Below are 55,637 nucleotides of genomic sequence, written 5' to 3'. Positions count from 1 at the left end.
CCTCTACGGAGGCGCCTCCAAGCCGCTGTCCCTCACGACCGGCGACCGCGTCGAGGCCATTACGGACTCCGGCACCCACGAGATGACGTTCAAGCGCAACGGCAGCGTCGTCCGCACCATCCCCATCACCACCGGCAAGCCCGGCTTCTCCACCCGCAACGGCGTCAAGGTCGTGCTGGGCAAGGAGCAGTTCGTCCGGATGCAGAGCGAGAGCATAGGCATATCGGCAGGCAGTTCCGAGGCCTACGACCTGCCGGTGTACTGGGCCACCCGGGTGACATGGAGCGGTGAATACGTCCACGCCGCGCCCTGGTCGGTCGGCTCGCAGGGGTCCGCCAACGTCAGCCACGGCTGCACCGGGATGAGCACCGAGAACGCCCACTGGTTCTTCGACCAGGTGCAGAAGGGCGACGTCGTCCAGGTCGTCAACAGCGGGGGCGAGACGATGACCCCGTTCGACAACGGTTTCGGCGACTGGAACCTGAACTGGTCCGCGTGGAAGAACGGCAGCGCGCTGGGCGGCAAGGACCGGACGGCGGCGGTGCAGAACACCGCGGCCCCGGCCCGGCTCCGTCCCAAGGCGTAGAGCCGCCCGGACGGGGCCGGACGGGTCCTCCGCGAGCGCCCTACGCCGGCGCGGCCACCGCGAGGCGCTTGCGGAGCAGCCCCGCCAGAGCCTGCGCGAGCGCCACCGGGTCGACGGGGTGGGTCACCGCCGCGTCGGCCCGGCTCCAGGTGGCCAGCCACGCGTCCTGCGGCCGGCCGATCAGCACCAGGACCGGCGGGGCCTGGAAGATCTCGTCCTTGACCTGCCGGCACACGCCCATGCCCCCCGCGGGAGCCGTCTCGCCGTCGAAGACGCAGGCGTCGATCCCGCCGCGCTCCAACTCCGTGAGGACGGCCGGCAGTGTCGCGCACTCCAGGAACTCGACCGGCGGCAGGTCGGGCGCCGGCCTGCGCCCGACGGCGAGCCGGACCTGCTCCCGGGTGTTCGCGTCGTCGCTGTAGACCAGCACCGTGGCAGTCGCCCGCATCGTGCCTCCTGATCGTCGAGGAATCATCGTCGAGTCCGTCGTCAAGTGGCTCGGATGCTACTCCCGTCAAGGGCCCCACGAGGAGACTTCGGCCGAGGACAAGATCCGTCCGATGCTCCGTCATCCCTCCTTCGGGGGACGCTTCCGGTAGGCCACGCGGGTCTCCTGGGGGCCCGGACACACCGAATGGCACCCCCCGGAGTGAGCGCGAGATAAGGGACCGACATAATGTCGGACGTGGCGACAGCAACAGCAGTAGATACCGGGCACGCGCACCCGTCGGTCAACCGGCCGAACCTCACCAGCGTCGGAACCATCATCTGGCTGAGTTCCGAGCTGATGTTCTTCGCGGCCCTCTTCGCGATGTACTTCACCCTCCGCTCGGTGACGGGTGCCGAGTTCTGGAAGGAACACGCGTCGGCGTTGAACGTTCCGTTCTCGGCGACGAACACGACGATCCTCGTGCTCTCCTCCCTCACGTGCCAGCTCGGCGTGTTCGCCGCCGAGCGCGGCGACGTGAAGAAGCTCCGCGCGTGGTTCATGCTCACGTTCGTGATGGGCGCGATCTTCATCGGTGGCCAGATCTTCGAGTACACCGAACTGGTCAAGAACGACGGCCTCTCGCTGTCGTCCGACCCGTACGGATCGGTGTTCTACCTCACGACCGGCTTCCACGGGATGCACGTGACAGGTGGTCTGATCGCGTTCCTGCTGGTTCTCGGCAGAACGTACGCGGCCAAGAGGTTCACCCACGAGCAGGCCACGGCGGCCATCGTCGTGTCCTACTACTGGCACTTCGTCGATGTCGTCTGGATCGGCCTCTTCGCCACGATCTACCTGATCAAGTAACCGGCGGGCCGGCGCCGAGCCGGAACGACGTTCAGACAGACACAGCCAGAAGCATCGACACAAGAGATCCTGACCGGGGTAATCCGTGAAAAAGCTCTCCGCACGACGGCGCCACCCGCTGGCGGCGCTTGTCGTCCTACTTCTCGCGCTCGCGGCCACCGGTGGGCTGTACGCCGGGTTCGCGCCGGCGCAGAAGGCGCAGGCCGACGACACAGCCCAGTCCCTCAAGATCGAAGAGGGCAAGAAGCTGTTCGCCGTCGGTTGCTCCAGCTGCCACGGCATGTCCGGCCAGGGAAGTAAGAACGACGGCCCGAGCCTGGTGGGTGTCGGCGCCGCAGCCGTCGACTTCCAGGTGGGCACCGGCCGTATGCCGGCCCAGCAGCCGGGATCGCAGATCCCGAAGAAGAAGAACATCTACACGCAGGAGCAGATCAACGCGCTCGCCGCGTACATCGCTTCGCTGGGCCCGGGGCCCTCGGTCCCCGAGAAGAGCCAGTACAGCCCGGACGGCGCGGACGCCGGCAGGGGCGGGGAGCTGTTCCGTACGAACTGCGCGCAGTGCCACAACTTCACGGGCAAGGGCGGTGCGTTGACCAACGGCAAGTACGCGCCCAGCCTTGAGGACGTGGACCCCAAGCACATCTACGAGGCCATGCAGACCGGCCCGCAGAACATGCCGTCCTTCCCCGACACCACGATGCCGGAGGACGCGAAGGCAGACATCATCGCGTACCTCGACGCGGTGAACGGCCAGCAGACCCCCAGCCCCGGTGGCCTTGAGCTCGGTGGCATCGGCCCGGTGTCGGAGGGTCTGTTCGCCTGGATCTTCGGCCTCGGAGCCATGATCGCTGTCGCCATCTGGGTTGCGGCCCGGACCACGAAGGCCAAGAAGTCATGAGTCAGGACATGTCAGAGACAGAAGAGAACCCGCCGAGTGAGCTGTCACACGCTCACGGGGGCGATGAGTTGGCCGTCCGCGGAACAAGCGCGTTCGCCGACCCCGGCCTCCCGCCCCACGAGCACCGCCGTCAGGACATCGACGAGCGTGCCGCGAAGAGCTCCGAACGCGCCATCGCGTTTCTCTTCCTCCTGTCGATGCTGTCCACGATCGGCTTCATCGCCAGCTTCGTGGTCTTCCCCGTCGACAAGATCATCTACGTCTTCCCGTTCGGCCACGTCAGTGCGCTGAACTTCTCGCTCGGTCTGACTCTGGGTCTTGCCCTCTTCTGCATCGGCGCCGGCGCGGTCCACTGGGCCCGCACGCTGATGTCCGACGAGGAGCACGCCGCCGAGCGTCACCCGATCGCGGCCGAGCCCGAGGTCAAGGCCCAGGTGCTGGCCGACTTCGCGCAGGGTGCGAAGGAGAGCGGCTTCGGCCGCCGGAAGATGATCCGCAACACGATGTTCGGCGCGCTGGCCCTGGTGCCGCTCTCCGGCGTCATGCTCCTGCGCGACCTCGGGCCGCTGCCGGGCACCAAGCTCCGGCACACCCTGTGGTCCAAGGGCAAGGTGCTGATCAACCAGAACACCAACAAGCCGCTCCGGCCCGAGGACATCCCCGTCGGATCGCTCACCTTCGCCATGCCCGAGGGGCTGGAGGAGGACCAGGAGCGTTTCCAGAAGGAGATCGCCAAGGCCGCCCTGATGATCGTCCGGATCGAGCCGGACGACATCAAGGACAAGCAGGAGCGTGACTGGGGCCACCAGGGCATCGTCGCGTTCTCCAAGATCTGTACGCACGTCGGCTGCCCGATCAGCCTGTACGAGCAGCAGACGCACCACGTCCTGTGCCCGTGCCACCAGTCGACGTTCGACCTGTCCGACGGCGCCCGGGTCATCTTCGGCCCTGCCGGCCACGCCCTTCCGCAGCTGCGGATCAGCGTGAACGAGGAGGGCAACCTCATCGCCCTCGGCGACTTCGACGAGCCCGTCGGCCCGAGCTTCTGGGAGCGCGGATGAGTACCACTGCTGAAAACCCGCAGCGCCGGGGCAAAGCCCCGGCAGGCGAGCGGGTCGCCGACTGGGCCGATGGCCGTCTCGGCATCTACGGCCTGGCCAAGGCCAACATGCGCAAGATCTTCCCGGACCACTGGTCCTTCATGCTCGGTGAGATCTGCCTCTACAGCTTCATCATCCTCATCCTCACGGGTGTGTACCTGACGCTGTTCTTCCACCCCAGCATGAGCGAGGTCGTCTACGAGGGCCCCTACGCTCCGCTGCAGGGCCAGCGCATGTCGGACGCGTTCGCCTCGACGATGCACATCAGCTTCGAGGTGCGCGGCGGTCTGCTGGTCCGCCAGATCCACCACTGGGCCGCGCTGATCTTCGTGGCCGCGATGCTCGTGCACATGATGCGCGTGTTCTTCACGGGCGCGTTCCGCAAGCCCCGCGAGGTCAACTGGGTCTTCGGCTTCCTGCTGCTGGTCCTCGGCATGTTCACCGGGTTCACCGGCTACTCGCTGCCGGACGACCTGCTGTCGGGCACCGGCGTCCGGTTCATGGACGGCGCCGTGCTCTCCATGCCGGTCGTGGGCACGTACCTGTCGTTCTTCATGTTCGGCGGGGAGTTCCCCGGCACGGACTTCGTGCCGCGCTTCTACTCGGTGCACATCCTGCTGCTGCCGGGCATCATGGCCGGCCTGCTGGTGGCCCACCTGATCCTGGTCTTCTACCACAAGCACACCCAGTTCCCGGGTGCGGGCAAGACGGAGAAGAACGTCGTCGGCATGCCGCTGCTGCCGGTGTACATGGCGAAGGCGGGCGGCTTCTTCTTCCTCGTCTTCGGCGTCATCGCCATGGTCGCGTCGATCGCGTCGATCAACCCGATCTGGGCGATGGGCCCCTACCGGCCGGACCAGGTGTCCACCGGCGCCCAGCCCGACTGGTACATGGGCTTCTCCGAGGGCCTGATCCGTGTCATGCCGGGCTGGGAGATCAACGCCTGGGGCCACACCCTGAGCCTGGGTGTGTTCATCCCGCTGATGATCTTCCCGCTGGTGCTGGTCGCCATCGCGGTCTACCCGTTCGTCGAGTCCTGGGTCACCGGGGACAAGCGGGAGCACCACCTGCTGGACCGGCCGCGCAACCACCCGGTCCGCACCGGCTTCGGCGTCGCGTGGCTGAGCTGGTACGGCATCCTGCTGGTCGGTGGCGGCAACGACCTCTGGGCGACGCACTTCCACCTGTCGCTCAACCAGATCACCTGGGTCGTGCGCATCGGGTTCTTCGTCCTCCCGGTGATCGTCTTCCTCGCCACCAAGCGGATCTGCCTCGGCCTGCAGCGCCGGGACCGCGACAAGGTGCTGCACGGTCGCGAGACCGGGCTCATCAAGCGGCTGCCGCACGGTGAGTTCATCGAGGTGCACGAGCAGCTCTCCCCGGAGGCGCTGCACACGCTCACCGCGCACGAGCAGCCGAAGCCGCTCGAATCCGGCCCCGAGGTCGACGAGAACGGCGTGGAACGCAAGATCGGCCCGGTCACGAAGCTGCGCACCAAGCTGTCGCAGGGCTTCTACGGCGAGGCCAGCCAGATCCCCAAGCCGACCGCGGAGGAGCACGCGGAGATCACCAGTGGCCACGGCCACCACTGATCTCCCGCTGATTCCCCGCGCCGGCTGACGGCATCGTCGAAGGGTCCCGTCCATGACATGGACGGGGCCCTTCGACGTGCCCGGCCCCCGATAGGCTGGGCACGCAGTATCGACCCGACCACCAGGAGTGTGGACCATGAGCGTTGTGACCCCGGCAGGCGGCGACAGCTCGGCCGACAACTCCTGGCCCGGCGTACTCAACCCGCTGCTGCGCGGCCATGACCTGACGGCCGACGACACCGCGTGGGCGATGGACCGGATCATGAGCGGTGAGGCCACCAACGCTCAGATCGCCGGTTTCGCCGTGGCGCTGCGCGCCAAGGGCGAGACCATCGAAGAAGTGTCGGGCCTGGTCAGGACGATGTACGCGCACGCCAACCTGATCGAGGTGCCGGGGCGGACCGTCGACATCGTGGGCACCGGCGGAGACCTGGCCAAGACGGTCAACATCTCCACCATGTCGGCGATCGTCGTGGCGGGCACCGGCGCGAAGGTCGTCAAGCACGGCAACCGCGCCGCGTCCTCGCAGAGCGGGTCCTCGGACGTGCTGGAGAAGCTCGGGGTCAATCTGGACCTGACGCCGAAGCGGGTGGTCGAGGTCGCGGAGGAAGCCGGCATCACCTTCTGCTTCGCGGTGAAGTTCCATCCGGCGCTGCGGCACGTGGCGGCGGCCCGCCGCGAGCTGGGCATCGCGACCACCTTCAACCTCCTCGGGCCGCTCACCAACCCGGCACGGGTCACCTCCCAGGCGACGGGCGTCGCCGACACCCGGGCGGCGGGCATCATCGCCGGGGTGCTGGCCGAGCGCGGCTCCTCCGCGCTCGTCTTCCGCGGCGACGACGGACTGGACGAGCTGACCACCACCGCGACCTCGCAGGTGTGGGTGGTGCGGGACGGCAAGGTCGACCAGGTCGCCTTCGACCCCCGTGACGTCGGGATCCCGATGGTCCCCGTCGAGGCGCTGCGCGGCGCCGACGCCGCCTACAACGCCGAGGTCGCCCGCCGGTTGCTGGCCGGCGAGCGCGGCCCGGTCCGCGACGCGGTCCTCCTGAACGCCGCCGCCGCCCTGGTCGCCCTCCACCCCGGCTCCGCCACCCTGGAGGCCCAGATCGCCGAGGGCATCAACCGCGCCGCCGAGGCCATCGACTCGGGCGCGGCCAGGACGGCCCTGGACCGCTGGGTCGCGGCGAGCAACGCGTAACGCCCTTCCGGCGGATCCTCTCCCGCCGGGCCGCCGGAGCCTTGCCTCCGGCGGCCCGCGGGCGCGGTGCTCGGCGGGCCGCCGTCCGTGACCCGTACCGGGGTGCGCGCGGGCATGCCCGTCCGGCGTCCGCATCGCGGAATCCTGTTTGCCGTCCGCCGGACAGCTGGCATACTCCTTGGCAGGTCACGAGTGACAGCGTTTGAGCCCTGGCTTGCTGTCCGGCAACCCTCCGTCCGTGGCGGGGTGCCCCAGGTGATGACCGGGCCGTGGACGAGGTGTCCACGGCAAGCGCGGGCCCCTTTGCGACTGCTTCCGGGGTCCTGGACCCCGAGGAGCTTCGTCATGTCCGTGCACCCCGTTTCCCTGGCCACCACCGCTCCCCTCGACGTGCTCGGCCGTGATGTCCGGGTCCCGCTGGTGACCGGCGGCGAGGTCACCTACGCCGCTCTGGACTACGCGGCCAGCGCGCCCGCGCTCCAGCGGGTCTGGGACGACGTGGCCGCGTACGCGCCCTACTACGGCAGCGTGCACCGCGGCGCCGGGTACCTGTCGCAGCTCTCCACCGACCTGTTCGAGCAGAGCCGCGCGACCGTGGCCGACTTCCTGGGCTGCCGGGAGGACGACCAGGTGATCTTCACCCGCTCCACGACCGACTCGCTGAACCTGCTGGCCTCCGTGCTCCCGGCCGGCACCCAGGTCTTCGTCTTCGAGACCGAGCACCACGCCTCGCTGCTGCCGTGGCGGGACGCCCGGGTCACGTACCTGAGCGCCCCCCGCACCCCCGAGCAGGCCGTTGCCTCGCTGGACGCGGCGCTCGCCCAGCGCGACCCCTCCCCGAGCGGCGCCCCCGCGCTGGTGTGCGTGACCGGCGCCTCGAACGTCACCGGTGAGCTGTGGCCGGTCCGCGAGCTGGCCGACGCCGCCCACGCGCACGGCGCCCGCATCGTGCTGGACGCCGCGCAGCTCGCCCCGCACCACCCGGTGGACATCGCGGAGCTGGACGTGGACTGGGTGGCCTTCTCCGGCCACAAGCTCTACGCCCCGTTCGGCTCCGGCGTGCTGGCCGGCCGGGCGGACTGGCTGCAGGAGGCCGAGCCGTACCTGGCGGGCGGCGGCGCGAGCCGCAAGGTCGCCCGGCGCACCGACGGCGGCGTCGACGTCGAGTGGCACTCCACCGCGGCCCGCCACGAGGCCGGCTCGCCGAACGTCATCGGCGTGTACTCCATCGCCTCGGCCTGCCGGGCGCTGACCGAGGCGGGCTTCGACTCGCTCGTCGAGCGGGAGCAGGGCCTGGTCTCCCGGGTCCGCGCCGGCCTGGCCGAGGTGCCGCAGGTCAGGGTGTTGTCGCTGTTCGGCGACGACGCCCCCCGGGTCGGCGTCATCTCGTTCGTCGTGGACGGCTGGAACAGCTCGCACTTCGCCGCCGCGCTGTCCGCCGAGTACGGCATCGGGGTGCGCGACGGCCTCTTCTGCGCCCACCCGCTGGTCCGCACCCTGCTGGGCAGCGAGCCCACCGAGCCGGGCGAGTGCGGATCGCCGGAGACCGAGCCGGGGGAGAAGTCGCTCAACGCGATCCGGGTGAGCTTCGGGGCGGGCACGCCGGACGAGCACGTGGACCGCTTCCTCGGCGCCGTCGCGGAACTCGTCAAGGACGGCGCCCGGTGGAACTACCGCACCGAGGACGGCCGCTGCGTGCCCGCCCGCGACTGAGACCGGTGCGGCGGCCCCTGGGGGCCGGCCGCGTCAGCCTTCGAGGCCGATCGCGAAGGCCGCCTCCAGGTCGTGCTGGGAGTACGTGCGGAACGCGACGTGGGTGTCGGTGGCCTCCACGCCGGGGATCTTGCTGATGCGGCCCGGGATGACGTCCGCGAGGTCGTCGTGCCGGGCGACCCGGACCATGGCGACCAGGTCGTACGTTCCGGTGACCGAGTAGACCTCGCTGACGCTCTCCAGGGCGGCGATCGCCTCGGCGATCTCCGGAATCCGGTCGACGCTGGTCTTGATGAGCACGATCGCGGTGATCACGGCTGTAGGTCTCCTTGGGTCGCCCGGGGTGCGGTCTCCAGCTTAGGGCTTCGGCCGAAGCAGACCGAGGCGGCCAGGAAGCCGAGGACGAAGCCCACCACGTGGGCCAGATAGGCGACCCCGGGTCCCGACTGGCTGGTCCGGGCCGCCAGCCACTGCAGCGCGAACCAGAAGCCGAGGACCGCCCAGGCCGGGAAGCGCAGCGGCAGGAAGAAGAGGAACGGGAAGAGGCTCGTCACCCGCGCCTTGGGATAGAGGTAGAGGTACGCGCCGAGCGCCCCGGAGATGGCGCCGGAGGCGCCGACCAGGCTCTGGGTGGAGTCGGTGTTGGCGAGCGCGAAGCCGTAGGTGGCGAGGTATCCGGCCGCCACGAAGAAGAGCAGATAACGGAAACGGCCCATGCGGCTTTCCACGTTGTCGCCGAAGACGTACAGAAACAGCATGTTGCCGATCAGATGCAGCCAACTTCCATGGACGAACATCGCCGTCAGCACCGAGAGAACCGTCCTCTTGGCGAACGGCCGCGGGGTCGCGCAGCCGGCCGGGAGCCCCAGCCGGTCCAGCGCCAGCCGGCCGTGGAAGAGCTCGCCGGGGATGACTCCCCAGCGGTCGAAATAGACCGCCTGGGCGCACTGGAGCTGGTCACCCGTGCCGTAGGAGGGGTTGAACCCCGAGATCGGACCGAGCAGGAACACCACCGTGCACAGGGCGATCAGGGCGTACGTCACCACGGGAGTGCGGCGGACCGGGTTCTCGTCGTAGACCGGGATGACCATGCACCGATCATGACGGAACGGGCGTATCGGTCCGGGGGCGCCTCGCCGCAGCGCCGCCTGCCGTGGAGGCCGTAGGGTAACCGGAACGCGCGCGTACGCGACGTGCCGACCCGAAAGTCCTGAAAGAGGTGTCCGCCCGATGCCGGTTCCCCTGCCGACCGCGACGACCCGGTGGCGCTGCACGCTGTGCGGCAACCTGACCCGGTTCGATGTCACGCGTTCGACGAAGGTCGTCGAGTACGTCCACCTCGACCTCGCCGGTGAGGCGAAGGTCGAGGAGACCGAGGTGCTCAGCGAGACCGTGGAATCGGTGCGCTGCCGCTGGTGCAACGCGGCCGATCAGGTCGAGTTGGTCGACCGGCCGCATCCCGGGGCGGAAGCCGGCGCCGAAGCGGAAGCTGATTCGACGCAGGGTTGACCCTGTAAGGCGACAATGGACTTGCACGGCGGCGGCCAGAGGGATCGAAGGGGGCCGGGGAGGCGCCGACAGCACTGGACAGGAGCGACTGGTGGATGGGACCGGCGGGCACCCGCAGGCCGAGAGCAGCGGCGCCGACGAGGCGGCCGAGCCGGCCCTGGACCGACCGCTGCCCGAAGGTGTGCGGCACCGGGTCGTGACGATAGCCGCTGATGCCTTCGGCGGCCTCACCCTCGCCGAACTGCCGTCCCCCTTGCGGCCCTATGCCCGGTTCACCCCGTCACGGCGCGCCAAGTTCGCGGCGACCGCGCTGGCGACGGCGCTGGAGACCGATCCCGCCTTCCGGCAGAAGATCGCCGCCCGGCTGCGCGAGTCCCAGCCGGAGCTGGCCGAGGCGCTGGAGGCGGGCACCCCGCCGCCCGCCGCCGACCCGCTGGACGTGGCCGCGGCCGCCTACCTGCTGCGCCCGGCCGGCTGGGCCAAGATCGTCGCGACCGCCGGCGAGGAGGCGCAGCGCGCCCTGGCCGAACGGGCCGACGGTGAGACCACCCGGGAGCTGCAGCAGCTCAGGGACGAGCTGGCCGAGTTCCAGCTCCAGGCCCGGGACGAGGCCGCCCGAGGCCGCGTCGAGCTGGAGGCGGCCCGCAAGGAGATCGACACGACGCAGCGCAGGCTGCGCAGCGCGGTCAGCGACATGAAGCGTGCCGAGGCGGCGCTGCGCAGGGTGGAGACCGAGCTGGAGGAGGTCCGGGCCGCGGCGGCTGCGGACAAGGCCGCCGCCGAGAACGAGGCGCGCCGGCTCAGGACCCGGGTCACCGAGGCCGAGGCCGCCGTCGAGGCGGGCCGCCGGTCGGTGCGCGAGGGCCGCAGCGCCGAGGGCGTGCGGCTGCGGCTGCTGCTGGACACCGTGCTGGACGCGGCCACCGGGCTGCGCCGCGAGCTGGCGCTGCCACCGCGCGACACCATGGGCGTCCGGCCGGCCGACACCGTGGAGGCGGTCGCGCCCGGCACGATCAGTCCCAAGGACATCGCGCAGCGCGCCCTGTCCGAGAACGACCCGGCCCTGCTCGACCAGTTGCTGGCCCTTCCGCAGGCGCACCTGGTGATCGACGGCTACAACGTCACCAAGACCGGTTATCCGTCCCTGCCGTTGGAGAAGCAGCGGCTGCGGCTGCTCGGCGGTCTCGCGGTGCTGGCGGCGCAGAGCGGCGCCGAGGTCACCTGTGTCTTCGACGGTGCCGACCTGGACGCGCCGGTGCTGCTGGCGCCGCCGCGCGGGGTGCGGGTGATGTTCAGCAGGGCGGGGGAGACCGCCGACGAGTTGATCCGTCGCCTGGTGCGGGCGGAACCGCCGGGGCGGGTCGTCGTGGTGGTCTCCGCGGACCGTGAGGTGGCCGACGGTGTCGCCAAGGCCGGTGCGCGGCCCGTCGCTTCGACGCTGCTCCTCAAGCGGCTCGCGCGCGGCTGAGCTCCGGCCGGGCCGCGGCTCCGGCTGCGGGCGTCCTTGGGCGCCTGCCGGGGGGCTGCGGTCAACTCAGCGTCAGATGACCGCTACTGCACGTTCGATCTTCGTAAAGAAAACGTGGAACGACCGAAGTTTTACCTACAAGGATTTGAACCGATCACAGGAAGGTCACTAAGGTCAGGGCTCGAACCTCCGCACCGTTGATCAAGCCGTCCCCCGCGAACACCTGCGGGGCCGGCGGCAGAACGATCTGGCGCAGGGGGACCGCCGACCAACCGGGTAGGCGGCTGAAGGAAGAAGGAGCTCGCCTTCGTGGCGTCCCACCGTCGTCCCAAGCCGACAAGCCGCACGCGGGTGACTTTCTTCACCGCCACCGCTGCCGCAGCCGTCGCCCTCAGTTCCCAGGCCGCGCACGCCGCCCCCGCCAAGCCCGACATCAAGGACGTCAAGTCCCAGGTCGACAAGTTGTACGACGAGGCCGAGCAGGCCGGCGAGAAGTACAACGGTGCCAAGGAGGCGCAGGGCAAGCTGCAGAAGGAGGTCGGCGAGCTCCAGGACCGCGTGGCGCGCGAGCAGGGCACGCTCAACACCCTCCGCGACGGCCTCGGCGCGATGGCGAGCGCCCAGTACCGCAACGGTGGCATCGACCCGACGCTGCAGCTCCTGCTGTCGACGGACCCGGACACGTACCTGTCCAAGGCGTCCACGATGGACCAGTTGAGCTCCCAGCAGGCCGAGTCGCTCAAGCAGATCCAGGAGGTCAAGCGCACCCTGGACCAGCAGCGCGCCGAGGCCACCACGAAGATGGCGACGCTGGAGAGCGCCCGCACCGAGCTCGGCAAGCAGAAGGACGCGGCCCAGGTCAAGCTCGCCCAGGCCCAGAAGCTGCTCAACTCGCTGACCGCGCAGCAGCGTGCCGCGATAGCGAGCCAGGAATCCCGCGCGAACCGCAGCAACGAGCGGCCGAACCTGGGCGACATTCCCGCGCCCTCCCAGCGGGCCGCCGCCGCGCTCGCCGCCGCGAAGACCAGGATCGGCATGCCGTACAGCTGGTCCGCGACCGGCCCCAGCAGCTTCGACTGCTCCGGCCTCACCATGTGGTCCTACGCGCAGGCCGACGTCAGCCTGCCCCGGATGTCCCAGGACCAGGCCAACGCGGGCACCCACCTGACGATGAGCCAGCTGGCCCCGGGCGACCTGGTCATCTTCTTCGGCGACCGCCACCACGTCGGCTTCTACGCCGGCAACGGCATGGTGCTGCACGCTCCCAAGCCGGGTGCGTACGTGCGCTACGAAGCGATCGGCAACATGCCGTTCCAGTTCGGCGTCCGGATCTGACCCGATCCGATGAACGGATCCGATCCCGCCGGTCGCGGGGATCGGGTCCGTTTCGGCGTTCCGGGTGCGTCGGCGTGCCCGGCGCCGTGGTTCATTCGAGTGATATCGGAGGGTGACCGCTGACGGCCGAGCGGCAGTGACCTGGGCATCGGTCCGGACGCCCGGTCAGCGCGCCCCCGGGGGTTTTTGAACTCGGTGTGACCGTCTGGTTACTGTCTCAGCCGTGGCGACACATCGGCGTTTCCCGCAGCCCGGCTCCACCCGCACCTCCCGCGTCACCGTGCTCTCCGCGGCGGCCGCCGCGGCGGCGCTGTCCGGAGGCGCGGCGGCCCAGGTGGCGGCCGCCGACCCGGCGGGGCCCGGGACCGACGCGTCCTCCCGGGTGGGACAGCTCTACCAGCAGGCCGAGCAGGCCACGGAGGAGTACAACGCCGCGCAGGAGAACGCCACCCGGCTGCGGCGCGAGGTGGGTTCCCTCCAGGACCAGGCCGCCAGGGGCCAGGAGCGCGTCAACCGGATGCGGGACGACCTCGGCGCGATCGCCGGAGCCCAGTACCGCAGCGGCGGCATCGACCCGACGATGGCCCTCATGCTCTCCTCCGACCCCAACAGCTACCTCGACCGCGCCGAGGCGCTCGACCGGATCAGCACCCACCAGGCCACCAGCCTCGCGGAACTGCAGGAAGCGCAGCGCTCGCTGGAGCAGAAGCGGTCGATGGCGGCGGCCAGGCTCGCCGACCTGGAACACGCCAGGACCACGATGAAGGACCGCAAGCGCAGCGTGCAGGGCAAGCTCGGCGCGGCGCAGCGGCTCCTCAACGGGCTGCCGGCCGGGCAGCGGGCCGGATTCGTCCGCGGTCTGGACGACCGGGCCTCGCGCTCCGGCCGCTTCGCGCCCGACATCCCGGATCTGCCGGCGTCCTCGTCCCGCGCAGCGGCGGCCGTGGCCGCCGCAAGGGCGGCGATCGGCTCGCCCTATGTGTGGGGCAGCACGGGCCCGTCGTCCTTCGACTGCTCCGGCCTCATGCAGTACTCCTACCGCAAGGCCGGAGTGTCCCTGCCGCGGACCTCGCAGGAGCAGAAGCACGCCGGCCGGCAGGTTCCGCTCGACCAGGCCCGCCCCGGGGACCTGGTGATCTACCGGGACAACGCGAGCCATGTGGGGATGTACGTCGGCGGCGGCCGGGTGGTGCACGCGCCGTACCCGGGCGCCCGGGTACGGTCCGACCCGGTCAACATGATGCCGATCTCCGCGGTCACCAGGCCCTGAGCCGGCCGCCGGGGCGGCGCCCGTACGATCGGGCGTATGGCCCCGGCTCGCACGCGACCCCGTACCGCCGCGCTGTGGTGCGCGGCGGCGCTCGCCGTGCCGGCGCTGCTCACGGGCTGCGGGCGGACGGGCCCGGGGGCGCCCGACGCCGGGGCCGTTCCCGCCGCGACCGTGGTCCGAACGGTGCTCGACCGGCACGCGGCGGCGCTGCTGCGCCACGACGAGACGGCGTTCCTCGCGGACGTGGACCCGGGCTTCCGGGAACGGCAGCGGCAGGTGTTCCGGAACCTGGCGCAGGTGCCGCTCGACGCGTGGACGTACCGCGTGGTGCGGGTCGCCGCCGCCGGTGACGGTGGCGCCGACCGGGCTCTGGCGCAGGTCCGGGTGGGCTACCGGCTGACCGGGTACGACACCACGGCCGTCACGTCCGACGCCGATCTGACGCTCGCCCGGCGCGACGGCCGCTGGTACGTCGCGGGGGACCGGCACGACGCCCAGCAGTTGTGGGACCAGGGCCCGGTGCGGGTGGTGCGCGGGGCGCACAGCCTCGTGCTCGGGACGGACGGCCCCGAGGTGCTGCGGGGCTACGCCGACGCCGCCGACCGCGCGGTCCCCGTGGTGCGCCGGGCCTGGGGGGACGGCTGGAGCGGGCGCGTCGTCGTCGAGGTGCCGTCCTCGGCGGCGCGGATGGCCGCGCTGCTGCACGCGGCCCCCGACACCTACCGCGGCATCGCCGCCGTCACCACCGGCGAACTCGGCGGCACCGCCGGGGCGCCGGCCGACCGCGTGATCGTCAACCCCGAGGCGTTCGGGGAGCTTTCCGCGTTCGGCCGCCAGGTCGTGATCACGCACGAGACGACCCATGTCGCGACCCGCGCCGCCACCACCGCGACCACCCCGCTGTGGCTCTCCGAGGGCTTCGCCGACCGGGTCGGCTACAGCGGCACCGGCCGCACCGCCCGGCAGGCCGCGCCCGAACTGAGCCGCGACGTGGCGGCCGGCAAGGTCCCGCGGAGCCTGCCGTCCGCCGCCGACTTCACCACGGCGACCAGCGGTCTCGCCCAGGCGTACGAGGGATCCTGGCTCGCCTGCCGACTGATCGCCGGCGAATGGGGCGACGCGCGACTCACCGCGCTGTACCGGGCGGTCGCCACCGGCGGCTCCCTCGACACGCACCTGCGCGCGGTCCTCGGCGTCGGCCTCGACGACTTCACCGCGCGCTGGCGCGCCTACGTACAGCGGGAGTTGGCATGACGACGAGCGGTGACGCCGTGCGGGACGCCGGGGACTTCACCCCCGAGGAGGTCGCGCGGGGGCGCGCCCTCCGGCGCGGGCAGTGGCCGCCCGCCCTCGCCGGCCGGCTGGCCTCGCTCCTGCTGCTGCTCGTCCTCGGGCTGACCCCGGCCGGCGCCGGCCTGGTCGGACTCTTCGGCGGTTCCTGGACCGCCCGGATCGTCGGCGGCGGCCTCGCGCTGGTGCTGCTGGGACAGCTCGTCGCGCTGCCCTTCGCCGCCCGGGTGCGGATCGTGCGGACCCGGTTCGGGCTCGTCACCCAGGGCTGGGGCGGCTGGGCGGTGGACGTCCTGCGCGGGCTGCTCGTCTCCGTACCGCTCGTGCTCGGCGCGCTGTTCGCCGTCTACGCGCTCGCCGGGACCACCTCCCGGTGGTGGATCTGGACGGCGCTCGGCGCGGCCGTCGTGACCGTGCTCCTCTCCTGGCTGGCGCCGGTGGTCCTCGAACCGCTCTTCAACCGCTTCACCCCGATGGAACCGGGCGCCCTGCGCGACGCGCTCCTCGGCCTGGCCGAGCGCGACGCGATCGCCGTCCGCGACGTCCTCGTCGCCGACGCCTCCCGGCGCACCACCGCCCTCAACGCGTATGTCTCCGGCTTCGGCCGGACGCGGCGGATCGTCGCCTACGACACGCTCCTGACGACCGCCGAGCCGCGTGAGGTCGAGCAGGTCGTGGCGCATGAGCTGGGTCACGTGAAGTACCGGGACGTAGCGCGGGGCACGGTGCTCGGCGCGGTGGGGGCGGCGGCCGGGGTGTGCGTGCTGGCCGCGGTGGTGAGCTGGCGGCCGCTGCTCGACGCGGCGGACGTGGCCCGCTTCTCCGACCCGCGGTCGATGATGCTGCTCGCGGCGGTGGCCGCGGTCGGGTCCACGGTGGCGGGCCCGTTCGAGTGCGCGCTGAGCCGGCGGATGGAGCGCCGGGCGGACGCCCACGCGCTGCGGCTGACCGGCGACCCGGCGGGCTTCATCGCGATGCAGCGCCGGCTGGCGGTGGCGAACATCGCGGATCCGCGCCCGCCGCGGCTGCCGCACCTGCTCTTCGGCACACATCCGACGACGGCCGAGCGGATCGCCGCGGCGCGCCGGGCCCGGTGAGAGCGGGGGCCCGCGACGCGGTGGTGTGGGCCAGTAGGGTGAAGGCTCGTTCACGAGGGAGGGCGTCGAACGGTGGCACAGCTCGTCGAACCGCAGTCCGCGCGCGAGCGCGCGGAGGCCGCGCCGGTCGCGCGGCGGCAGGACCGAATACGGACGGTCGCCCTGACCGTGCTGTGCTTCGCCGCCGTGCTGGCCGTGGGGCTGCAGCAGTGGGCGACCGTCCGGATCGGCGGATTCGACCTGGGGATATTCGACCAGGCGGTCCGCGAGTACGCGCACTTCCACCTGCCGCGCTCGGCCATCAAGAACTACCACCACGAGTTCCCGCCCGGCTTCTCCCTGCTCGGTGACCACTTCTCCCCGATCCTCGTCCTCCTCGCGCCGCTGTACTGGGTGTGGGACGACCCCCGCGTGCTGATCGGCGCCCAGGCGGCGCTCTTCGCGGCCGGGGTGCCGGTCGTGCGGCGGATCGCGCGGCACTGCTTCGCGCAGGCGCCGCCCTCCACCGCCCGCCGCGCCGCGGACCTGAGCTGCCTGGCCTACGGGCTGGGCTGGCCGCTGCTGCGCGCGTCGGGAGTGGGCTTCCACGAGGTCGCCTTCGCCGTCCCGCTGACCCTGCTGATGCTGGAGCGCGGGCTGGCCCGGCGCTACGGCGCGGTGCTGCTCTGCGCCGCCCTGCTGTGCTGCGCCAAGGAGGACCTGGGGCTGCTCGCGGGGGCGTACGGAGCCGTCCTCGCCGGCCGCGGCCGGCGCGCGGGGGACCGGCCCGCGGTGCGTACCGGGCTCACGCTGTTCGTACTGGGGCCGGTGGCGGCGCTGCTCGCGATCCGGGTGCTGATCCCGGCGATGGGCGGGGTGCCCGGCTACTACTGGAACTACGGCGCCCTCGGCCCGGACATGGGATCCGTGGCGCTGCGGTTCCTGACCGATCCCATCACGGCGTTCGCGGTGAGTATCGACCACCCGGAGAAGGTGGCCCTGCTGCTGTGGCTGCTGGGACCGCTGCTCCTGCTGCCGCTCGGATCCGCCACCATGTGGTGCGCGGTCCCGCTGCTCGCCGAGCGGCTCTTCTCCGACAACCCCAGCCACTGGGCCACCACCCACCACTACGACGCCTTCCTGTGGCCGGTCCTGCTGGTGGCCGCGGTGGAGACGGCGGCCCGGCTGCACCGCAGGCACGCCGAGCGGCCGGTCGGGCGGTGGACGCTGGGGGCGGTGGCCTGCTCGCTGCTGATCTCGGCCGCGTGGGGCCTGGGGCAGTTGTTCCTGCCGGCCGCCTGGACGCCCCACCCCGTGGAGCGGGCGCTCGCCGAGGGCGTGCGGCTGGTGCCGACGGGGGCCACCGTCGAGGCCGACAACAACGCCGCGCCCCGGCTGACCGGCCGCACCAGGGTCGTCATCGCGGACGCGACCCCGCGCGAGGCCGAGTACGTCCTGATCCAGTCGGCGCAGAAGGTGTTCCCCTTCACGACCGCCGACGACCAGCGCGACCGCGTCCTGCTGCTGCTCGACAACGGCTACACCGTGCTGTGGGCGAAGGACGGCGCCGTCCTGCTGCACCGGACCGACACCGGCCGCCCGGTGCCCGGCGCGCACGTGCCCGGCGACGACAGCGTGCCGGTGAGGGAACCGGAAGTCCGCCCCTGACCGCGCACGCGGCCGCGGACCCTGACCGGGAACGCGGCCGGGACACGGGTCCGCCGGGCCCCCGTCGGCTACTCTCGGCGGCGATGGACAAGACCTTGATCGTCACCAATGACTTCCCGCCCCGGCCCGGCGGCATCCAGTCCTTCGTGCACAGCATGGCGCTGCGGCTGGACCCCGGACAGGTGGTCGTGTACGCCTCGACGTGGAAGGGGCCGGACGGCGGTGAGGTCGAGCACTTCGACGCCGAGCAGCCCTTCCCGGTGATCCGCGACCGGACGATGATGCTGCTGCCCACCCCCGGCGTGACCCGCCGCGCGGCGGGACTGCTGCGCGAGCACGGCTGCTCGTCGGTGTGGTTCGGAGCGGCGGCGCCGCTGGGGCTGATGGCCCCCGCGCTGCGCCGGGCGGGCGCCCGCAGGCTCGTCGCCACCACGCACGGCCACGAGGCGGCCTGGGCGCAGCTCCCGGCGAGCCGGCAACTGCTGCGCCGGATCGGCGAGGGCACGGACACGATCACCTATCTGGGTGAGTACACGCGGTCGCGGATCGCGGAGGCGCTCACACCCGGCGCGGCGGCGCGGATGGTGCACCTGCCGCCCGGCGTCGACGAGAAGACCTTCCACCCGGCTTCGGGCGGCGCGGCGGTACGGTCCGCGCTCGGCCTCGCGGACCGGCCGGTGGTGGTGTGCGTCTCGCGGCTGGTGCCGCGCAAGGGGCAGGACACCCTGATCCTCGCGATGCCGCGGATCCTGGCCGCCGTGCCCGACGCGGTGCTGCTGGTGGTCGGTGGCGGACCGTACGCCGACGACCTGGCCGAGCTCGCGGCGCGGACCGGCGTCACCGACTCCGTGCGCTTCACCGGATCGGTGCCCTGGGAGGAGCTGCCCGCCCACTACGGCGCGGGCGACGTCTTCGCCATGCCGTGCAGGACCCGCCGCGGCGGGCTCGACGTCGAGGGCCTCGGCATCGTCTACCTGGAGGCCTCGGCGACCGGGCTGCCGGTGGTGGCGGGGGACTCGGGCGGCGCCCCGGACGCGGTGCTGGACGGCGAGACCGGCTGGGTGGTGCCCGGCGGTTCGCCCGCTCAGGCGGCGGACCGGATCGTCACGCTGCTGGACGACCCGGAGCTGCGCCGCCGCATGGGCGAGCGGGGGCGGCGCTGGGTCGAGGAGGCGTGGCGCTGGGATCTGCTGGCGGAACGTCTGAAGTCGCTGCTGTAGGGGCCATGACGCGCGGCGGCTCCCCCGGACCGGGTCCGGGGGAGCCGCTTTTCGCCGTGCCCGCGCTCAGCGCTGGGAGTCAGTGCTGGTAGAGCGCCTCGATCTCGCCCGCGAAGTCCTTCATGACGACGTTGCGCTTCAGCTTCAGCGACGGCGTCACGTGGCCGGACTCCTCGGTGAACTGGTTCGGCAGGATCTGGAACTTGCGCACCGACTCGGCCTTGGAGACGGCCGCGTTGCCCTGGTCCACGGCGTGCTGCACGGCCGCCAGCAGCTCCGGGTCCGTGGCCAGCTCGGCGACGCCGCGGCCGGCCTTGCCGTGCTGTTCCGCCCAGCGGGGCAGGAACTCCTCGTCCAGGGTGACGAGCGCGGCGATGAACGGCTTGCCGTCGCCGACCACCATGCACTCGGCGATCAGCGCGTCGGCCCGGATGCGGTCCTCGATCACGGCGGGGGCGACGTTCTTGCCGCCGGCCGTGACGATGATCTCCTTCTTGCGGCCGGTGATGGACAGGTAGCCGTCCTCGTCGACCGTGCCCAGGTCACCGGTGTGGAACCAGCCGTCGGAGACCGCGTCGGCGGTGGCCGTCTCGTTGTTCCAGTAGCCGGAGAACAGGTGCTCGCCGTGCAGCAGCACCTCGCCGTCGTCGGCGATCCGCACCGTGGAGCCGGGCAGCGGCTGGCCTACCGTGCCGATCTTCGTACGGTCCCAGGGGTTGAACGCGGTGGCCGCACAGGACTCGGTGAGGCCGTACCCCTCCAGGACGGTGAAGCCGATGCCCCGGTAGAAGTGCCCGAGCCGCTCGCCCAGCGGCGCGCCGCCGGAGATGGCGTGCGTGGCGCGGCCGCCGAGGACGGCGCGCAGCTTGCTGTAGACCAGCCGGTCGAAGACCTTGTGCTTGAACTTCAGGCCGACCGACGGGCCGCCGGTGGAGTCCAGCGCCCGGCTGTAGGCGATCGCGGTGTCCGCGGCCTTGTCGAAGATCTTGCCCTTGCCGTCGGCCTGCGCCTTGGCCCGCGCCGAGTTGTACACCTTCTCGAAGACCCGGGGCACGCCCAGGATCATCGTCGGCCGGAAGGCGGCCAGCTCGTCGGTGAGGTGCTTGATGTCGCTGACGTGCCCGAGCTTGATCGGGGCCATCACGCTCGCCACCTCGACCAGCCGGCCGAAGACGTGGGCGAGCGGCAGGAAGAGCAGCACCGAGGAGTCGCCGGTCCTGAACAGCGGGGCGAGGCGTTCCACCACGTTGCCGCACTCGGCGAAGAAGGCCCGGTGGCTCAGCACGCAGCCCTTGGGGCGGCCGGTGGTCCCGGAGGTGTACACGATCGTGGCGGGGGAGTCCGCGACGGCGGTCGCCCCGCGGTCGTCCACGACCTTGTCGGAGATGTCGCTGCCGACCGAGACCAGGTGCTCCACCGCGCCGGCGTCGATCCGCCAGACGTGCTTGAGCTCGGGGAGCCGGTCGTGCACCGAGGCGACGGCGGCCTCGTGGGCGCCGGACTCGACGATGCAGGCGACCGCGCCCGAGTCGCCGAGGATCCACTCGACCTGTTCGGCCGAGGACGTCTCGTAGACCGGCACGGCGACCGCGCCGGCGCTCCAGATCGCGAAGTCGAAGAGCGTCCACTCGTAGCGGGTGGGCGACATCAGGGCGACCCGGTCGCCGGGCTGCACGCCGGAGGCGATCAGCCCCTTGGCGGTGGCTCTGACCTCGGCGAGGAAGTCGGTAGCGGTGACGTCCTGCCATTCACCGCCCGCGTTCTTGCGGGCGATCACCGGAACAGCTGGGTGCTGAGCGGCGTTGCGGCGGATCAGATCCGTCAGGTTGCCGTCCGCTGGGACCTCGTAAAGGGCCGGAAGGCTGAACTCACGCAAGGCTGGTGCTCCTCATCGGCGCGACGGCGCACCCGGAGGGATAGTTGGACGGCCTGGACGTTACCCACCGGTAAAGCTTTCGCGATAGGGGTGCAGTACAGATGTTTTATGCATCACATACCCAGGAGTGCTGGTGAACCGCTCCGCGAACAGTAGTCCAGGCGCTCGGTGACCCGCAGGTAACCGGCGATAGGGTTACGGCCATGCGGGTCCATGTGGTGAGTGATGTGCACGGTGCGGCGGAGGCCCTGGCCCGGGCGGGGGACGGCGCGGACGCGTTGATCTGCCTCGGCGACCTCGTGCTCTTCCTGGACTACGCCGATCACTCGCGGGGCATCTTCCCCGACCTGTTCGGCGCGGCGAACGCGTCCCGCATGGTCGCGCTGCGGACCGCCAGGCGCTTCGAGGAGGCCCGCGTCCTCGACCGCGAGCTGTGGGAGGGCATCGACCGGCGCGGCGCCATCGAGACCGCCGTGCGGAAGCAGTACGCCGAACTGTTCGCCGCCTTTCCGGCGCCGACGTACGCCACGTACGGCAATGTCGACATTCCGGCCCTGTGGTCCGAGTACGCGACCGAGGGCACCACGGTCCTGGACGGCTCCACCGCCGAGATCGGCGGCCTGGTCTTCGGCTTCGTCGGCGGCGGCCTGCGGACGGCGATGCGCACCCCTTACGAGATCGACGACGCCGAGTACGCCGCGAAGGTCGCCGCGCTCGGCCCGGTCGACGTGCTCTGCTCGCACATCCCGCCCGCGGTTCCCGAGCTCTGCTACGACACCGTCGCCCGCCGCTTCGAACGCGGCAGCGAGGCGCTGCTCGACGCGATCCGCACCACCCGCCCGAAGTACGCCCTCTTCGGCCACGTCCACCAGCCGCTGGTCCCGCGGATGCGGATCGACAGGACGGAATGCGTCAACGTCGGACACTTCAACGCCACCCGCAGGCCATGGGCCCTGGAGTGGTGACAGCTGTTCGACCGGCAGGCGGTAGCCTGCACCAGCAGACCCAGACATACGGCGCGAAGTCCCGGAGGGGCCACAGCGATGGCGGAACACACCAAGTCGAGCATCACCATCGAGGCGGCACCGGCGGACGTCATGGGCGTCATCGCCGATTTCAACCGCTACCCGGAGTGGACGGGTGAGGTGAAGGAGGCGGAGATCCTCTCCGCCGACGACCGGGGCCGCGCCGAGCAGGTACGGCTGCTGCTGGACGCCGGCGCGATCAAGGACGACCACACGCTCGCCTACCGCTGGGTCGGCGACAGCGAGGTCCACTGGTCGCTGGTCAAGTCCCAGATGCTCCGCACCCTGGACGGCTCGTACGCCGTCGCCCCGCTGGACGGCGGCGCGCGCACCGAGGTCACGTACCAGCTGACGGTCGACGTCAAGATCCCGATGCTCGGCATGATCAAGCGCAAGGCCGAGAAGGTCATCATCGACCGCGCCCTGGCCGGTCTGAAGAAGCGCGTCGAGTCCGGCCCGCCCGCCGGCGCGTCCGACAGCCCGCCCGACAAGAGCTGAGGGCCGTGCGCACGGTCCTGGTCACCGGCGCCGGTGGCGCGGGCCGCACCACGGTGGCCGCCGCCACGGCGGTGAGCGCGGCCCGGGAGGGCGCCCGCACCCTGCTGCTGACCACGGACCGCGGCGCGTCCCCCGTCGGCGTGCTCGACGGGGACCGGACCACGGTGCCCGGACTGCTCGCCCACCGGATAGACACCCAGGCGACCTTCCGCGCCGACGCCCGGGACGACCAGTCCCGGCTCGGCTCCCTCCTGGACCTGCTGGGCGCCGAACCGCTGGACCCCGAGGAGCTCACCGAGCTGCCCGGCTCGGACTCGCTGGCCCTGCTGCGCGCCCTGCGCGAGTCGGCCGACGCGTCCGCCGGCTGGGACGTGGTCGTCGTCGACCTGCCGGCCACCCCCGCCGCGCTCGCCGCCCTCGCCCTCCCCGAGCAACTGCGCCGCTACCTGCGGCGGCTCGTTCCCGTCCAGCGCCAGGCGGCCAGGGCGCTGCGCCCGATGCTCGCCCAGCTCGCGGGCGTGCCGATGCCGGCCCAGTGGGCGTACGAGGCCGCCGAGCGCGCCGACCGCGACCTCGCCGCCGCGCAGGCGGTGATCGAGGACGCGGGCACCACCGTGCGGCTGGTCGTCGAGCCCGGCCGGGCGGCGGCCGGCGCGGTCGGCACCGCCCGCACCGGACTGGCGCTCTTCGGGCACCGGCTGGAGGCCGTGGTCGCCAACCGGCTGCTGCCGGACGACTCGCCCGACCCCTGGCTCGCCGAGCTGTCCGGCGGACAGCGCAAGGAACTCGCCGCGCTGCGCGCCGAATTGGCCGGAACCGGTACGGCGGTCCATGAACTGCCGCACCTGGGAAGGGAACCGCACGGCGCCGACGACCTCACCGCGCTCGCCGCCGTACCGCCGGGACCGCCCGCGCGGCCGGAAAGGGCGGACGGGCGCGCCGCCAACCCGTGGACCGTGACGGACCAACTCGGCGACGAGGGCCGTTTCCGCTGGCGGCTGCCCCTGCCGGGCGCCACCCGTGAGGGTCTCGGACTGGTGCGCCGGGGTGACGAACTCGTGGTCGACGCCGCGGGATTCCGCCGGATCCTCCCGCTGCCCTCCGCCCTGCGGCGCTGCACCGTCGACGGCGCGGCGCTGCGCGACGGGGCGCTCGAGGTCCGGTTCGCGCCGGACCCCGACCTCTGGCCGCGCTGAACGCCATGCGTCCATTCGGGTACCGTCGGTAGAACAACCCCGGAGCGCCGCGAGGGAGACCGTCATGAGCGAGACCACGGACCGGCCCGACGCCGACGCGTGGGCCAAGGCCAGCGCCGAGGACACGGCCGCCGAGAACGCGCGCCGGCGTGAGCAGGCGGGACAGGGCGTCGGCAGCGCCGCGGAAGAGCTGCGACGGCTCGCCGAGGCCGTGACCGACAAGCTCGCCGAGTTCCGCAACCCGGCGGTGACCCTTGCCGCCCAGAGCGTGATCTCGCAGGTCAAGTCGGTTGTCGAGCCCATCCGCGAGCGCAACCCCGAGGTATTCGAGCACCTGTCGTCGGCCGGCGTGGAGCTGCTCGCGGCCTACCGCTCGGTCGTCGCGGGACACGAAACCCGGTGGACCGCGAGGTCCGCGGGGGATTCGACGGCCGGACGGCGTGCCCCGGAGACACCGCCCGCATCATCCACCGGCTCATCCAGTGAGCACATCGACCTCGACTGACCTCCCCTCCGGTACGGTTGGACGAAGCGGGGATCGACCGAAAACTGAGGGACACATGGGACTCACCATCGGCGTCGACATCGGCGGCACAAAGATCGCGGCCGGCGTAGTCGATGAGGACGGCTCGATTCTTGAGACGTGCAAGGTGCCGACCCCGGCGACCCCCGAGGCAGTCGTGGACGCCATCGCGGACGCGGTGCGCACCGTCAGCACCGACCACGAGGTCGACGCGGTCGGCATCGGCGCGGCCGGTTACGTGGACGACAAGCGTGCCACCGTGCTCTTCGCGCCGAACATCAACTGGCGGCACGAAGCGCTCAAGGACAAGGTCGAGCAGCGCGTCGGCCTTCCCGTCATCGTCGAGAACGACGCGAACGCGGCGGCGTGGGGCGAATACAAGTTCGGTGCGGGCCAGGGTCACGACGACGTCGTGTGCATCACCCTCGGCACCGGTCTCGGCGGCGGCATCATCATCGGCGGCAAGCTGCACCGCGGCCGGTTCGGTGTGGCCGGCGAGTTCGGCCACGTCCGGATGGTGCCGGACGGACTGCTGTGCGGCTGCGGCAGCCAGGGCTGCTGGGAGCAGTACGCCTCCGGGCGCGCTCTCGTCCGCTACGCGCAGCAGCGCGCGGCGGCGACGCCGGAGAACGCGGAGCTGCTGCTCTCCCTCGGCGACGGCACCCCCGAGGCCATCGAGGGCAAGCACGTCAGCGAGGCAGCGCGGGGCGGTGACGCGGTAGCGGTCGACTCGTTCCGTGAGCTGGCCCGCTGGGCGGGCGCGGGCCTGGCCGACCTGGCCTCGCTCTTCGACCCGTCGGCGTTCATCGTCGGCGGCGGGGTCTCGGACGAGGGCGAGCTGGTGCTCGACCCGATCCGCAAGTCCTTCCGCCGCTGGCTGGTCGGCGGTCAGTACCGGCCGCACGCCCAGGTGCTCGCCGCGCAGCTCGGCGGCAAGGCAGGACTGGTCGGCGCCGCCGACCTGGCCCGGCAGGGCTGACCACCGTGCTCGCGGATCTGCCGCCCTCGTCCACCGCGCCGGGTGACTCGGCGGTGGTCCGCGTGCTCAGCTACAACATCCGCTCCATGCGGGACGACAGGGGGGCGCTCGCCCGGGTGATCCGGGCCTGCGCCCCCGACCTCGTCCTGCTCCAGGAAGCGCCGCGCTTCTTCCGCTGGCGCAAGCCCACCGCCTGGCTCGCCCACGAGTGCGACCTGGTCACCGTCACCGGCGGCGCCACCGCCGCGGGACCGATGATCCTCTCCTCGCTGCGCGCCCACGTCGAGCGCACCGAGGACATCCTGCTGCCGCGCACTCCCGGCCTGCACCAGCGCGGCTTCGCCACCGCCGTCGTACGGATCGGCGGCGCCCGGCTCTCGGTCGTCAGCTGCCACCTCAGCCTGAGCGCGGCCGAGCGCGAAGGGCAGTCCGAGCTGCTCCTGGAACGGCTCGCGGAGATGGGCGAGCCGCACGCCGTGGCCGGCGGCGACCTCAACGACCACCCGGACGGCCGTGCGTTCGGCCGGCTGTCGGCGGAGCTCCAGGACGCCTGGGCCACCAAGCCGTGGGGTGGCGAGTACACCTCCGAGCCGGACAACCCGCACCAGCGGATCGACGCGATCTTCGCGACGCACGGCGTCGAGGTGCTCGGGTGCGGCGTGCCGAACGGCCTTCCCGGCGTCGATCCGGCGGACCTGTCCGCCGCCACCGACCACCTGCCGGTGCTGGCCGCGTTCCGGATCCCGGCGACCCCGTCCGGCGCCTGACGGCGCTTCCCGCCGCCGCGGCGGTCAGACGACCGCGCCGCCACCCGGCAGTTCGTCGTCGTCCTCGCCCGTGCGCAGCCGTGTGACGAGCGTGCAGAAGCCGCCGACGAACCCGCCGACGCCCAGCGTCATGACCCACCAGGTGATCTCCTGCCGGAGCAGGATGAACACGATCAGCAGCAGCGGTCCGCCCAGCACCGCGAGCCAGGCGAACTTCGTCGTGACGTCGGCCTCCGGGAGCGGCGGGGGCTCGGGCGGCACGTAGTGGCCCTCGTCCTCGTCCTCGGCGGCCGTGTAGTCGCGCGGGCCGTGGATCACCGGGTGGACGACGATGCTGCGGGCCGGCGGGCCGGCCCCGTCCTCGGCGCCGTCCTTGTCACCGTCGTCGGCGCTGTCGCCGGGCTTGGCGGGCGAGAGGTTCTCGGCGTCGGGCCAGGAGCCGGTCCCCGGCTCGGGCTCGTCGTCGAAGCCGGCGATCAGCTCGGCCCAGGCGGCGTCCTCGTCCAGCGGCGGACGGTCCGCCCCGTCGGCGGTGTCCGCGACGGCCGGCTCGGACGCGTCGGGAGCCGTCTCGTCCGGAACCTGCTCCTCCTCGCGCTCAGCCACTGGCGGTCACCTCCTTGTCCACCGCGGGCGCCAGGCGCCGGATGAATCCGTAGGACTCCTCGAAGATCTGTTCCGCGTCATGGTCCAGCGTCGCCACGTGGTAGCTGCGCTCCAGCACCGTCTCGGTGACGTCGACCGAGGAGACCTTGCTGAGGACGACCGCGGTGTTCGACGGGTGGACCACATGGTCCACCCGGCTGTGCAGCAGCAGCAACGGCTGCGTCACCTGCGGCAGTCCGGTTCTGACGAGCTTCCAGAAACGGCTGAGGGAGTGGACGGCGTGCAGCGGCGTCCGGTCGTAGCCGACCTCGACGCCGCCCTCCTTGGCGATGTCGCTGGTGATGCCCGGCACCGACGGCACCAGGTGGCGCAGCACCGGAACCGCCTTGAGCTGGTGGCTGTCGGCCTTGACCGAGGGGTTGACCAGGACGATGCCGGTGATCGCGTTCCCGTGCCGCTCGGCGAGCCGCAGCGTCAGGGCGCCGCCCATCGACATCCCGCAGACGAAGACCTGCGAGCAGCGCGCGGACAACTCGCGCAGCGCGCGGTCGACCTCGGCGTACCAGTCCTGCCAGCCGGTCTGCTGCATGTCCTGCCAGCGGGTGCCGTGACCCGGCAGCAACGGCAAGGAGACAGTCAGGCCGCGGGCGGCCAGATACTCGCCCCAGGGGCGCATGGACTGCGGTGTGCCGGTGAATCCGTGACAGAGCAGGACACCGACTTCGCCACCGTCGTGGCTGTACGGCTCGGCTCCGGGCATGAGCGGCACCGTGGGACTCCTGTTCGCCGCGGGGAGGGTGGCAGGAGTTCAGCGTACGCGGCCCGGATACCCCCCGGTAAGCCCCGTCGCCAAGCCCCGCCGCGTGGACGCGGGGAGTGCCGGGGCAGAACTGGCGTTAAGGTCTTGGCGTCAGCTACAGGAGGTCCTCGGTTGTTCTACGGCGCGATGAAGCTCGCGATCGGCTCGCCGCTCAAGCTCGCCTTCCGCCCCTGGGTGGAAGGTATCGAGAACATCCCCAAGGAGGGGCCGGCGATCCTTGCCAGCAATCACCTCTCCTTCTCGGACTCCTTCTTCCTCCCCGCGATGCTCGACCGGCCGGTCACCTTCATCGCCAAGGCGGAGTACTTCACCTCCCCCGGTGTGAAGGGGAAGTTGACGGCCGCGTTCTTCAAGGGCGTCGGCCAGCTCCCGGTGGACCGCTCGGGCGCGCGCGGCGCCGGCGAGGCGGCGGTCAAGAGCGGGCTCCAGGTGCTGGAGCGCGGTGAGCTCTTCGGCATCTACCCCGAAGGCACCCGCTCGCCCGACGGCAGGCTCTACCGGGGCAAGCCCGGCGGCCTGGCCCGGGTGGCGCTGGCCTCCGGGGCGCCGGTGATCCCCGTCGCGATGATCGACACCGAGAAGGTGCAGCCGCCCGGCAAGGTGCTGCCCAAGGTCTCGGTGCGTCCCGGCATCCGGATCGGCAAGCCGCTCGACTTCAGCCGCTACCACGGCATGGAGGGCGACCGCTTCATCCTGCGCTCGGTGACCGACGAGGTCATGTACGAGATCATGAAGCTCTCCGGCCAGGAGTACGTGGACATCTACGCCACCGCCGCGAAGCGCCAGATCGCGGAGGAGGCCAAGCGGTCGGCCGAGCTGGAGAAGTCCGAGAAGGCCGCACTGGAGAAGGAAGGGCCGGCGACCGGGTCCTGAGGAACCGGCCGGGCCTCGGGGGAGGGGGAGCGATGGCGGCGAAGACGATCGGGATGTCCGTCGAGGCACCGCTGTGGCGTGCGCTGACCGCCTACCGGCTGCTCACCCTCGCCTACGCGCTGGCCCTGTTCGGCGAGGCCTACGGGGAGTACCGCCACCCGCCGGCGGCGGCCGCGTACATGGCGGTGCTGACCGTCTGGACGTTCCTCACCCTGGGGCGGGTGCGCTCCGCGGAGCGGTGCACCAAGCGGTTCCTCGTCGCCGACCTCACCCTCGCGCTGACCGGGATCCTGCTCACCCCCGTCATCGACACGCACCTGCGGGTCGTCGAGGGAGGCCCGACGCTGCCGTCCATCTGGACGGCCGGCTCCGTCCTCGCCTTCGCGATCAAGGGCGGCTGGCGCTGGGCGGCCGTCGCCTCCACGCTCGTCGGCATCGCCAACGTCGTCGAGCGCGGCTCCTTCGCCCGCGACAGCCTGCACAACGTCCTGCTGGTGTGGGTGGCGAGCATCGCCATCGGCTACGTCGTCGAGGTCGCCCGCGCCAGCGAGCGGACCCTCGCCCGCGCGCTGCAGATCGAGGCGGCCACCCGTGAGCGGGAGCGGCTGGCCCGCGACATCCACGACAACGTGCTCCAGGTGCTGGCCATGGTCCAGCGCCGGGGCACCGAGGCGGGCGGCGAGGCCGCGGCGCTCGGCAGGATGGCCGGCGAGCAGGAGTCCGCGCTGCGGGCGCTGGTCTCCGACGGCTTCGTCCCCGACCCCCGCTCCGCCGAGAACGCCGCCGCGGTCCGCCGCGGCCGGCTGCTCGCTGCGCTGCGCTCGCGCACCGGCGCCGCCGAGGCCGACCAGGAGGCCGCGGACGCCGCACTCGGCCCGTGCGACGTACGGGCCCTGCTCACGCCCTACGGCAGCTCCCAGGTGACGATCTCGGCGCCGGGCACCCCGGTCCTGGTCGACGCGCACGCCGCCGCCGAACTCGCGGCGGCCGTCGGCGCCGCCCTCGACAACGTCCGCACGCACGCCGGTGAACGGGCCCACGCCTGGATCCTGCTGGAGGACGAGCCCGGCGAGATCCTCGTCAGTGTCCGCGACGACGGCCCCGGCATCCCGGAGGGCCGGCTCGCCGACGCCGAACAGGAGGGCCGGCTCGGCGTCGCCCAGTCCATCCGCGGCCGCCTGCGCGACCTGGGCGGCACCGCCACCCTCATCACCACCCCCGGCCAGGGCGCCGAGGTCGAACTCCGACTCCCCAAGCGGCACGCGACGCTCTGAGAGCCGCCTGCCGCACCGTTTGTACAGTTGCCCCGGCAGCGGAATTCGGCCGGACGAGAGGCAGTCACATGGCGGGGGACACCCAGCCCGAGCAGGACCACACCGTGAAGGTGATGGTGGTCGACGACCACCCGATGTGGCGGGACGCGGTCGCCCGGGACCTGTCGGAGGCCGGCTACCAGGTGGTGGCGACGGCGGGGGACGGGCCCGAGGCCGTCCGCCGGGCCAGGGCGGCGATGCCCGAGGTCATCGTTCTGGACCTGAACCTGCCGGGGATGTCCGGGGTCCAGGTCTGCAAGGAGGCGGTCGCGGACAACCCCGCGCTGCGGGTGCTGGTGCTGTCGGCCAGCGGCGAGCACGAGGACGTGCTGGAGGCCGTGAAGTCCGGCGCCACCGGCTACCTGCTCAAGTCCGCGGGCCGCGACGAGCTGGTGGAGGCGGTCCGCAGGACGGCGATCGGCGACCCGGTCTTCACCCCCGGCCTGGCCGGGCTGGTCCTGGGCGAGTACCGGCGGCTGGCCTCCGACCCGGCCCCCGCGTCCTCGGACGAGCCCCGGGCGCCGCGGCTGACGGACCGCGAGACGGAGGTGCTGCGCCTGGTCGCGAAGGGCCTGAGCTACAAGCAGATCGCCGAACGGCTCGTCATCTCGCACCGCACCGTGCAGAACCACGTGCAGAACACCCTCGGCAAGCTGCAGTTGCACAACCGGGTGGAACTGGTCCGCTACGCGATCGAACGCGGTCTCGACGGCGAATGACCCTGTTCGTCCCATCCCCCATGTGACCCAAGTCACGCTAGCGTTGCCCGAGTTGGATTCCGGTAGGGCAATGCGACGCAATGCTGGCGAAGGGAAGGGTCCATGCGGGTCGGAGTACTGACCGGTGGTGGTGACTGCCCCGGTCTCAATGCGGTCATCCGGGCGATCGTGCGCAAGGGTGTCCAGGAGTACGACTACGAGTTCCTCGGCTTCAGGGACGGTTGGCGGGGCCCCCTCGAGGGCGACACCGTGCCGCTCGAGATTCCCGCGGTGCGGGGCATCCTGCCGCGCGGTGGCACCATCCTCGGTTCCTCGCGCACCAATCCGCTCAAGATCGAGAACGGTATCCGCCGGGTGGGGGAGAACCTCGCGGAGTTCGGGGTCGACGCCCTCATCGTGATCGGCGGCGAGGACACCCTGGGGGTGGCCGCGACCCTCTCCGACGAGCACGGCATCCCGTGCGTCGGCGTTCCCAAGACCATCGACAACGACTTGTCGGCCACCGACTACACCTTCGGCTTCGACACGGCCGTCAACATCGCCACCGAAGCCATCGACCGGCTGCACACCACTGCCGAATCGCACATGCGTGTCCTCGTCGTCGAGGTGATGGGCCGGCACGCCGGCTGGATAGCCCTGCACTCGGGGCTGGCCGGCGGCGCCAACGTCATCCTCATCCCGGAACAGCGCTTCGACGTCGACCAGGTCTGCGGCTGGGTGGAGAGCCGGTTCAAGATCCGCTACGCCCCCATCGTGGTCGTCGCCGAGGGCGCCATGCCGAAGGACGGGGACATGGTGCTCAAGGACGGCACCCTGGACTCCTTCGGTCACGTCCGCCTCTCCGGCGTGGGCGAATGGCTCGCCAAGGAGATCGAGAAGCGCACCGGCAAGGAGGCCCGCACCACGGTGCTCGGGCACGTCCAGCGCGGCGGGACACCCAGCGCGTTCGACCGCTGGCTGGCCACCCGGTTCGGCCTGCACGCCATCGACACGGTGCGCGACGGGGACTTCGGGAAGATGGTCGCGCTGCGCGGCACGGACATCGTCCGGGTGCCGATTTCGGAGGCCACCGCACGGATCAAGACGGTCGATCCGAAGCTCTACACGGAGGCCGGGGTCTTCTTTGGCTGAACCTTGAACATCGCGGGAACATCACTGCTTGCAGCAGACGATCAGTGCGCCTTATTCTCCGTCCACCCGGCTCAGACGAAGTCTCATCCGGCCGCTTCGTTTTTCCCCTTTGAGCACATGAGGAGCGCCCGGTATGACGGGTGTGACGAACAGGTGGCGCACACCTGTACTGGCGGTCGCAGGCGGCACCGCATCGGGCAAGTCGACCCTTGCCGAGGCGCTGTCGCTGCACCATCACGACACCATCGGCCTGATCCACCTCGATGACTACTACGTGCCCGCGCACGACACCGTGCGCGGCGTGCGCACGGTCAGTGCGAGCGGGTCCGAGGTCCTGGACTGGAACCATCCCGGCTCGATCGACGAGCTCGCGGTGGTCGCGGCGATCGAGGCCGCGGCCACCTCGGGCCGGCACCGGCTGGTCGTCGTCGAGGGCCTGTTCGCCCTCACCCTGCCGTCCGTCGCCAACCGTGCGACGTGGCGGGTGTACGTCGACACCCCGGACGACATCCGGCTCGCCCGCAAGATCCTCCGCAAGATCGACGTCCAGCGGCAGGACCCGCGGCTGTCGCTGCTGAACTACCTGGAGACCGGGAGGGAACGGCATGCCGCGCATGTCGCCCCCTCCCGGGCCCTGGCCGACCTGGTGGTCGACGGCACCGCCGACGAGTTCCGGATGATCGCCGAGGTGATGATGCTGATCGGGCCGGTGCTCGCCGATCCCGTGCTGGACGCCTCGGCGTTCAGCGAGACGGCGTGAGAACGGCGGCCAGCAGCTCCGCCGTGATCGCCGTGCCGTTCAGGGTGAGCACCGACTCGGGGTGGAACTGCACGCCCGCGAATCCCGGTCCGCGCATCGCGTGCACGTCACCGGTGGCGGGGTCGCGGCTCAGCTCCACCTGGTGGGTGGCGAGCTCCTCGGCGGTCGCGTCGTCGCAGCGTGCCGTGAAGGTGTTGTAGAACCCGACGGTCTCCGGCCGGCCGAAGAAGTCGATGCGCTCCTGGGCGCCCTGGAAGGGGACGTCCTTGCGCACGATGTCCAGGCCCAGCTCCGCCGCGAGCAGCTCCTGGCCCAGGCACACGCCGAGCAGCCCCTGCCGGTGGTCCCTGACCAGGTCGGCGGCGAGGGCGCGCAGGAAGCGCATCTTCGGGTCGTGGGCGTCGGCCGGGTTGCCGGGGCCCGGGCCGAGCACGACCGGGCCCTCGTGGGACAGCGCCGCCTCCCGCAGGCCCGGCTCGTCGAAGCGCCGTACGGTGACGCCCAGGCCGGACGAGCGCAGCACGTGGGCGAGCATCGCGGTGAAGGTGTCCTCCGCGTCGATCACCAGCGCGTGCGCCGTCGGCGCGAGCCGGTCGGCGGCGGACGGCTCGACCTGCATCCGCAGCCAGAACGGCGCCAGGTTGGCCCGCCGGGCGTCCAGCGCGGCCCGCACCCGGATGTCGTCGGCCAGCCGGAACGCCGGCTCGGGGGCGCGCTCGGTGGCCGGCCGCACCCCCAGCGCGGTCAGCACCCCGGCCGCCTTGGCGTGGGTCTCGGCGACCTCGCCGCGCGGATCGGAGTGCCGGACCAGCGTCGCGCCGACCGGCACCTTCAGCTGCCCGGCGGGGTCGATGTCCGCGGTCCTGATCAGGATCGGCGAGTCCAGCGTCCGGGTGCCGGACGCGTCGCGGCCGATCAGGGCCAGCGCCCCCGCGTAGTAGCCGCGTCCTCCCGGTTCGTACCGCTCGATCACCCGGCAGGCGTTCTGTACCGGTGAGCCGGTGACGGTCGCGGCGAACATCGTCTCGCGCAGCACGTCCCGCACGTCCATGGTGGTGCGGCCGCGCAGCTCGTACTCGGTGTGCGCGAGGTGGGCCATCTCCTTGAGCCGCGGCCCGACCACCACACCGCCGAGGTCGCCGACGGTGCACATCATCTTCAGTTCCTCGTCGACCACCATCGTCAGCTCCTCCACCTCCTTGGCGTCATGCAGGAAGGCGAGCAGCCCCTCGGGGTCGGGGCCGGTGACGGGATAGCGGTAGGTGCCGCTGATCGGGTTCATCACGACGGTGCCGCCCGCCATCCGCACATGCACCTCGGGGCTGGCGCCCACCAGCGTGCGGTCCGGGGTGTGCACGGCGTACGTCCAGTACGCGCCGCGCTCGCCGCTGAGGAGCTTCCGGAAGAGGGCGAGCGCGGAGCGCGGCCCGTAGCCCTCGATCTGCCCCCTGAAGGTCCGCCGGATGACGAAGTTGGCGCCCTCGCCGCGGCCGATCTCGTCCTTGATCACCCGCTCGACGATCTCGGCGTAGGTGTCGTCGTCCACGTCGAACGCGCCGTCGTCGACCGTCACCTCCTCGTCCGGGAGCGCGGCGAGGACGTCCGCCAACGGCAGCTCGTACGTCTCGTCGGGACGCAGCACGGCCAGTGGCGTCCCGTCGTCGCGGACGTCGAAGCCGCGCTCGCGGATCTGCCGGAACGGCACCAGCGCGAGGGCGTCCAGCGCCGGGCCGTCACCCGGTGAGCCGTCCGGCAGGGTGATGTCCGTCAGCAGCCCGGCCTCGGTGACCTGTCCCAGGAGCACTTCGACGAGGTCGGTGTCATGGCCCGGGGTCCGGCGGCGGAGCAGGGCGAACGGTGGGCAGCCGGGGGAGAGCAGCCGCTCGACGAGGGAGGCGGCGGTGGTTTCGGTGCTGGAGACGGGATGCACGGCGGGTCCTTCCGATGGGGAACAACGGAGGGAGCGGCCGGGAAACAGAAAAGGCCGCCCCTTGGGCGGCCTTCGCGGTCGGTCTTTACGTACGCGCGATGAGGTGGGCCGCCGATGGAGCGGGCCACCACCAGTTGGTTTGCTGTTGCGCGAACATGTGCGAAACCCTAACGCACGGGAGGCCGCGCAGTGGGGCTCGTCTCATCCAATGGGCGGCGTCGGATTCCGCGTGTCGTCACCCCGTAGTGTGGTCGTGTGACCGTGAACGCTAACCCCGCAGCCGGTGGAGACACCTGGCGATCCCTTCCCGCGGCGCAGCAGCCTGAGTACCCGGACTCCGAGGCGTTGCGCACTGTGCTCGCGGAGCTCGAGTCGTATCCGCCTCTCGTCTTCGCGGGCGAGTGTGATCAGTTGCGTGCCCGGCTGGGTGCGGTGGCCCGTGGTGAGGCGTTCCTGCTGCAGGGCGGTGACTGTGCCGAGGCGTTCGATGCCGTGTCGGCGGACCAGATCCGCAACAAGCTGAAGACGCTGCTGCAGATGGGCGCCGTGCTCACGTACGCGGCGTCGGTGCCGGTGGTGAAGGTGGGCCGGATCGCCGGTCAGTACTCGAAGCCGCGGTCGAAGCCGACGGAGACGCGGGACGGGGTGACGCTGCCGACGTACCGGGGTGACTCGGTCAACGGGTTCGCGTTCACCGAGAAGGAGCGGGTTCCGGATCCGGAGCGGCTCAAGCGGATGTACAACGCCTCGGCGTCGACGTTGAACCTGGTGCGGGCGTTCACCACCGGTGGCTACGCGGATCTGCGGCAGGTGCACGCGTGGAATCAGGACTTCGTGAAGTCCTCGCCGTCCGGTCAGCGCTACGAGGCGCTGGCGCGGGAGATCGACAACGCGTTGAACTTCATGGCGGCCTGCGGGACCGATCCGGCGGAGTTCCGCACGGTGGAGTTCTACGCGTCGCACGAGGCGCTGCTGCTGGACTACGAGTCGTCGCTGACGCGGGTGGATTCGCGGACCGGCGCGTTGTACGACACGTCGGGGCACATGGTGTGGATCGGTGAGCGGACCCGGCAGTTGGACGGGGCGCACATCGAGTTCGCGTCGAAGATCCGCAATCCGATCGGGATCAAGCTGGGCCCGACGACGACGCCGGAGGAGGCGTTGACGTACATCGACCGGCTGGACCCGGATCGTGAGCCGGGCCGGTTGACGTTCATCGTGCGGATGGGTGCGGACAAGGTCCGGGACAAGCTCCCGACGCTGGTGGAGAAGGTCACCGCGTCGGGCGCGCAGGTGGTCTGGGTGACCGATCCGATGCACGGCAACACCTACGAGGCGGCGTCGGGGCACAAGACGCGGCGTTTCGATGACGTGCTGGACGAGGTCAAGGGCTTCTTCGAGGTCCACAAGGGCCTGAACACCCACCCGGGCGGTATCCACGTCGAGCTGACCGGTGACGATGTGACCGAGTGCGTGGGCGGCGGCGACGAGATCTTCGTCGACGACCTCCACCAGCGCTACGAGACGGCCTGCGACCCGCGGCTGAACCGCAGCCAGTCGCTCGACCTGGCATTCCTGGTCGCCGAGATGTACCGGGGCCAGTAGCCCTGCGGATGGGCGGTAAGCAGAACAAGGGGCGCGGATCACACAGATCCGCGCCCCTTGCCGCTTTTCACCTACGGACGCGCCGGGTAAGGTAAGGGTAACCTCAGCCCAGGCGCCCGAGAGGGGTGAACCGCGTGTACGTGTGCTCTTGCTTCGGCATCACCGAGCAGCAGGTCAGGCAGCACGCGGATTCCGGCGCCTGCAGCCCCCGCAAGCTCGCCTCGGCCTGCAAGGCCGGCACCGACTGCGGTTCGTGCGTCAAGCGCATCCAGGCACTCCTCGGCCGCACGGCCACGCCTGCGGCGCAGCCCGTCGCGGCCCGGCTGGCGGCCACGGACGAGCCGATGGCCGAAGCGGCCTGAACCTCCCGGCCGCGCGGCCACTCCTCAGCTCTCGGGTTGTTCGATGAGCTGGGCGATGTAGAGCGGTTCGCCGAGCTTCTCGACCAGTTCGAGCTGGGTGTCGAGGTAGTCGATGTGGTGCTCCTCGTCGGCGAGGATCGATTCGAAGATGTTCGCCGAGGTGATGTCGCCCTTGGTCCGCATGACCTCGATGCCGCGCTTGAGGCGGTCGATGGCCTCGGCCTCGACCTGGCGGTCGGCCTGGAACATCTCGGTGACCGTCTGGCCCACCCGTACGTGGAACAACCGCTGGTAGTTCGGCAGGCCGTCGAGGAAGAGGATGCGGTCGGTCAGCACCTCGGCGTGCTTCATCTCGTCGATGGACTCCGAGCGCGTGTATTTCGCGAGCTTCGTCCAACCGAAGTTCTCCTGCATCTTCGCGTGCAGGAAGTACTGATTGATCGCGGTCAGCTCTGCGGTCAGCTGTTCGTTGAGGAACTCGATGACCTCGGGGTCGCCCTGCATGGCAACGCCGTCCTTCCAAAGGGAATCGACAAGATGGCCGCATCCTTGCACCGCGGGGCGGGCTGATCCAGTAAGTGCACGCTTACATCCGGTGCCGACGGCGGTACGCCCGGTGGGCAGGGCGGTCCCGAATCGGGCGCAGTCCTGTCAGAAGCACTGCGTCCGGTCTGTCACCATGGAGCCATGGGTCAGTCCGAAAGCCGCGCGGGAGAGCTTCCCCCGGGGCAGCGGCTACAGCGGGGCTGGCCGGTCACCCACTACGGTCCCGTTCCGCGCTTCAAGCCGGACCGGTGGGAGTTCCGGGTCTTCGGAGCCACGGCCGACGGGGACAAGCACTGCTGGAACCACGAGGAGTTCTCGGCGCTGCCGTACTCCATCGTGACCGCCGACTTCCACTGCGTGACGAAGTTCAGCATGGTTGGCATGGAGTGGGGCGGCGTCTCCGCCGCGACGGTCCTGCGGCTCGCGCCCCCGGCGCCCGGCGTCACGCACGTGATGGTCTGGGCCGAGTACGGGTTCAGCTCGAACCTCAAGATCGAGGACTTCTCCGACGACAAGTCGATATTCGCGACCCATAAGGGTGGCGAACCGCTGACCGCGGAGCACGGTTTCCCGGCCCGGCTGGTGGTTCCGCACCTCTACGCCTGGAAGGGACCCAAATGGGTCAGGGGCGTGGAGTACATGACCGCCGACCGCCGCGGCTTCTGGGAGGAGCGCGGCTATCACAATGTCGGCAATCCGTGGTCGGAGCAGCGCTACTCCTACCAGGAGGAGCCCGGGGACGGCCCGGAACTCTAGGCGTCCCGCGGTCCGTCCCGCAGGGACTTGAGCAGCGCCACGTCCGCGGCATGGCCCTCGGGGCCGCCCGGGGTCTCGATGATCAGCGGAACCCCGGCGGTGGCGGGGTGGTGGAACAGCTCGCGGAACGGCTCCGCGCCGATGTGACCGGCGCCGATGTTCTCGTGCCGGTCCTTGTGAGCCCCGCTCACATCCTTTGAGTCGTTGGCATGGATCAGCTTCAGCCGGCCCTCGCCGACGGTGTCCACCAGCTCGTCCAGCAGCAGCTTCATCCCGCCGGGCGCCGCCATGTCGTGCCCGGCCGCGAAGGCGTGGCAGGTGTCCAGGCAGACCCCCAGCCGCGGGTGCCGGTCCAGGGCGTCGGCGTACGGGCCCAGGTCCTCGACCAGCGAGCAGAGCGAGGCGCCCTGTCCCGCCGTGGGCTCCAGCAGCAGCCATGGGTCGTCGTCGTGCGTGAGCTCGTCGAGCAGCGGCAGCATGTGCTCCCGCACCTGCGCGAGAGCCGCCGAGCGGGGGCGGCCGCCCGTCGCGGACCCGGTGTGCACCACGACGCCCAGCGCGCCGATCTCCCGGCCCCGGCGCAGTGAGTGCCGCAGCGACTCCACCGACCTCTCCACCGTCGCGGCCGTGTCCGAGCCGAAATTGATCAGATAGGGGGCGTGCACGTACGCGGGCACCTCGCCGGCGGCGCGGCCCGCACGGAACAGCTCGTCCTGCCGCGGATCGCCGGGCGGCGTGGCCCAGCCGCGCGGGTTGGCCACGAAGACCTGCACGGCCTCGGCCGTCAGCCGCTCGGCGTTGGCCAGCCCGACGGTCGCAAGGCCGCCGGCCACATGCACGTGGCCGCCGACGGGATTGCGGTTCACCGGACCCACACGGTGATCGTCGCGCCCCTGGGCGCCTGCTTGCCCCCCTCCGGGGACTGGCTGAACACCGTGTCGCCGAAGAAGGCGTGCATCACCCGGATGTCGAAGCCCGCGGCCTTGAGGATCTGCCGCGCCTCGCCCGAGTTCCTGCCCTTCACGTCCGGCACGTCGAAGAGCTGCAGCCCCTTGGAGATCGTGATGGTGACGGTGTCGCCCTCACCCGCCTGGGTGCCCTTCTCCGGCGTCTGCACGGCCACCTCGTCCTTGTCGGCGACGTCCGAGAAGACCTTGTCCGGGGCGAGCACGACGATCAGCCCGGCCTCCTGCAGCGTCTGCTGCGCGTCGGCGACCGACTCCCCGACCACGTCGGGAACCTCGACCGCGGCGCCCTTGCTGACGACGATCGACACGACGGCGTCCGGCGAGCGCTTCGTACCGGCCGGCGGGTCCGTGGAGATCACGGCGCCCTTGGGCACGTCCTCCGTGAACCCCTGCGTCACCGTGCCCGGCGTCAGCGCCGCGCCCTTGATCTGCTCCTGTGCCACGGCCAGCGTCTTGCCCGTGACGTCCGGAACATGGACCTCCTGCGGCCCCTTGGAGACGGTCAGGGTGACCTCCGCGTTGTCGCGGACGCGCTGACCCGGTCCGGGATCGGTGGAGATCACCTTGCCGCGGGGGACGGTGAGGCTGAAATTGGAGGCGATCTTCGTGTGCAGCCCCGCCTGGTCGAGCTTCTGCTGCGCGTCCGCCTGCGACAGCGCCAGGACGGCCGGAACCTTGGTGAACTGGCCGTCGCTGATGTACCAGACACCGGCCCCCACCCCGAGGATCAGCAGCACCGCCGAGACCAGCGCGAGCAGGCCGCGCCGCGGGCCGCGGCGGGCGGGGCGGTGCCCTCCCGCGCCCCGCCCCGGCGGACCCGCCGGGGCCGGCGGCAGCGGCGGCGGAAGCTGGAGAACGCTCGTGCGGTTGAGCTCCTCCTCGGCCGGCAGGACCGGCCGCGAGATGACGCTCGTCAGCTCCTCGTCCGGCGCGCTGTTCCGCGGGTCGCCCTGCCGGGCGGCGCCCGGAACAGCGTCCTCCGGCTCGGTGCTGTCCCGGACCGCCCGGGGCGGCACCAGGTCCAGCTGCTCCTCGCTCAGCGTCCGGCGGGTGGCGTGCAGCTGCGCCAGCAGCTCCACGGCGTCCTCGGGGCGCAGCTGCGGATCGCGGGCGGAGGCCCGCCCGACGAGCGCGTCCAGCGCGGGCGCCAGCCCGGGGACGGCCTCCGACGGCGCGGCGATGTCCTCGTTCAGGACGTGGAAGATGACCTGCATCGGCGTGCCGCCGACGTGCGGCTTCCCGCCGGTCAGCATCTCGTACAGCAGCACGCCGCAGGCGTACACGTCCGTCCGCTGGTCTATCGTGCCGTGCTCGATCTGCTCGGGCGCCAAGTACGAGACGGTGCCCAGCACCGAGCCGGTCGTCACGCTGGTGTTCGTGTCGACCGCGCGGACCAGGCCGAAGTCCACGACCTTCACCCGGCCGTCGTCGGCGATCAGGACGTTCTCCGGCTTCACGTCCCGGTGGATCAGCCCGGCCCGGTGCGCGGCGCCGAGCGCGGCCAGCACCGGCTCCAGGATGTCCAGCGCGGCCCGCGGCTGCAGGGCGCCGCGCTCGCGCAGCACGTCGCGCAGCGTGCAGCCCGCGATGTACTCCATGGCCAGGTAGACGAACGTGCCGTCCGTGCCCTGGTCGTACACGCCGACGACGTTCGGGTGCGCGAGGCGGGCCACGGCCTTGGCCTCGAAGATGAAGCGGTCCACGAAGCCGGCGTCGGCCGCCAGCCCGGGGTGCATCACCTTCAGCGCGAGCACACGGTCGAGGCGGGTGTCCACAGCCCGGTAGACCGTGGCCATACCGCCGACGGCGATGCGCGCCTCGACCCGGTAGCGGCCATCGAGCGTCTGCCCGACGAGGGGGTCCTGCAGGGTCGTATCCACGACACGGAAGTCTACGAGCCGTCGCCGACCCGTCCCACCGAACACGGCCGTACTGTGTCCCGCCCGTACCGATCCGGGACGCAACCGTGACCCGGGTGGCAGCGCGGGACCGCCCTCAGGTCCCGCTGAAGGCGGGCCGTTCGGGATCGAACGCGGCCACGCCCTCGACCGGTGACGACGCGGCGGCGTGGTGCCGCCGGGGGATGCGTCCGGCCCGGAACGCGAGCCGGCCCGCCCGCACCCCGTGCCGCATGGCCTCCGCCATGAGCACCGGCCGCTGGGCGCGGGTCACGGCCGACGCCAGCATCACGGCGGCGCACCCCAGCTCCATGGCGAACGCCGCGTCGGACGCGGTGCCGGCGCCCGCGTCGAGGATGACCGGGACGCCCGCCCGCTCGGTGATGAGCTGGAAGTTGTGCGGGTTGCGGATCCCGAGTCCGGAGCCGATCGGCGAGCCCAGCGGCATGATCGCCGCGCAGCCGACGTCCTCCAGCTTGCGGGCGAGCACCGGGTCGTCGTTGGTGTAGGGCAGGACGGTGAATCCGTCGTCGACCAGGGTCTCGGCGGCGTCCAGCAGCTCGACGGTGTCGGGCAGCAGGGTGCGCTCGTCGGCGATGACCTCCAGCTTGACCCAGTCGGTGCCCAGCGCCTCGCGGGCCAGCCGCGCGGTGAGGACGGCCTCGCCCGCGGTGAAGCAGCCGGCCGTGTTGGGCAGGATCCGGATGCCGTGCTTCGCGAGCACGGAGAGCACGGAACCCTTCGTCGCCGGGTCGAGGCGGCGCATCGCGACCGTGGTGAGCTCCGTGCCGGAGGCGAGCAGCGCCTGTTCGAGGATGTCCAGGCTGGGCGCACCGCCGGTGCCCATGATCAGCCGGGAGGTGAAGGGGACGCCGGCGATCCGCAGCGTGTCGTCGTCGTCGGGATACAGAGCGTGCACGGGCGTCGGCACGGGATCAGCCTCCCTGGACGGCGGTGAGGACCTCGACGCGGTCGCCGTCGGCGAGCGCGGTGGTGGTCCAGCGGCTGCGGGGGACGACGGCCTCGTTGAGGGCGGCGGCGACGCCCGCGGGTGCGGACGTCAGGGAGGCGACGAGGCGGTCGAGGGTCAGACCCTCGGTGATCTCGCGGGCCTCGCCGTTGACGGAGACGGTCATGCGGGCTGCTCCTGAAGCGTGAAGCGTGCGGGGGAGAAGGGCCGGGCCGACTCGGGCACCGAGCCCGTCGTGAGCAGCTCGGCCATGACGTCGCCGGTCACCGGGGTCAGCAGGACCCCGTTGCGGTGGTGGCCGGTGGCCAGCAGCAGGCCGGGCAGGGCGCTGCGGCCGAGCAGCGGGGCGTTGTCGGGGGAGCCGGGGCGCAGCCCGGCCGAGGTCTCGACCAGCGGCAGCTCGGTGAGCCCCGGCACCAGCTCGTGGGCGTCGCGCAGCAGCTCGTAGACACCACCCGCGGTGACCGTGGTGTCCCAGCCGAGTTCCTCGCTGGTCGCACCCACGACGAGCTCACCGTTCTCCCGCGGCACGAGATAGACATGGCCGCCGCGCACCACGGCCCGCACCGTGCGGGAGAGGAACGGCCCGTGGCCGGGCGGGACGCGCAGCCGCAGGATCTGCCCCTTGACCGGGCGGACCGGCGGCAGGGCGTGCTCCGGGACGCCCGGCATGCCGCCGCTGCGGCTGCCCGCCGCGAGCACGGTCTGCTCGGCGGCGATCACCGTGCCGTCGTCGAGCACCGCGCCGGTGGCGTGGTCCCGTACGGTCTCGATCCGGGCCACGGAACTCCGGTGCAGGACCACGCCCGCTCTGCCGTCAATCCCCGGAGCGCTCCGGTGATCGGGTGAGCCAGCCACGCGCCGAGCGCGCAGTGGCGCGGCGGCCAGCCGGCGCGGGTCGACCTGGTGGTCGCCGTCGACGCGCAGGCCGCCCCGCACGCCGGGCGCCAGCATCGGCTCCAGCCGGCGGCACTCGCGGCCGGACAGCCACTCGGACCGCAGCCCGAGCGAGGTCTGGAAGGCGTGCAGCTCGCGCAGGTCCGCGCGGTCGTCGGAGTCCAGGGCGACGGCGAGCGTGCCGCACGGCCGGTAGCCGAGACCGAGACCCGTGGCGTCCTCCAGCTCCGCGACGAAGGACGGATAGCGGCGCGCCGACGCGAGATTGAGTTCGAGCAGCGTCTGCTCGCCGTACTGCAGCTCGGTGACGGCGGCCAGCATGCCGGCCGCGACGTGCGCGGCGCCGCCGCCCGGCGCCGGGTCGGCGACCGCGGTGCTCAGCCCGCGCTGCGCCGCCCGCCAGGCCGTGACGAGTCCGATGATTCCGCCGCCCACGACCAGCACGTCGTAGCGGTGGCGAGATGGATGCATGGGTGTCCCGCTCCTCCCTTCGCCGGCATGACCCGGATCAGGTTCGTACGGTCGGCGGCCGGTCAGCCGCCCTCTCAGCCCGGTACGTCCGGGCTCCCGCGAGTGCGTTTGGGCCTGTCCGGCGGAATCACGAACGGCCCTTTCTCCCCCGGCCAACGCCGGGAGGCGCCCCCACGGCACGGCGGCTCGCTGCGTTGCGGGAACATCCGGATGCGTTCAGTACCCGGGTATTCCGGCGCCTTGCGATCCACCGCACCGGACGACGCTGGGGCCGCCCGTGATCCGCCGGACAGGCTCTAGCCCCGCCACCCTAGTACGCGGGCCGGATCCCGGGTAAGGGAGCCCGACTCAAGGGGGGCCGGAGACAGGGGGTCGGATTTCGCACGCCCGCTCTGCCGTCAATCCCCGGAGCGCTACGGTGATCGTGTGAGCCAGCCAAGCGCCGAGCGCGCAGTGATCGTCGGGGCCGGGATGGCCGGAGTGCAGACCGCTGTGTCGTTGCGGGAGCAGGGGTGGCGCGGCGACATCACGCTGCTCGGCGCCGAACCGCACGCACCGTACGACCGCCCGCCGCTGTCCAAGTCCGTGCTCCTCGGCACGGCCGAGGGCTCGCCCTTCGACGTGGACTTCAACGGCCTCGGCGTCGAGCTGCTGCTGGGCCGGCACGCGAGCGCGCTGCGCCCCGACGAACGGCACGTCGTCACCGAGGAGGGCATCGTCCGGTACGACCGGCTGGTGATCGCCACCGGCGCCCATCCGGTGGCGCTGCCCGGCAGCGAGGGCATCCCGGGCGTCTACATGCTGCGCACCCTGGACGACGCCGCCGAGCTGCGGCCGGTGCTCGACGAGAGGCGCGACGTCGTCGTGGTCGGGGCGGGCTGGATCGGCGCGGAGTTCGCCACGGCGGCCCGCCAGGCGGGCTGCGCGGTGACCGTCGTCGAGGCGGCCGACCGGCCGCTGGCCGGCGTCCTGCCGGGCTCGGTCACCGAGCACATGCGCGGCTGGTACGCCGACGCGGGCGCCGAACTGATCACCGGGACCGCCGTCGCGGCCGTCGAGCCCGGCGCGGTGCTGCTCGCCGACGGGACGCGGCTGCGCGCCGGAGCCGTCGTCGTCGGCATCGGCGCCCGGCCGGCCACCGGCTGGCTGGCGGGTTCCGGCGTCGAGCTCGGCCGCGACCGCTCGGTGCAGGCGGACGACCGGCTGCGGACCTCCGTGCCCGATGTCTTCGCGGTGGGGGACTGCGCGTCCTTCCCGTCCGCGCGCTTCGGCGAGCGGCTGCTCGTCCATCACTGGGACAACGCGGTGCAGGGGCCGCGCGCCGCCGCCGCCAACGTGCTCGGCGGCGACGAGAAGTACGACCCGGTGCCGTACTTCTGGTCCGAGCAGTTCGGCCGCTTCGTGCAGTACGCGGGCCACCACTCGGCCACCGACACCATGCTGCTCCGCGGCGACCTGGCGGGGCCCGCCTGGTCGGTCTGCTGGCTGCGCGACGGCGTGCTCGCGGCGCTGCTCGCCGTCGGCCGCCCGCGCGACCTGGCCCAGGGCCGCAAGCTCATCGAACGCGGCGGCGTGCAACTCGACCCCGCACTCGTCAGCGACCCCGCCGTTCCCCTCAAGACCGCGGCCGGCGTCTGACGCCGAAACCGGGCGCACGGGGTGGATGTGGGCAAACCGTCAGGCCCGGCGGCGGCCAACCGGTACGCGGGTGCCCGCCGGGGATGGCACGCTTGTCCCGTGACCGAGATCGACGCAAAGATTGATGCCCTCGTACCCTCCTGGCTGAACCTCCCCGAGGTCGCCGAGCGACTGGGTGTGCCCATCACCCGGGTCCGCCCGATGATCAGGGAGAAGCTGTTCCTGGCGATCCGCCGCGGTGAGAACCGGGTCCTGATGGTCCCCGCCGACTTCATCGGCGAGGGAAGCATCATCAAGGGCCTGCCCGGCCTCCTGACGGTCCTCAAGGACAACGGGTTCAGCGACGAAGAGGCGCTGGAGTGGCTGTTCAGCGAGGACCCGACGCTGCCCGGCACGCCCACGCAGGCGCTCAAGGAGAACCGCGGGACCGAGGTGAAGCGCCGCGCCCAGGCGCTCGGCTTCTAGGCCCCGGCAGAAATCAGGACCCACCGCACCGAGGGGGAGCAGCGCCATGCCCATGCCGTCCACCGTCCGCGAGCGGTTCGCCTCCGCCCGGCTGTACCTGTGCACCGACGCCAGGACCGGCCGGGGCGACCTGGCCGACTTCGCGGACGCGGTGCTCGCCTCGGACGTCGACGTCATCCAGTTGCGCGCCAAGGGGATCGAGGCCCGCGACGAGCTGGACGCGCTCGCGGTGCTGGCCGACGCGTGCCGCCGGCACGGCAAGCTGCTCGCGGTGAACGACCGGGCGGATGTCGCGCACGCGTCGGGCGCGGACGTGCTGCACCTGGGCCAGGGCGACCTGCCGGTCCCCGCCGCCCGCGCGATCCTGGGCGAGGACGTGGTCATCGGACGGTCCTGCCACGCGGAGTCCGAAGCGGCGGCCGCCGCGGTGGAACCCGGGGCGGACTACTTCTGCACCGGGCCCGTCTGGCCCACCCCGACCAAGCCCGGCCGGCACGCGCCGGGTCTGGATCTGGTGCGGTACGCGGCCTCGCTGGGGACCGGCCGGCCCTGGTTCGCGATCGGCGGGATCGACCTGGGCAACGTCGAGCAGGTGCTGGAGGCCGGGGCCCGGCGGATCGTCGTCGTCCGCGCGATCACCGAGGCCGACGACCCGGGTGCCGCGGCGGCCTCCCTGGCGAAGATCGTCACCTCGTACGACGGCTGAGCGCTCCCGGACCCTCACGGACTCTCGCAGGGGTCCGGCGGGGCCCCGGTGGGAGTCCGTGAGGCGTCCACTCCGCACCCCGCCCGTCACCAGCGCGTGTCCAAGGGATGGACGAGTGTGGGGCGCAAGTGTATAAATCGTCCGACCTGGTTACGGGCGGTCGCGAGGCGCGGATACCCTCGGGGTATGGCCCTTGGGACACCTTCTACCCGGACCGATCGCGCGGTCACCATTCGTGAACTTCTCGCGTCCGGCGAGCGGTCGTATTCCTTCGAATTCGCCGCGCCGAAGACCGAGAAGGGCGAGCGGACGCTCTGGAACGCCATCCGCCGCATCGAGGCGGTAGGGCCGACCTTCGTTTCCGTGACCTACGGCGCCGGCGGATCGTCCCGCGAAGGCACCGTCCGCGCCACCGACCGGATCGTCTCCGACACCACACTGACCCCGGTCGCGCACCTGACGGCGGTCAACCACTCGATCGCCGAGTTGCGGAACATCATCGGGCAGTACGCCGACGCCGGGATCCGCAACATCCTCGCCGTGCGCGGTGACCCGCCCGGCGACCCGCTCGGCGAGTGGGTCCAGCACCCCCAGGGGCTGCTGTACGCCGCCGACCTGGTCGAGCTGATCAAGGAGTCCGGCGACTTCTGCGTCGGCGTCGCGGCGTTCACCGGGATGCACCCGCGCTCCAGCGACTGGGCGTCCGACACCCGCAACTTCATCGACAAGTGCCGGGCCGGGGCCGACTTCGCCATCACGCAGATGTTCTACGACGCCGACGACTACTTCCGGCTCCGGGACCGGGTCGCCGCGGCGGGTTGCGACACCCCGATCATCCCGGAGATCATGCCGGTGACCAACGTCCGGCAGATCACCCGGTTCCCGGAACTGAGCAACGTGCCTTTCCCCCCGGAGCTGGCCGACCGTATCCTCGCGGTGAAGGACGATGCGGCGGCGGTGCGGGCGATCGGCATCGAGTTCGCCACCGAGATGTGCCAACGCCTGATGGCAGAGGACATCCCCGGCCTCCACTTCATTACGCTTAACCATTCCACGGCGTCGCTGGAAATCTACGAGAATCTCGGTCTGCACCAGAGGTCGTGACCGCTCGTAAGGTGAGGAAGTGCGGACATGGGCTACACGCTGCTCTACATCGCGTTCGGCGTGGTCGCGCTGTGGCTGCTCGGTGAGGTGCTGCTGCAGTACAAGGCGCGGCTGCGCTGGCGGCTGCTCGCTTTCGCGGGATTCGTGGGCGTGGTCGGCGGAGTCTCGCTGCGCAACGCGATCGTCATCGCGCTCGGCGCGGCGGCGTTCGGCACCGGCCAGACGTTCGTGACGATCTCCTACCGGCAGGGCTTCTCCACCGGCTGGGCGCTCGGCGGCAGTCCCGGCTCCAGCCGCCGCCGCAGGGCCACGCGCGGCGCGGGCGTCGGGACGGGCGAGCCCGTCCTGGAGGTCAGCCCCATCGAAGAGGTGGCCGAGGCGCCCGAACTGGCGACCGTCTACCAGGCGATGCCGGTCCTCGACGACACCGGCGAGTACGGCATCTACGACGGCCAGTCCTCGTACACCCCGGACCTGTACACGAGCGGCGGCTACGAGGGCTACGGCGCCCAGGGGTACGAGGGTTGGGGCGGCAACGGCGAGCAGCAGCCGCAGCCCGCGACCTCGGACGCCTACGCCTGGGGCGGCCAGTACGACTACGACCCCGCCTACGCGGCCCCCTACCAGGACCCGGGCCAGCAGCAGTACACCCCGCAGTACGACCACGAGTTCGGCTACGACACGCCGCCCGGCGGCGTGTGGGTCCCGCAGCAGCAGTCCGCCGAGCAGCAGCCCTATCAGGATCCGCAGCAGCAGGCGTACATCCCGCAGCAGCCCCAGCAACCGCAGTACGAACAAACCCAGTACGCGGACCCGTACGACCCTTACCGCTACTAGGCCCTGCCGCCGCCAGTCCCACCGCTGGGAGGTGCCGCCGCGGCACCACCTCGCGCGGCGCAGCCGGAGAACTCGGTGGCACCCGGAGCCGGCCGGACCGACCGTGATCCGTGATCCGCCGGACGGCTTCAGCGGCTGCCGCCCGGCCCGCCCGCGATCAGGTCGGCGACGATGGCGCCCGACATGCCGGCGTGGGCCAGGCCGCCGCCGGGGTGGGACCAGCCGCCCACGGCGTACAGGCCGGGGACGGCGGTGCGGTTGGCCGGGCGCAGGTACAGGCCGCCCGCGCCCGCCAGGGCCGGGCCGGGCACCGCGCCGCCCGGGGCACCGGTCTCCCGTTCGGTGTCGGCGGGCGTCCGCACCTCGCGCCACACCTCCCGCTCGCGCAGGCCGGGAACGGCGGCCTCGGCCGCCTTCACGACGCGCTCGGCGAAGCCCGCCGCGACACCGGGCGCGGCCCACTCCGCCCCGCCGGCCGTCGTCGCCACGGTGACCTGGAGCGTCACCGCCTCGTGCGACCCGTCGGGAACCGTCGACGGGTCGTCGGGACGCAGCACCGTCACGGTCGGGGAGTCGCACAGGCCGCTGCCGGAGAAGACGGCGTCCCATTCCGCGCGGCCGTCCGCCGCGTGCACGACGGTGCGGTGCGCGGTGCCCTCCGGCCGGGGTCCCCGCAGCGCCAGACACACCACGAACCTGCCCGGCACGGCTGCCGTCGCCGGTGAGCCGGCGCCGCCCAGGGTGGGCAGCGGCGCCCCCGCGACCACCGTGTCCGCGTCGATCCGCCCGCCGTCGGCGAGGTCGAGGCCGCACGCCCGGCCGTCCGGTCCCGTCCTGACACCCCGGACCTCCGCCTCGAAGTGGAACTCGACCTTGCGCGCCAGGCACCGTTCGTACACGGCGTCGGCGAGGGCCCGCAGGCCGCCGCGTACGTACCAGGCGCCGAAGGTCTGCTCCATGTACGGCAGGACGGTGGCGCTCGCCGGGACGGTGCGCGGGTCGAAGCCGTACGCGAGGGCGTAACTCGTCAGCAGGGCGGCCGCCCGCGGGTCGGCCAGCTCGCGTTCGGCGACGGAGGCCAGGGAGGGGGCGCCGCGGCGGAACAGCCCGCGCCGCACGGCGGGGTAGGGGTCGCGGCCCAGCGGGGCGGTGTCGTCCGCCAGGGCGTCCTCCAGGAGCGGGCGGCGGGTGGCCTCCCAGACCTCGCGGGCCCGGCCGGTCAGCTCGCTCCACCGCTCCCCGGCGCCCGCGCCGAACGCGCCGTCCAGCGCGCTGATGACGCCCGCGCGGGTGGCGTTCGGCAGCGACACGTCCGTGCCGTCCGGGAAGAGGTGGCGGCTCGCCGGATCGACCTGCGTCAGGCCGACGCGGCTCTCCAGCGGTTCCTTGCCGGTCTTGACGAAGAGGTCCCGGTAGACGGCGGGCAGGTGGAGCAGGCCGGGGCCGGTGTCGAAGGTGAAGCCGTCCCTGGCGAACCTTCCGACGCCTCCGCCGTAGGTCGCCGAGCGCTCGTAGACCGCCACCCGGTGACCGCCGACGGCCAGTCGGGCGGCCGTCGCCATCGCCCCCATACCCGCGCCGATTACCGCGATCCGTGCCATGTCAGGGACTGTATCGGGCGGCACCGACAGCGCCGCCCGGCAGGTCGCGTCAGGTCGGCACGGCCAGCCGCTTCGCCTCGCGCCGCGCCTTCCAGCGGCGCAGGAAGCGGCGGATCCGGGAGAACAGGAAGACGACCGTGACGATGCCGAGGACCAGCAGCGTGCCGGCGATGATCGCGGCCGCGAGCGGGTGGAAGAGCGCGAAGACGATGATCACGGAGACGCCGAGGTCCTCGGCGAGGCTGAGGACGATGTTGCTGGCCGGTTCCGGCGAGGTGTTGACCGCTATCCGTGTACCGGCCTTGACGAGGTGGCTGGCGAGCGCCGTCGAACCGCCCACCGCGGCGGCGGCCAGCTGCGGCAGCGAACCGTCCTGCCCGGCGAGCAGTGCCGCGACCACCGCGCCGGCGACCGGGCGGATGAGGGTGTGCACCGCGTCCCACGCCGAGTCGGCGAACGGGATCTTGTCGGCGACGGCCTCGCACAGGAAGAGCACCCCGGCCACGATCAGCACGTCGGGCCGCTCCAGGGACGCGGGCACCTCGTCGGTGACCCCGGTCGCCCCCATCAGGCCGAGCAGGAACACCACGGCGTAGGCGTTGATCCCGCTCGCCCAGCCGCTGGTGAACACGAGCGGAAGTACCGACATGGTCCGGATGGTAGCGAACCGTCCGCGGTGCGCGTGACCGGAACCGCGTGCTGATGAGTACCCGTACTCAGAGGAAGAGTTGAGTAGGAGCGCGGATGGGCCGCCGCCCCCGTTCGGGGGAAGGTAGGGACCACGGACGGGCGCGGCGCCGGTACCGCCGACACGGGGCGGCGGAGCAGGGGCTGCCCGTGCGTAACGGGGGTGAAGGGGTGGCGCTGTTCCGGCACGGTCCGAGGAGGAATCGGGACGTGCCGGAACAGCGCTTACCCGGTTCGCCGCGCGTCGCCGCCGACCCGGCCCTGCAACAGCCGGGACAGGGCGGAGTGCACGTCGTCGATGCTGCGGTGCGACTGGAACGCCTGCCAGTCCAGGGCGGCGACCAGCACCATCCCGAAGAGCGCGGACGCGGTGAGCGGCACGTCGATCTCGTCGCTGAGCTCCCCGTTGTCGACCGCCTCGCGCAGCACCTTCTCCACCACCGCGACCGCCTCCTGGCGGACCATCATCAGCGTGTCCTGCCAGGTGCGGTTGGTCCGCCACAGTTCGGCGACGTACAGCTGGGTGAAGGACGGGTAGCGGGCGATGAACGCCAGTCCGGCCCGGATCTGCGCGTCCAGCGCGTCGACCCGGCTGCCGCCGCGCGCGGCGACCTCTTCCGCGGCGACCCGCAGCGAGACGGTGAGCAGTCCGACACCGTGCCGGAGCAGCTGTTCGAACAGCTCGTTCTTGCTGGCGAAGTTGTAGTAGACGGTGCCCTTCGCGACGCCTGCCCGCTCGGCGATCTCCTCCACGGTGGTGGCGGAGAAGCCCTGCTCGGCGATGAGTGTGACGGCGGCCTCGTAGAGCTTCTGCCGCGTGGCCTGGCGACGTGCGGTGGTCATGGCGTCGATTGTCCCTGCCCGGGGAGGTCCCGGCTCACAGGGTCAGCTCCGGGTGCAGCCGGTCGACGGTCCACACCTGCTTGGCCCGGGCGGTCAGGGTGGTGAGCGCCAGCGCGGCGGCGGTGAAGGCCAGGAGCACCAGGCAGGCCCGCCAGACCGGCCACAGCCCGCCGCCGGTGATCAGGTGGCGGAGCCCCTCGACGACGTAGCTCATGGGCAGCAGCGGGTGCAGGAAGCCGAAGAAGCCGGGGCTGGTCTGCACCGGGTACGTGCCTCCGGCCGACGTCAGCTGCAGCATCAGCATCGCCAGGGTGAGCACGCGTCCCGCAGGCCCGAACCGGGCGCCCAGGAACTGGATGATGGCGGCGAAGCAGGCGGCGGCCAGCAGCAGGAAGCCGATCGTGCCGGCGGCCCGGGCCATCTGCAGCCCGACCACCCAGTGCAGTACCGACATCAGCGCCAGCACCTGGGCCACCCCGACCACGGCCACCGGCAGCCAGCCCGCCAGCGCTATCCGCCAGGACGGGGCCCCGGCGGCGAGCGCCCGGCGGTTCATCGGCTGCAAGAGCATGTAGCCGACCATTGCGCCGACCCACAGGGAGAGCGGGATGAAGTACGGGGCGAGTCCCTCCCCGTAGTTGGACGCCTGGTGCAGCGAGTTCGAGGCGAGCTGCACGGGGTCGGCCATCACGGCGGTGCGCGCGTCGCGCTCCTCGGCGTTGTAGTCCGGGATCTTCCCGACACCCTCATGGAGGCCGGTGGCGAGCTGTCCGCTGCCGGTGGAGAGCTTGGTCAGGCCGGTGGTGAGCCGGTTGCTGCCGGTGGAGAGCTGGTACATGCCGCCGCTGAGGGTGTCGGCTCCGTTGGAGAGGGTGCCGATGCCCTTGTCGAGGGTGCGGGCGCCGCCGGCCGCCGTGTGGGCGCCGGAGGCGACCTGATGGGCTCCGGTGTTGAGCCGGTTGAGGTTCCTGACGGCACCGTCGATGTCCGAGGACAGGTGCGGCGCGGCGGTGGCCAGCTCCTGGGCGTAGCCGTGCAGCGTGCCCAGGTCGGTGGCGAGCCGGTCGAACGAAGCGGGGGAGCCGACCTGCGCGTTCAGGCGCTCGGCCAGTGCCGCGCCCTCGGCGGTCTTGTCGGCGGCGCGCTTGAGGGCGACGCAGTCGCTGGTGGCCGGGGTGGCGGCGCACTGTTTCGTGTACTGCTGCCGTACGAGGTTCGCGGCGGTCCTGGAGGTCCTGGCGGCGTCCGGCGCCAGCACGGCGATCGTGTCCAGATGGTCCTTGATCGCCTGGGAGCCGTCGGCGACGATCCGCGAGGCCTCGCCGATCTCGCGGGTGTGGGCCTTCACGAACGCGATCTTGTCGGAGGCGCCGTTCACGGCGTCCACGAGCCGCTGGGTGCCGAACGCGACCTGGCCGGCGCCGGAGTCGAGCGTGTCGAGGCCGGTGGCAAGTTCGCCGCTGCCCTTCTTGGCGTCCTTGAGGCCCGCGGCGAGCTTGCCCGCGCCCTGCTCGGCCCTGCGGATGCCGGAGCCGAGCTCCTTCGAGCCCTGCTCGGCGGTGCCCGCGCCGCCGGCGAGATCCGACGCGCCCTCGGCCGCTTTCTGCGTCTGGTCGTGCAGATCGGAGAACGACACGAAGATCCGGTCGTAGAAGCCACGTGAGGCGCCGGCCGAGGTGGCTGCCCTGACCTGGGAGAACACGCTGCGGGAGATCTGCCCGACGATGTAGTTGTTGGAGTCGTTGGTGCGCACCTGGAGGGCGCCGGTCTCCGGGTGGCTGCCCGAGCTGGACGCGATCCGCTCGCTGAAGTCGGCGGGGATGGTGAGCGTCAGGTAGTACGAGCCGTTCTCCAGGCCCTTCGTGGCGTCGGCGGAGTCCGTCTCCCGCCAGTCGAAGGTGGCCGTGTCGTGCAGCTTGGCGGCGAGCTCGTCGCCCGCCGCGATCTTCTTGCCGCCGGCGGTCGCGCCGCGGTCGGCGTTCACCAGGGCGACGGGAATCTTGTCGAGCCGCCCGTACGGATCCCAGAAGGACCAGAGGTACAGGGCGCCGTAGAGCAGCGGCAGCAGCAGGAGCGCGGCCATGGCGGCGCGGGGCAGCCGGCCCCGGCCGAACTTCTTCAGCTCAAGCGCGGCGAGCTTCGGTGTACGCATCGACGGCCCCCTCTTCGGTCTCGTCCGTCTGTTCGGTCGCTTCGGCGGTCGCTCCGGCGGGGTCGGCGGTCCCGGTGGGGACCACCAGCGCGTCGGCGGGCGCCGCGGTGCAGGCGCCGAGGACGGTGGTGCCCGTGTCGGCCACCGAGCGCAGCATCGACCAGGCGTGCCCGCGGTCGGCGTCGCCGAGCTTGTGGTCGACGTCGTCGATCCCGAGCACCAGCGGGCGAGCCAGCAGGGCGAGGGCGACGCCGAGCCGCAGGGCCTCCAGCCGTTCCAGATCGCGTACGGCCGTCCGCTCGCCCTTGACCAGCGAGTCGAGTTCGAGCCCCGCGGCTTCGAGGGCCGCCGCCACATCGGCGCGGTCGCGCGCGGCGTGGGAGAAGAACCTGCGCTGCAGCAGCACCCGCTCGCGCAGGTGCTCGGCGACGGTCAGGGCCGGTTCGAGGGCGGAGATGCCGTCGACGGGGCCGAGGGCACTGATCCGCCGTACGGCGGGCATGCGCCGGGGGAGGGGGTGTCCGTGGACCTCCGCCGTTCCCTCGCTGGCCTTCATGCGTCCGGTGAGCGCCAGCATCAGGCAGGTGCGGCCGGTGCCCGACGGGCCCTCGACGGCTATCAGCGTGCCGGCGGGCGCGCTGAACGACACATCCCCGAACACCCGCCCACGCGGGCCCCGTAGCCCGTACCCCTCCGCGGTGATCACGAGTCACCCTCTCTTTTGAACTGACTGGTCAGTACAAAAGATAAGTATGCCGTACGGCGTTCACCACCCCGCCGCAGGGGTAGGGGAACGCATGTGCTAACGGCATTTCCGCAGGTCAGGACCGATTGTCAGTGGTGTGCCCCACTATGGGTCGTACGAAGACAGGAGGCTCGTCATGGCTGCTCACGTAAGCGACATCCATCCCGTGCTGCGCCGTGCGGCGGCTCCGCCCGCCGCCCTCGACCTGCTCACCCAGGCCCACCTCGGACTTGACGAGGCGGCCGTCCTGGAAACCCCCAACGAGCGCTACGCCACCGCCCACCTCGCCGCACTGCGCACCGCCGCCGCCGTGCTGGCGGTGCGGGGCCGTCCGGAGACCGGCAACCGGCGGCGACAGCGGATACGCAGCGCCTGGGAGGTGCTGCCCGAGGTCGCCCCTGAGCTCAGCGAATGGAGCGCCATGTTCGAGTACGGCGCCCGCCGCCGGGCGCGCGCCGAAGCCGGCATAGAGGGCGCCGCCACCTGGCGGGACGCGGACGATCTGCTGCGCGCCGCCGCGATGTTCCTGCGCCTGGTGGAGCGGATGCTGGTGCTCCAGCCCACCCTCCCCGCGGAACTGCGCACCGACCTGCCTTTGGCCCTGCCCCACCAGAAGGCCAATTGACGGGCGCCCGGGTACCGCATGGATAGAGTGGGGCCGCCCGTTCATGCTGTTCACGCCAGTCGTCCGCGAGGAGCCGCCCGCCATGTCCCGTGAAGGAGTGGTGGATCCGATCCGCCCCCGAGCGTCCCTCCGTACCGCCGTGGTCTGGGAGGTCCTGCGCGATGCGCTCGAGCGCCAGGCCAAGGCCGGGGGCCGCGACGCCGGAGAGCCGCTCGACGTGCTCGACACCGGGGGCGGCACCGGGAACTTCGCGGTGCCCGTGGCGCGCCTCGGCCACCGGGTCACGGTCGTGGACCCGAGCCCGGACGCGCTCTTCGCGCTGGAGCGCCGGGCCGCCGAGGCCGGGGTGACCGACCGGGTCCGCGGCGTCCAGGGCGACACCCACGGCCTGCTCGACGTCGTGGAGCCCGGCAGCCAGGACGTCGTGCTGTGCCACGGCGTCCTGGAGTACGTCGACGACCCGGCGGAGGGCGTCGGCAACGCCGTCGGCGCGCTGCGCCCGGCCGGGACGCTGAGCCTGCTCGCCGCCGGCCGCGGCGGCGCCGTGCTGGCCCGGGCCATCGCCGGCCACTTCGCCGAGGCCCAGCACGCCATAGGGGACCCGGACGGCCGATGGGGCGACGGGGACTCGCTCCCGCGCCGCTTCACCGCCGAGCAGCTCACCCGGCTGGTCTCCGACGCGGGCCTGCGGGTCGGCGCGGTGCACGGCGTCCGGGTCTTCGCCGACCTGGTCCCCGGCGTGCTGGTGGACACCGAGCCGGGTGCGCTGGAAGCGCTGCTCAAGCTGGAACTGGCCGCCGCGGAGCAGCCCGCGTTCCACTCGATCGCCACTCAACTGCACGTACTCGCCGACCGCGGCTGACCCGGCCCACCGGCCACAGCACCAGGAGTAGTCCGTCACAGGCCGCCCGGTCGGCCCTTCAGGACCGTATGCTGGCATGACGTAACGGCGGACGGGGACTGAAGCCCCCGTCGGATTGGCGTAGTGGGGCGGGTTTCACGGGGGCGAATCCCTGCCTATCCTTGAATAAGGGTCGGACCGGTCGCCCCCGCGACCGACGAGTAGGAGGACGCCGTGCCGCTCTCGGAGCACGAGCAGCGCATGCTCGAGCAGATGGAGCGAGCGCTGTACGCCGAAGATCCCAAGTTCGCGTCGGCGCTTGAGGGAAGCGGGCTGCGTACCTATACCCGGCGGCGCGTCTACCAAGCGGTAGCGGGCTTCTTGGTGGGTATCGCGCTGCTGATGGCTGGAATGATCAAGCAGCAGCCCTGGATCAGTGTGGTCGGTTTCCTCGTCATGCTGGCCTGTGCCGTGCTCGCGGTCACGGGTTGGCGGAAGGCCGGCAAACCCGGTGAGCAGCAGCCCGCCGCAGCAGCCGGCCGCGGCCAGCCCCGTCGCCGGGGCAAGGTCATGGACCGGATCGAGGAACGCTGGCAGCGCCGCAGGGATGGGCAGGAAAGCTAGCTGCCGCCCCGGCGGAGAGTTCACCGGCGGGTCTCAACAGTTTTCGAGTGCACGACG

Annotated in this window: 55 protein-coding genes and 2 riboswitches (1 of these 57 cut by a window edge); of the genes, 37 read left to right on the top strand and 18 right to left on the bottom strand. The window is 71.9% G+C overall.

What is annotated here, in order from left to right; translation table 11 throughout:
* Positions 1-586 carry the end of a L,D-transpeptidase gene (locus tag O3X23_RS19980; protein WP_269272796.1) on the top strand. It extends 671 nt beyond the left edge of the window, so the window shows 586 of its 1,257 coding nt (coding positions 672-1,257); its start codon lies off the left edge, out of view; it ends in the stop codon at positions 584-586.
* Positions 587-626: 40 nt separating this feature from the next.
* Here the strand turns inward: O3X23_RS19980 and O3X23_RS19975 are convergent, their stop codons facing one another.
* On the bottom strand, positions 627-1,034 hold the full coding sequence (locus O3X23_RS19975; RefSeq protein ID WP_269272795.1) for a hypothetical protein: 408 nt from the start codon (positions 1,032-1,034) through the stop codon (positions 627-629).
* A gap of 228 nt (positions 1,035-1,262) precedes the next feature.
* On the opposite strand from O3X23_RS19975, the gene ctaE reads away from it, so the two are divergent.
* From ctaE to O3X23_RS19945, 6 genes are all read left to right on the top strand, one after another.
* On the top strand, positions 1,263-1,883 hold the full coding sequence (gene ctaE / locus O3X23_RS19970; protein WP_138356198.1) for an aa3-type cytochrome oxidase subunit III: 621 nt from the start codon (positions 1,263-1,265) through the stop codon (positions 1,881-1,883).
* An 85-nt stretch (positions 1,884-1,968) separates the two neighbouring features.
* Entirely contained in the window at positions 1,969-2,781 is an 813-nt protein-coding gene (qcrC, locus tag O3X23_RS19965) for a cytochrome bc1 complex diheme cytochrome c subunit (protein ID WP_269272794.1), read from the top strand.
* An 8-nt stretch (positions 2,782-2,789) separates the two neighbouring features.
* Positions 2,790-3,842: a cytochrome bc1 complex Rieske iron-sulfur subunit gene (qcrA, locus tag O3X23_RS19960; RefSeq protein WP_269272793.1), complete on the top strand. Its 1,053-nt coding sequence runs from the start codon at positions 2,790-2,792 to the stop codon at positions 3,840-3,842.
* Complete coding sequence (qcrB, locus tag O3X23_RS19955; RefSeq protein WP_269272792.1) at positions 3,839-5,473, top strand: cytochrome bc1 complex cytochrome b subunit; 1,635 nt, start codon at positions 3,839-3,841, stop codon at positions 5,471-5,473. The genes qcrA and qcrB overlap by 4 nt, the downstream gene beginning before the upstream one ends.
* Before the next feature lie 136 nt (positions 5,474-5,609).
* Complete coding sequence (trpD, locus tag O3X23_RS19950) at positions 5,610-6,674, top strand: anthranilate phosphoribosyltransferase (RefSeq protein WP_269272791.1); 1,065 nt, start codon at positions 5,610-5,612, stop codon at positions 6,672-6,674.
* Positions 6,675-6,858: 184 nt separating this feature from the next.
* Positions 6,859-6,974: riboswitch (SAM riboswitch) on the top strand.
* Between the two features lie 45 nt (positions 6,975-7,019).
* The gene (locus O3X23_RS19945) at positions 7,020-8,387 is read left to right on the top strand and encodes an aminotransferase class V-fold PLP-dependent enzyme (RefSeq protein WP_269272790.1); all 1,368 of its coding nucleotides are present in this window, start codon (positions 7,020-7,022) and stop codon (positions 8,385-8,387) included.
* Between the two features lie 33 nt (positions 8,388-8,420).
* On the opposite strand, the gene O3X23_RS19940 is transcribed toward O3X23_RS19945, so the two are convergent.
* Positions 8,421-8,702, bottom strand: a complete 282-nt coding sequence (locus O3X23_RS19940; protein WP_269272789.1) for an Lrp/AsnC family transcriptional regulator — start codon at positions 8,700-8,702, stop codon at positions 8,421-8,423.
* Complete coding sequence (locus O3X23_RS19935) at positions 8,699-9,478, bottom strand: rhomboid family intramembrane serine protease (protein WP_269272788.1); 780 nt, start codon at positions 9,476-9,478, stop codon at positions 8,699-8,701. The genes O3X23_RS19940 and O3X23_RS19935 overlap by 4 nt, the downstream gene beginning before the upstream one ends.
* Positions 9,479-9,617: 139 nt before the next feature.
* On the opposite strand from O3X23_RS19935, the gene O3X23_RS19930 reads away from it, so the two are divergent.
* The 8 genes from O3X23_RS19930 (at position 9,618) to O3X23_RS19895 (ending at position 19,223) form a co-directional block, all read left to right on the top strand.
* Positions 9,618-9,896: a hypothetical protein gene (locus tag O3X23_RS19930; protein ID WP_269272787.1), complete on the top strand. Its 279-nt coding sequence runs from the start codon at positions 9,618-9,620 to the stop codon at positions 9,894-9,896.
* Between the two features lie 91 nt (positions 9,897-9,987).
* The gene (locus O3X23_RS19925; RefSeq protein ID WP_269272786.1) at positions 9,988-11,364 is read left to right on the top strand and encodes an NYN domain-containing protein; all 1,377 of its coding nucleotides are present in this window, start codon (positions 9,988-9,990) and stop codon (positions 11,362-11,364) included.
* A gap of 309 nt (positions 11,365-11,673) precedes the next feature.
* The gene (locus tag O3X23_RS19920) at positions 11,674-12,699 is read left to right on the top strand and encodes an NlpC/P60 family protein (protein ID WP_269272785.1); all 1,026 of its coding nucleotides are present in this window, start codon (positions 11,674-11,676) and stop codon (positions 12,697-12,699) included.
* A 223-nt stretch (positions 12,700-12,922) separates the two neighbouring features.
* A complete protein-coding gene (locus tag O3X23_RS19915) occupies positions 12,923-13,969 on the top strand; it encodes a C40 family peptidase (protein WP_269272784.1) in 1,047 nt (348 codons plus the stop codon).
* Between the two features lie 36 nt (positions 13,970-14,005).
* Positions 14,006-15,223, top strand: a complete 1,218-nt coding sequence (locus tag O3X23_RS19910) for a hypothetical protein (RefSeq protein ID WP_269272783.1) — start codon at positions 14,006-14,008, stop codon at positions 15,221-15,223.
* Positions 15,220-16,356 (top strand): M48 family metallopeptidase, encoded by a 1,137-nt coding sequence (locus O3X23_RS19905; RefSeq protein ID WP_269272782.1) that lies wholly within the window; start codon positions 15,220-15,222, stop codon positions 16,354-16,356. Before O3X23_RS19910 ends, O3X23_RS19905 begins: the two co-directional genes overlap by 4 nt.
* A gap of 72 nt (positions 16,357-16,428) precedes the next feature.
* Positions 16,429-18,003, top strand: a complete 1,575-nt coding sequence (locus O3X23_RS19900) for a DUF2079 domain-containing protein (protein WP_269272781.1) — start codon at positions 16,429-16,431, stop codon at positions 18,001-18,003.
* A gap of 83 nt (positions 18,004-18,086) precedes the next feature.
* Positions 18,087-19,223: a glycosyltransferase family 4 protein gene (locus O3X23_RS19895; RefSeq protein WP_269272780.1), complete on the top strand. Its 1,137-nt coding sequence runs from the start codon at positions 18,087-18,089 to the stop codon at positions 19,221-19,223.
* 79 nt (positions 19,224-19,302) lie between these two features.
* Here O3X23_RS19895 and O3X23_RS19890 read toward each other — a convergent pair whose 3' ends face one another.
* Positions 19,303-21,099 (bottom strand): AMP-dependent synthetase/ligase, encoded by a 1,797-nt coding sequence (locus O3X23_RS19890; protein ID WP_269272779.1) that lies wholly within the window; start codon positions 21,097-21,099, stop codon positions 19,303-19,305.
* Positions 21,100-21,302: 203 nt separating this feature from the next.
* Between O3X23_RS19890 and O3X23_RS19885 the strand changes: the two genes are divergently transcribed.
* The 6 genes from O3X23_RS19885 (at position 21,303) to O3X23_RS19860 (ending at position 26,087) form a co-directional block, all read left to right on the top strand.
* On the top strand, positions 21,303-22,064 hold the full coding sequence (locus O3X23_RS19885) for a metallophosphoesterase family protein (RefSeq protein WP_269272778.1): 762 nt from the start codon (positions 21,303-21,305) through the stop codon (positions 22,062-22,064).
* A 78-nt stretch (positions 22,065-22,142) separates the two neighbouring features.
* Complete coding sequence (locus tag O3X23_RS19880; RefSeq protein WP_269272777.1) at positions 22,143-22,622, top strand: SRPBCC family protein; 480 nt, start codon at positions 22,143-22,145, stop codon at positions 22,620-22,622.
* A 5-nt stretch (positions 22,623-22,627) separates the two neighbouring features.
* On the top strand, positions 22,628-23,818 hold the full coding sequence (locus O3X23_RS19875) for an ArsA family ATPase (RefSeq protein ID WP_269272776.1): 1,191 nt from the start codon (positions 22,628-22,630) through the stop codon (positions 23,816-23,818).
* A gap of 64 nt (positions 23,819-23,882) precedes the next feature.
* Positions 23,883-24,323: a DUF5304 domain-containing protein gene (locus tag O3X23_RS19870; protein WP_269272775.1), complete on the top strand. Its 441-nt coding sequence runs from the start codon at positions 23,883-23,885 to the stop codon at positions 24,321-24,323.
* Positions 24,324-24,378: 55 nt separating this feature from the next.
* Positions 24,379-25,320, top strand: coding sequence for an ROK family glucokinase (locus O3X23_RS19865; RefSeq protein WP_269272774.1), 942 nt, complete (start codon positions 24,379-24,381; stop codon positions 25,318-25,320).
* A gap of 5 nt (positions 25,321-25,325) precedes the next feature.
* Positions 25,326-26,087 carry an endonuclease/exonuclease/phosphatase family protein gene (locus tag O3X23_RS19860; protein ID WP_443047904.1) on the top strand — a complete coding sequence of 254 codons (762 nt, stop codon included), beginning with the start codon at positions 25,326-25,328 and terminating at the stop codon, positions 26,085-26,087.
* A 24-nt stretch (positions 26,088-26,111) separates the two neighbouring features.
* Here O3X23_RS19860 and O3X23_RS19855 read toward each other — a convergent pair whose 3' ends face one another.
* Positions 26,112-26,693 carry a hypothetical protein gene (locus tag O3X23_RS19855; protein WP_269272773.1) on the bottom strand — a complete coding sequence of 194 codons (582 nt, stop codon included), beginning with the start codon at positions 26,691-26,693 and terminating at the stop codon, positions 26,112-26,114.
* A complete protein-coding gene (locus tag O3X23_RS19850) occupies positions 26,686-27,462 on the bottom strand; it encodes an alpha/beta hydrolase (protein WP_269272772.1) in 777 nt (258 codons plus the stop codon). The genes O3X23_RS19855 and O3X23_RS19850 overlap by 8 nt, the downstream gene beginning before the upstream one ends.
* Positions 27,463-27,624: 162 nt before the next feature.
* On the opposite strand from O3X23_RS19850, the gene O3X23_RS19845 reads away from it, so the two are divergent.
* The 5 genes from O3X23_RS19845 (at position 27,625) to O3X23_RS19825 (ending at position 32,309) form a co-directional block, all read left to right on the top strand.
* Positions 27,625-28,386: a lysophospholipid acyltransferase family protein gene (locus O3X23_RS19845; protein WP_269272771.1), complete on the top strand. Its 762-nt coding sequence runs from the start codon at positions 27,625-27,627 to the stop codon at positions 28,384-28,386.
* Positions 28,387-28,418: 32 nt separating this feature from the next.
* A complete protein-coding gene (gene macS / locus O3X23_RS19840) occupies positions 28,419-29,660 on the top strand; it encodes a MacS family sensor histidine kinase (protein ID WP_269272770.1) in 1,242 nt (413 codons plus the stop codon).
* A gap of 68 nt (positions 29,661-29,728) precedes the next feature.
* Positions 29,729-30,418 (top strand): response regulator, encoded by a 690-nt coding sequence (locus O3X23_RS19835; protein WP_269272769.1) that lies wholly within the window; start codon positions 29,729-29,731, stop codon positions 30,416-30,418.
* 102 nt (positions 30,419-30,520) lie between these two features.
* The gene (locus tag O3X23_RS19830; protein ID WP_269272768.1) at positions 30,521-31,549 is read left to right on the top strand and encodes a 6-phosphofructokinase; all 1,029 of its coding nucleotides are present in this window, start codon (positions 30,521-30,523) and stop codon (positions 31,547-31,549) included.
* Between the two features lie 133 nt (positions 31,550-31,682).
* On the top strand, positions 31,683-32,309 hold the full coding sequence (locus O3X23_RS19825; protein WP_269272767.1) for a uridine kinase family protein: 627 nt from the start codon (positions 31,683-31,685) through the stop codon (positions 32,307-32,309).
* On the opposite strand, the gene O3X23_RS19820 is transcribed toward O3X23_RS19825, so the two are convergent.
* Entirely contained in the window at positions 32,293-34,239 is a 1,947-nt protein-coding gene (locus O3X23_RS19820; protein WP_269272766.1) for an anthranilate synthase family protein, read from the bottom strand. The genes O3X23_RS19825 and O3X23_RS19820 overlap by 17 nt on opposite strands.
* A 255-nt stretch (positions 34,240-34,494) precedes the next feature.
* On the opposite strand from O3X23_RS19820, the gene O3X23_RS19815 reads away from it, so the two are divergent.
* Both O3X23_RS19815 and O3X23_RS19810 read left to right on the top strand, forming a co-directional pair.
* On the top strand, positions 34,495-35,844 hold the full coding sequence (locus tag O3X23_RS19815) for a class II 3-deoxy-7-phosphoheptulonate synthase (RefSeq protein WP_269272765.1): 1,350 nt from the start codon (positions 34,495-34,497) through the stop codon (positions 35,842-35,844).
* A 125-nt stretch (positions 35,845-35,969) separates the two neighbouring features.
* Positions 35,970-36,206, top strand: coding sequence for a (2Fe-2S)-binding protein (locus O3X23_RS19810; protein ID WP_269272764.1), 237 nt, complete (start codon positions 35,970-35,972; stop codon positions 36,204-36,206).
* 24 nt (positions 36,207-36,230) lie between these two features.
* Here the strand turns inward: O3X23_RS19810 and bfr are convergent, their stop codons facing one another.
* Positions 36,231-36,710 carry a bacterioferritin gene (gene bfr, locus O3X23_RS19805; protein WP_269272763.1) on the bottom strand — a complete coding sequence of 160 codons (480 nt, stop codon included), beginning with the start codon at positions 36,708-36,710 and terminating at the stop codon, positions 36,231-36,233.
* 183 nt (positions 36,711-36,893) lie between these two features.
* Here bfr and O3X23_RS19800 point away from each other — a divergent pair, with 183 nt between their 5' ends.
* Complete coding sequence (locus O3X23_RS19800) at positions 36,894-37,508, top strand: sulfite oxidase-like oxidoreductase (RefSeq protein WP_269272762.1); 615 nt, start codon at positions 36,894-36,896, stop codon at positions 37,506-37,508.
* Here O3X23_RS19800 and O3X23_RS19795 read toward each other — a convergent pair.
* The 5 genes from O3X23_RS19795 to thiO all read right to left on the bottom strand — a co-directional run bounded on the left by O3X23_RS19795 (position 37,505) and on the right by thiO (position 42,712).
* Complete coding sequence (locus O3X23_RS19795; protein WP_269272761.1) at positions 37,505-38,383, bottom strand: deoxyribonuclease IV; 879 nt, start codon at positions 38,381-38,383, stop codon at positions 37,505-37,507. The genes O3X23_RS19800 and O3X23_RS19795 overlap by 4 nt on opposite strands.
* Positions 38,371-40,356: a Stk1 family PASTA domain-containing Ser/Thr kinase gene (gene pknB / locus O3X23_RS19790; protein ID WP_269272760.1), complete on the bottom strand. Its 1,986-nt coding sequence runs from the start codon at positions 40,354-40,356 to the stop codon at positions 38,371-38,373. The genes O3X23_RS19795 and pknB overlap by 13 nt, the downstream gene beginning before the upstream one ends.
* Before the next feature lie 115 nt (positions 40,357-40,471).
* Positions 40,472-41,284 carry a thiazole synthase gene (locus O3X23_RS19785; RefSeq protein WP_443047910.1) on the bottom strand — a complete coding sequence of 271 codons (813 nt, stop codon included), beginning with the start codon at positions 41,282-41,284 and terminating at the stop codon, positions 40,472-40,474.
* 25 nt (positions 41,285-41,309) lie between these two features.
* Entirely contained in the window at positions 41,310-41,510 is a 201-nt protein-coding gene (thiS, locus tag O3X23_RS19780) for a sulfur carrier protein ThiS (protein ID WP_269272759.1), read from the bottom strand.
* Positions 41,507-42,712: a glycine oxidase ThiO gene (gene thiO / locus O3X23_RS19775; RefSeq protein ID WP_269272758.1), complete on the bottom strand. Its 1,206-nt coding sequence runs from the start codon at positions 42,710-42,712 to the stop codon at positions 41,507-41,509. The genes thiS and thiO overlap by 4 nt, the downstream gene beginning before the upstream one ends.
* Positions 42,709-42,822, bottom strand: a riboswitch (TPP riboswitch). Its footprint overlaps the gene before it by 4 nt.
* Before the next feature lie 361 nt (positions 42,823-43,183).
* On the opposite strand from thiO, the gene O3X23_RS19770 reads away from it, so the two are divergent.
* From O3X23_RS19770 to O3X23_RS19750, 5 genes are all read left to right on the top strand, one after another.
* Complete coding sequence (locus O3X23_RS19770) at positions 43,184-44,350, top strand: NAD(P)/FAD-dependent oxidoreductase (RefSeq protein ID WP_269272871.1); 1,167 nt, start codon at positions 43,184-43,186, stop codon at positions 44,348-44,350.
* A gap of 99 nt (positions 44,351-44,449) precedes the next feature.
* Entirely contained in the window at positions 44,450-44,815 is a 366-nt protein-coding gene (locus O3X23_RS19765) for an Rv2175c family DNA-binding protein (RefSeq protein ID WP_269272757.1), read from the top strand.
* A 52-nt stretch (positions 44,816-44,867) separates the two neighbouring features.
* On the top strand, positions 44,868-45,521 hold the full coding sequence (gene thiE, locus O3X23_RS19760; RefSeq protein WP_269272870.1) for a thiamine phosphate synthase: 654 nt from the start codon (positions 44,868-44,870) through the stop codon (positions 45,519-45,521).
* Positions 45,522-45,707: 186 nt separating this feature from the next.
* A complete protein-coding gene (gene metF / locus O3X23_RS19755; RefSeq protein WP_269272756.1) occupies positions 45,708-46,625 on the top strand; it encodes a methylenetetrahydrofolate reductase [NAD(P)H] in 918 nt (305 codons plus the stop codon).
* A gap of 27 nt (positions 46,626-46,652) precedes the next feature.
* A complete protein-coding gene (locus O3X23_RS19750) occupies positions 46,653-47,462 on the top strand; it encodes a hypothetical protein (protein WP_269272755.1) in 810 nt (269 codons plus the stop codon).
* A 128-nt stretch (positions 47,463-47,590) separates the two neighbouring features.
* Here the strand turns inward: O3X23_RS19750 and O3X23_RS19745 are convergent, their stop codons facing one another.
* The 5 genes from O3X23_RS19745 to O3X23_RS19725 all read right to left on the bottom strand — a co-directional run bounded on the left by O3X23_RS19745 (position 47,591) and on the right by O3X23_RS19725 (position 53,451).
* On the bottom strand, positions 47,591-49,063 hold the full coding sequence (locus O3X23_RS19745; protein WP_269272754.1) for a phytoene desaturase family protein: 1,473 nt from the start codon (positions 49,061-49,063) through the stop codon (positions 47,591-47,593).
* A gap of 49 nt (positions 49,064-49,112) precedes the next feature.
* Positions 49,113-49,712, bottom strand: coding sequence for a DUF4126 domain-containing protein (locus O3X23_RS19740; RefSeq protein WP_269272753.1), 600 nt, complete (start codon positions 49,710-49,712; stop codon positions 49,113-49,115).
* Positions 49,713-49,975: 263 nt separating this feature from the next.
* Positions 49,976-50,593 carry a TetR/AcrR family transcriptional regulator gene (locus O3X23_RS19735; RefSeq protein ID WP_443047903.1) on the bottom strand — a complete coding sequence of 206 codons (618 nt, stop codon included), beginning with the start codon at positions 50,591-50,593 and terminating at the stop codon, positions 49,976-49,978.
* 34 nt (positions 50,594-50,627) lie between these two features.
* A complete protein-coding gene (locus tag O3X23_RS19730; protein ID WP_269272752.1) occupies positions 50,628-52,745 on the bottom strand; it encodes a YhgE/Pip family protein in 2,118 nt (705 codons plus the stop codon).
* Positions 52,717-53,451, bottom strand: coding sequence for an ATP-binding cassette domain-containing protein (locus tag O3X23_RS19725; protein ID WP_269272751.1), 735 nt, complete (start codon positions 53,449-53,451; stop codon positions 52,717-52,719). The genes O3X23_RS19730 and O3X23_RS19725 overlap by 29 nt, the downstream gene beginning before the upstream one ends.
* A gap of 175 nt (positions 53,452-53,626) precedes the next feature.
* Between O3X23_RS19725 and O3X23_RS19720 the strand changes: the two genes are divergently transcribed.
* The 3 genes from O3X23_RS19720 to O3X23_RS19710 all read left to right on the top strand — a co-directional run bounded on the left by O3X23_RS19720 (position 53,627) and on the right by O3X23_RS19710 (position 55,580).
* Positions 53,627-54,115 carry an SAV_6107 family HEPN domain-containing protein gene (locus tag O3X23_RS19720; RefSeq protein WP_269272750.1) on the top strand — a complete coding sequence of 163 codons (489 nt, stop codon included), beginning with the start codon at positions 53,627-53,629 and terminating at the stop codon, positions 54,113-54,115.
* 97 nt (positions 54,116-54,212) lie between these two features.
* On the top strand, positions 54,213-54,977 hold the full coding sequence (locus O3X23_RS19715; protein WP_269272868.1) for a methyltransferase: 765 nt from the start codon (positions 54,213-54,215) through the stop codon (positions 54,975-54,977).
* 213 nt (positions 54,978-55,190) lie between these two features.
* Entirely contained in the window at positions 55,191-55,580 is a 390-nt protein-coding gene (locus O3X23_RS19710) for a DUF3040 domain-containing protein (protein WP_269272749.1), read from the top strand.
* Positions 55,581-55,637 lie beyond the last annotated feature (57 nt).

Origin of the sequence: Streptomyces sp. H39-S7 (assembly GCF_027158205.1) — a bacterium.
GTDB lineage: Bacteria > Actinomycetota > Actinomycetes > Streptomycetales > Streptomycetaceae > Actinacidiphila.
The sequence above is the reverse complement of the archived record's forward strand: the minus strand, read 5'-3'. Positions and strand labels throughout refer to the sequence as shown.

Excerpts from the sequence above, each read along its gene's own strand:
- O3X23_RS19975 (WP_269272795.1), bottom strand. The coding sequence starts at position 1,034 with ATGCGGGCGACTGCCACGGTGCTGGTCTACAGCGACGACGCGAACACC.
- ctaE (WP_138356198.1), top strand. The coding sequence starts at position 1,263 with ATGTCGGACGTGGCGACAGCAACAGCAGTAGATACCGGGCACGCGCAC.
- qcrA (WP_269272793.1), top strand. The coding sequence starts at position 2,790 with ATGTCAGAGACAGAAGAGAACCCGCCGAGTGAGCTGTCACACGCTCAC.
- qcrB (WP_269272792.1), top strand. The coding sequence starts at position 3,839 with ATGAGTACCACTGCTGAAAACCCGCAGCGCCGGGGCAAAGCCCCGGCA.
- trpD (WP_269272791.1), top strand. The coding sequence starts at position 5,610 with ATGAGCGTTGTGACCCCGGCAGGCGGCGACAGCTCGGCCGACAACTCC.
- O3X23_RS19945 (WP_269272790.1), top strand. The coding sequence starts at position 7,020 with ATGTCCGTGCACCCCGTTTCCCTGGCCACCACCGCTCCCCTCGACGTG.
- O3X23_RS19935 (WP_269272788.1), bottom strand. The coding sequence starts at position 9,478 with ATGGTCATCCCGGTCTACGACGAGAACCCGGTCCGCCGCACTCCCGTG.
- O3X23_RS19930 (WP_269272787.1), top strand. The coding sequence starts at position 9,618 with ATGCCGGTTCCCCTGCCGACCGCGACGACCCGGTGGCGCTGCACGCTG.
- O3X23_RS19910 (WP_269272783.1), top strand. The coding sequence starts at position 14,006 with ATGGCCCCGGCTCGCACGCGACCCCGTACCGCCGCGCTGTGGTGCGCG.
- O3X23_RS19905 (WP_269272782.1), top strand. The coding sequence starts at position 15,220 with ATGACGACGAGCGGTGACGCCGTGCGGGACGCCGGGGACTTCACCCCC.
- O3X23_RS19895 (WP_269272780.1), top strand. The coding sequence starts at position 18,087 with ATGGACAAGACCTTGATCGTCACCAATGACTTCCCGCCCCGGCCCGGC.
- O3X23_RS19885 (WP_269272778.1), top strand. The coding sequence starts at position 21,303 with ATGCGGGTCCATGTGGTGAGTGATGTGCACGGTGCGGCGGAGGCCCTG.
- O3X23_RS19880 (WP_269272777.1), top strand. The coding sequence starts at position 22,143 with ATGGCGGAACACACCAAGTCGAGCATCACCATCGAGGCGGCACCGGCG.
- O3X23_RS19870 (WP_269272775.1), top strand. The coding sequence starts at position 23,883 with ATGAGCGAGACCACGGACCGGCCCGACGCCGACGCGTGGGCCAAGGCC.
- O3X23_RS19865 (WP_269272774.1), top strand. The coding sequence starts at position 24,379 with ATGGGACTCACCATCGGCGTCGACATCGGCGGCACAAAGATCGCGGCC.
- macS (WP_269272770.1), top strand. The coding sequence starts at position 28,419 with ATGGCGGCGAAGACGATCGGGATGTCCGTCGAGGCACCGCTGTGGCGT.
- O3X23_RS19835 (WP_269272769.1), top strand. The coding sequence starts at position 29,729 with ATGGCGGGGGACACCCAGCCCGAGCAGGACCACACCGTGAAGGTGATG.
- O3X23_RS19830 (WP_269272768.1), top strand. The coding sequence starts at position 30,521 with ATGCGGGTCGGAGTACTGACCGGTGGTGGTGACTGCCCCGGTCTCAAT.
- O3X23_RS19825 (WP_269272767.1), top strand. The coding sequence starts at position 31,683 with ATGACGGGTGTGACGAACAGGTGGCGCACACCTGTACTGGCGGTCGCA.
- bfr (WP_269272763.1), bottom strand. The coding sequence starts at position 36,710 with ATGCAGGGCGACCCCGAGGTCATCGAGTTCCTCAACGAACAGCTGACC.
- O3X23_RS19800 (WP_269272762.1), top strand. The coding sequence starts at position 36,894 with ATGGGTCAGTCCGAAAGCCGCGCGGGAGAGCTTCCCCCGGGGCAGCGG.
- thiS (WP_269272759.1), bottom strand. The coding sequence starts at position 41,510 with ATGACCGTCTCCGTCAACGGCGAGGCCCGCGAGATCACCGAGGGTCTG.
- thiO (WP_269272758.1), bottom strand. The coding sequence starts at position 42,712 with ATGCATCCATCTCGCCACCGCTACGACGTGCTGGTCGTGGGCGGCGGA.
- O3X23_RS19770 (WP_269272871.1), top strand. The coding sequence starts at position 43,184 with ATGGCCGGAGTGCAGACCGCTGTGTCGTTGCGGGAGCAGGGGTGGCGC.
- thiE (WP_269272870.1), top strand. The coding sequence starts at position 44,868 with ATGCCGTCCACCGTCCGCGAGCGGTTCGCCTCCGCCCGGCTGTACCTG.
- metF (WP_269272756.1), top strand. The coding sequence starts at position 45,708 with ATGGCCCTTGGGACACCTTCTACCCGGACCGATCGCGCGGTCACCATT.
- O3X23_RS19750 (WP_269272755.1), top strand. The coding sequence starts at position 46,653 with ATGGGCTACACGCTGCTCTACATCGCGTTCGGCGTGGTCGCGCTGTGG.
- O3X23_RS19745 (WP_269272754.1), bottom strand. The coding sequence starts at position 49,063 with ATGGCACGGATCGCGGTAATCGGCGCGGGTATGGGGGCGATGGCGACG.
- O3X23_RS19740 (WP_269272753.1), bottom strand. The coding sequence starts at position 49,712 with ATGTCGGTACTTCCGCTCGTGTTCACCAGCGGCTGGGCGAGCGGGATC.
- O3X23_RS19735 (WP_443047903.1), bottom strand. The coding sequence starts at position 50,593 with ATGACCACCGCACGTCGCCAGGCCACGCGGCAGAAGCTCTACGAGGCC.
- O3X23_RS19730 (WP_269272752.1), bottom strand. The coding sequence starts at position 52,745 with ATGCGTACACCGAAGCTCGCCGCGCTTGAGCTGAAGAAGTTCGGCCGG.
- O3X23_RS19720 (WP_269272750.1), top strand. The coding sequence starts at position 53,627 with ATGGCTGCTCACGTAAGCGACATCCATCCCGTGCTGCGCCGTGCGGCG.